Raw genomic sequence first — 57,671 nt, 5'->3', positions numbered from 1 at the left:
GGCGATGTGAAAGATGCTTCACTAAAAGCTCCACCAAGTGCGGAAGGTATCGTGATTGATACAAAAGTGTTTACAAGAGCGAATAAGGAGACAAAGAAAAAAGGAAAGGAGAAAATAGCTTTGGACACTTTAGAAAGTGAATTTGAGGCTAATTCAAAAAAGCTTAAAACTGTTCTTTTTGATAAGTTAGGTAAATTGTTGGCAGGAAAAACATCGAACTCTATAAAGAATTTCTTTAAGGAGGAAGTGGTAGCTAAAGGCTCTAAATTTACAGCGAAGGTTCTTTCAGATATCGAATACAAAGATGTAGACGGCAATAACTGGACTTCGGATGAAAAGACGAATGAACTTGTCAAGCAGGTGATTCACAACTTTAACTTGAAGTTAAATGAAATCACGGGTTACTACAAGAGAGAGAAGTATAATATTACTATCGGAGACGAATTACCAAATGGTGTTCTTCAATTAGCTAAAGTACATTTAGCTGTGAAGAGAAAATTAAAAGTGGGTGATAAGTTGGCGGGACGTCATGGTAACAAAGGTATCGTGGCCAAGATAGTGCGCGAAGAGGATATGCCTTTCTTAGAAAACGGTGAGCCATTAGATATAGTGTTGAATCCACTAGGTGTACCTTCACGTATGAACTTGGGTCAGGTATACGAGTCTGTTCTTGGATGGGCAGGTTTAAAACTAGGAGTGAAATTCGCTACGCCTGTATTAGATGGCGCTACAGTTAAGGAAATCGACGAATGGATGAAGAAAGCAGATCTTCCACATCTAGGGTCTACCTATTTGTATGATGGTGAAACAGGAGATCGTTTTGACCAAAAGACTACGGTAGGAGTTATCTATATGCTGAAATTAAGTCACATGGTCGATGATAAAATGCACGCTCGTTCTACAGGTCCTTACTCATTGATTACTCAGCAGCCGCTTGGTGGTAAAGCTCAGTTCGGAGGTCAGCGTTTTGGAGAGATGGAGGTTTGGGCTATCGAAGCTTATGGTGCCGCAAATATTTTGAGAGAATTGTTAACTATCAAATCCGATGATATTCCTGGTAGAGCTAAAGCATACGAGGCTATTGTAAAAGGTGATAATATTCCTCAATTCGGTCTTCCAGAATCCTTCAATGTATTGGCGCATGAATTAAGAGGCTTGGCGCTAGATTTAAGATTTGATTAAACTGAAGCAATCAGTGGTTAGAGGTATGTGTTCAGTATGTTAATACAAACTGATATCTTTTAACTGACTACTGACCACCAAATAAACTAAATAAACTAAATAAACTGTCAACTAAAATTATGGCATATATCAATAGAGGAACAGCACAAGTAAAGAATGACTTTAGATCATTGACGATTACCTTGGCATCACCTGATGCTATTAAGGAAAGATCAAGAGGCGAAGTTACAAAGCCGGAAACCATTAACTATCGTACCTACAAGCCTGAGAGAGATGGTTTGTTTTGCGAGAAAGTATTTGGACCGGTAAAGGATTATGAGTGCTATTGCGGTAAGTATAAAAGAATCCGCTACAAGGGCACTATTTGCGATCGATGTGGTGTAGAGGTAACTGAGAAAAAAGTAAGAAGAGAGCGTATGGGTCATATCCAATTGGTGGTGCCCGTAGTTCATATTTGGTATTTTAGATCCTTGCCAAATAAAATTGGTTACTTATTGGGAGTAAGCTCTAAGAATATCGAGAGTATCGTTTATTATGAGAAATACGTTGTGATTCAGGCAGGTGCTGCTAAAGGTGAACTCAATGTCATAAACGAGAAAGGTGAGCAAGAAGTAAGAAGCTATCAAAGAATGGATTTATTGACTGAGGAGGAATATTTAGCTGCTATGTCTAGTCCGGAGTTATCCAATAACTATATGTTAGACGATAAGGACCCTAATAAATTCATCGCTAAGATGGGTGGCGAAGCAATTCGTGATTTATTGACTTCTATTGATCTAGATAATTTATCATATGATTTAAGAAATCAGGCTCAGACAGAATCTTCAAGACAAAGAAAGCAAGAAGCTTTGAAGAGATTGAGTGTGGTAGAAGCATTCAGAGAGGCGAATACAAGAATTGAGAACAGGCCTGAATGGACTGTTATCAGTTTGTTGCCAGTAGTACCTCCTGAATTGAGACCTCTAGTTCCATTGGATGGTGGTCGATTTGCATCTTCAGATTTGAATGATCTTTATAGAAGGGTCATTATAAGAAATAATCGATTGAAGAGATTGGTAGAGATTAAAGCACCAGAGGTCATCTTGAGAAATGAAAAGAGAATGCTTCAAGAAGCCGTTGATTCCTTGTTTGATAATTCTAGAAAATCTAATGCAGTAAAAGCAGAAGGAGGAAGAGCCTTAAAATCTATTTCTGATTCATTAAAAGGTAAGCAAGGTCGTTTTCGTCAAAACTTATTGGGTAAAAGGGTTGACTATTCGGGTCGTTCTGTTATTGTGGTAGGACCTACACTTCAAATGCATGAGTGTGGTTTGCCTAAAGATATGGCGGCAGAATTATTTAAGCCATTTATCATTAGAAAATTGATTGAAAGAGGTATTGTACGAACAGTAAAATCTGCTAAAAAATTAGTAGATAGAAAAGATGCTGTTATCTGGGATATCTTAGAAAATATTTTAAAGGGTCACCCTGTCTTATTGAACAGAGCACCGACACTACATAGACTATCTATTCAGGCTTTTATGCCTAAACTAGTCGAAGGTAAAGCTATCAGACTGCACCCATTGGTTACTACAGCATTCAACGCGGACTTTGACGGTGACCAGATGGCGGTGCACGTCCCACTCAGCAATGAGGCTATTTTAGAAGGTCAGTTGTTGATGCTTTCTTCGCATAATATCCTAAACCCGCAAAACGGTACACCTGTAACACTTCCTTCTCAGGACATGGTTCTCGGACTTTACTATATGACAAATATTAAAGAGTCTACACCTGAGAATCCAGTCAAAGGTTCAGGTAAAGTTTTCTATTCTATAGAAGAAGTTATCATAGCATATAATGAAGGTAAGGTGGATTTACATGCTGCTATTAAATGCCGCGTGAATGTAGAAGAGAACGGGGAAATGAAAATGAAGTTGATTGAAACTTCAGTAGGGCGTGTACTTGCAAATCAGTACGTTCCAGAAGAAGTCGGATTTATCAATCAGTTACTTTCTAAGAAAGCGTTAAAAGATATCATTTCGAATATTATTGAAAAAACAAGTGTTAAGCGCACAGCCATGTTTTTGGATGATATCAAAAATCTCGGATTTACAATGGCCTTTAAAGGTGGATTATCATTCAACTTAGAGGATGTATTGACTCCGGAGATTAAGAAGAAACAAGTAGACATTGCTAAGGAACAAGTTTCAGAAATCAACGGACTTCATAACGAAGGTCATATTACAGAAAGAGAAAGATACAATCAGGTTGTAGATACATGGGAGAAAATGGATAGAAATATCACCATGGATCTTATGAATAGATTAAAGAAAGATAAAGGAGGATTTAACTCTATCTATATGATGCTGGACTCCGGTGCGAGAGGTTCTCGTGCTCAGATCAAGCAGCTGGGTGGTGTACGGGGTCTAATGAACAAGCCTAAGAAATCAGGTGTGACTGGTGAGCAGGACGTTGTAGAAAACCCGATTTTATCTTCATTGAAAGAAGGACTTTCAGCTTGGGAATACTTTATCTCTACGCATGGTGCTAGAAAAGGTCTTGCGGATACGGCTTTGAAAACTGCGGATGCTGGATATTTGACAAGAAGATTAGTCGATGTAGCTCAGTCTGTTGTTATTTATGAAGAAGATTGTGGTACCTTGAGGGGTATAGAGACGACAGCCCTTATGAAAGAAGGTGTTGTGGTTGAACCATTGGGCGAAAGAATCGTAGGTAGAACTTCTTTACACAATGTATTCCATCCAGAGACAGATGAATTATTGGTTAATGCAGGACAAGAAATCACAAAGGCTATAGCGGATAAGATAGAAGCAGCAGAGATTGAAAGTATAGAAATTCGTTCCGTCCTTACATGTGAATCATCTCATGGAGTTTGTGTCAGATGTTATGGTAGAAATTTAGCTACGAATAGAATGAGTGAGATAGGAGACGCCGTCGGTGTGATCGCTGCCCAGTCCATCGGGGAACCAGGTACACAGTTGACTCTACGTACCTTCCACACAGGGGGTATCGCCTCTCTATCTAATACCGTCAATGAAATTAAAACAAGACACGAAGGTATCATTCGTTTAGATAGTGTTCGTTTTATCGAGTCAGAAGTCAGCGGTGAGAAAAAGAATGTCGTCATTGGACGTACAGGTGAGATGAGATTGATGAATAGTGCAGAAGATAAAGTCCTGCAAAGTGCTTACATACCTTACGGTGCCATATTGGATATAAAGGATGGTCAAAAAGTAGGCAAGGAAACAATAGTCTGTACTTGGGACCCATTTAACAACCTCATTATCTCAGAACAAGATGGTATAGTCGAGTATGATAGCATTGTCAATAACGTAACCTATAGAGAAGAGATCGTAGAGCAAACAGGCAATGTAGAGAAATTTATTATCGAATCAAGAAATAAGGCTATTTCACCTACCATTATTATTAAAGGCAAAGAGAATAAGACATATAACTTACCAGTAGGCGCTAGTTTAAATGTCGATAATAAACAAAAGATAAAGGCTGGAACAATTCTCGCAAAAATACCTAGAAACGTAGGTAAGTCTGGTGATATCACAGGTGGTCTACCTCGAGTTACCGAGTTATTTGAGGCTAGAAATCCATTGAATCCTGCAAAGGTAGCAGAGGTGGATGGTGTAGTAACCTTTGGAGGTATAAAAAGAGGTAATAGAGAAATCATAGTAACTCCAGTATCAGGAGAACCAAGAAAGTATCTTGTACCACTATCTAGTCAAATCCTTGTCCAAGAACAAGATTATGTGCGTTCTGGTACTCCATTATCTGATGGAAATATTGCCTTAGATGATATTTTAAGAATCAAAGGTGTGTTTGCTGTGCAGTCCTACTTAGTAAATGAAGTTCAAGAGGTATATCAAAGACAATCGGTAAAAATTAACGATAAACATATCGAAACAATCGTTCGTCAAATGATGTCTAAAGTTCTAGTTGATGATCCGGGTGATACTTCTTTCTTAGAAGGAGAGTCTGTAAATAAGTTTGATTTCTTAGCAGAAAATGATAATATTTTTGATAAGAAAGTAGTCGTAGACAACGGAGATAGTGAGAGGTATAAGAAAGGTCAAATTATTACAATCAGACAGCAACGTGAAGAAAATTCTCTGTTAAAGAGAAATGATAAGAAAACCATAGAGGTAAGAGATGCTGTAGCTGCTACTGCTTCTCCATTACTTGAGGGTATTACAAAAACTTCATTCGGTAGAGAGAGCTGGATATCGGCGGCTTCATTCCAGGAGACGACGAAAGTACTTTCTATGGCTTCTATTTCGGCTAGAAGAGACGATCTTATAGGATTGAAGGAGAATGTTATCGTCGGTCAACCAATTCCAGCTGGTACTGGTTTCCGTAAATTTGATAATATATTCGTCAATAAAAGAATCAATTCAGAGGCTTAGCATTTGTTATAATTCTAAGTAATAAAAGCGAGTGATGTTTATTGTCACTCGCTTTTTTGTATGTAATAAAAAATTAGCCTTGATATAATACCGTAAGCGTATTAGTAATAGTCCAATGTCGCATGGCTCATTGCACTAAACAAATACAGCTACGGCATTTACCATAGCAAGGTTTTAAAATGGATTGGACCATTTTAAAACCGCTATTGGTATAACTTTTCCGGAACCGAACGCCCAACGATATTCCCATCTTTAGATTTTCCTATGGTTTCGCTTTCATGATATTCCGCATCTTCATTGACATTCCATAGGTCATAAATATCTTCCCCTGCCAGAATATTTTTGACAGCCAGCATAGCTGTCATCATGCTATGATCTTGGTTGTTATATTTGTGCATACCATTGCGTCCTATCAGATAAATCCCCGAAAATTGATTAAGTGCTGCACGAATAACATTTATGTGATTTCTATAATCATGGTCATAAACAGGGTAGGCTTTTTGTTGACGAACTACATAGCCGTCAATAATGGCTGACTTACTTGCTAAACCAATTTGTATCATTTCCTTCGAAGCTAAATCTATTAACTCCTCATCCTTACTGTTCCACAAACCATCCCCTTCAAAACAAAAATACTCTAGACCATAGCACGCTGTCGTTGAATCAGGTACCATAAATGGGCTCCAACTTTTGAAATTTTGGATACGACCAACTTTGACATTCGGTTCATGGATGTATATCCAGTTATCATTGAACGCATCATCATCTTGGCAAATAAGTATGACTACTAGAAAATCTCGGTAATTAAGATTGTGTGCAGCTTCTATTACTTCGGTGTTCATTGACGGTGTTATATTAGGAATGATTTCTCGAATGGGTGCCGAAGATAAGACATAATCAAATCCTTCAAATGAATTACCTGTTAATGTTTTAATATTCCACTTTAGGTTGTTATAATCGAGTCCCGTAATTTCAGTATCCATTTCTAGTTTGATACCCATATCTAAGCACTTGTCGCGACAAGTCTCCCATAATTGTCCTGGACCTCTCTTTGGATATCGAAAGGAGTCAATTAAGGTTTTTATAACTTTAGTATTATCATTCGTTTTTTTAGATAGAAAAATAGCATTCCAGATGGCACTACTCAGAGATAAGCCTTTTATGCGCTGGGCGGCCCAGTCTGCAGAAATTTCCTTGCAAGAGATGCCCCACACTTTTTCCGTATACGTTCTAAAAAAAATCTGAAAGAGCCTGCTGCCAAATTGATTAGTGACCCATTCTTCAAAATTGGCTGGATGCTTTATTGGGAATAATTTAAACTTGAGATAGCTAAAGACACACCAAACGCTCTCTATTAGCCCTAATTTCATTAAAGCCTCTTTGGCGATGAGTGGGTATGAAAAGAAATTATTATTGTAATATATCCTCGAACTGCGCGGACGCTCCATCAATTCATCACCTAAAATCTCTGTCCAAAAATCTTCTACTTCCTTACTTTTAGAAAAAAAACGATGACCGCCTATATCGAATGCGTAGCCTTTATAGGTCTCAGTTCTAGAAATTCCCCCTACATACTGCGAGCTTTTTTCAAAAATTGTTACTTCTTGATTGGCTTTGCCTAAAAGATAAGCTGCAGTAAGTCCTGCAGGACCTGCACCAATAATTGCTATTTTTTTTATCATAATGTCTTCTCATCACAAATTTGCAGAAATAATTGGGAAACATAGAAGTTTTTAGATAAATTAGTATTTCATTCATAGGGCTTGGAATAGTCAAATAAGCTATCAAAACCTATATTTAAACAAACGTATGATTTTAATATCAAATACTTCAATCAGCTTTACAATTCTACTTATCTTAGCATTATGATTCGTCTCTACTTTATATTTATAGCACTATTTATAAGTTCTTCCATTCAGGGACAAACCTATTTCCCGCCTACAATTGGTAGTCAATGGGATACCATATCTCCACAGTCTCTTGGATGGTGCACGGATAAGATTACCCCGCTCTATTCATTTCTCGACAGCAATAATTCAAAAGCTTTTATTGTATTGAAGAATGGAAAGATTGTCTTAGAAAAATACTTCGGAACCTTCACTAAAGATAGCGCCTGGTACTGGGCCAGTGCTGGCAAGACTTTGACTGCGTTCTGCATAGGGATTGCGAATCAAGAAGGCAAGTTGAAACTAACAGATATGACCTCCAAATATCTCGGCAAAGGCTGGACGAGTATGACTCAAGCCCAAGAAGATAAGGTGACTATCTGGCATCAATTAACAATGACTTCGGGTATGATTGATTCAGGAGCATTTTTCGATTGTACGAATAAATTTTGTTTGCAATATAAAGCCGATGCTGGAACAAGATGGTCATATCACAATGCCCCTTATACGCTGTTAGATAGTGTCATTGAATCAGCTACCGGACAGAATTTAAATACTTTTGTCAATTCCAAAATAAAAACTACTACAGGTATGACTGGCTTATTCTTCAAGTCAGGATTTAATAATGTGTATTATAGCACACCGCGAAGTTTTGCCAGATTCGGTTTGCTTCTTATGAATAAAGGTGTATGGAATGGTACGGATTTATTAAAGGATTCCAACTATTTCAAATCTATGACTACATCCAGTCAGTCTTTGAATAAATCTTATGGCTATCTCACGTGGCTCAATGGCAAAGAAAGTTTTATGCTACCGAGCTTGCAAACAGTTTTCAACGGACAACTCTGCCCTGATGCTCCAGCAGAAATGTTTGCGGCCTTAGGAAAAAATGGTCAAATTATCAATGTCATTCCTTCACAAAATCTCGTCATGATTCGTATGGGAAATATGTGGACGACATCGAATGTGCCCAATGATTTTAATAACGAAATATGGAAGAGATTGAAGCAGGTGATATGCAGCACAAATGCATCTATCGCCCATAATAATAGTGAAATAACTATATTTCCCAATCCATGCTCAAACTATATTCAATTGAGTTCGGAAACTATGTTTTCAAATTTTCACATCACAAACATTTACGGACAAATAATCATGCATGGTCGAGCTTCTATTTACATTGATGTTCAATACTTAACTTCTGGAATTTATTTTCTAGAATTGATTGATGAGAATAGTTTGGCGACGAAAAGAAAGAGGTTTGAGAAGAGAGGAGAGTTCTAGCCATAAAAACATTAAGAATCATAGTTTTTAAGAACTAGAATTAGTAAAAAGGACTCCTTTTATTTTTATTTTATAGAATTGCAAATTCACAAAGTTAGCTCTAGCTTTCTAAGTGACCAATACCTAGCAATTTTTTTCACTTGATTTATTATTAATTATATAAATTTGTAACCATTGTGTAAGGTTAAACAACTTGGTTATGAAAGAATATTTGTCATTATCAGAGGTATCTGAACTAATTGGAAAAAGTAAGGAAACCCTTAGACGTTGGGATAGAGAGGGGAAGCTAACTGCAGTTAGAGAGCCTATGAGTAATTACAGAGTGTATAAACGAAAAGAAGTTGAAGTGCTTTTTTCAGATTTCGTAAACTCTGAAAATGAACATATTTCAAACTTTGAAAAACCGCTTAATGAATACTCTGTCTTAGAACTTTTTGCAGGTGCTGGAGGTCTAGCAGTTGGAATGGAAAAAGCTGGATTTAAATGTGTAGCTTTAAATGAAATTGATAAATGGGCATGTCAAACATTGAGAAAAAACAGACCAAATTGGAATGTTTTAGAAGGTGACATAAAGGACTATAATTTTTCAGAATATTATAATAAAGTTGATGTTGTTACAGGTGGATTTCCGTGTCAAGCGTTTAGTTATGCTGGAAAAAAGTTAGGACTTGCTGATGCTAGAGGGACTTTGTTTTATGAGTTTGCAAGGGTCGTTAAAGAAGTAAATCCACTAATTTGTATTGGAGAAAATGTTAGAGGGTTGTTAAGTCACGAAAATGGAAAAACATTGGAAGGAATGATTTCAATTTTAAATGAGATTGGATATAAAATTGTTCCTGTCCAAGTTTTAAAAGCAATAAATTATAAAGTTCCTCAAAAAAGAGAAAGATTGATATTAGTTGGAATTAGAAAGGATATTAGTATTCAATACGAATATCCTAAACCTCATAGTAAAATTTATTGTTTGAAGGATGCATTAAAAAAAGGGGAATTATATAATACCAATGTTCCAAAATCACCCGGCGTAAAATATCCTCAAAGTAAGAAAGTTATTTTAGACTTGGTTCCGCAAAAAGGATATTGGCGAGATTTGCCAATTGATATTCAAAAAAAATTTATGGGTGGGAGTTTTTATTTAGGTGGGGGTAAAACTGGTATCGCTAGGAGAATTGGTTGGGATGAGCCTTGTCTTACTCTTACTTGTAGTCCAGCTCAAAAACAAACAGAACGATGTCATCCTGAAGAAACAAGACCTTTCACTGTTAGAGAGTATGCTAGAATACAAACATTTCCAGATGATTGGTCTTTTGAAGGCTCTTTAGCTCAACAATATAAACAAATAGGGAATGCTGTTCCAGTTAGTTTAGGGGCAGAGGTCGGCTATTCAATAGTTAAATTTTTAAACCAGTATTATTCACGATATTCTATGAGTTAACTGACTATTTGTATTTTTTTTCTATCTCGATAGTTAACTTCTGAATGGTTTGATCTACTACTTTACTTGCATCAACTTCTAGAGCTACTTCTCCAATAGCATCTATCAGTTCAAAATAGAAATCATCTTTACCAGTTAGTCTATGCCAAAAGTCTTTACCAATGATAACAGGGTATGTACTACTAATTTTTTTGTAATGTGAGCTTAGTTCCGTATTTTCACCATAGACAACTCCAACAATCATATCATTTATACCAACATTAAGATTGTTAGTCCTAGCTAAAGTACGTACACCATTAAAATGGTTAATAATTGTAGTTACATCATCATGATTTATTGTGTTAGGACCAGCTTTTAATTGACAATATTTTTTATTGCCATCAATAGCATCGATAAATTCGATATCAATCCCTTGTGTTGTTGAGCCTAATCCTTGAAATAGTGAACTTATCAAATTTTGAATTTTCATACCAAATGAAGTATTAATTGAAGACCCCAAAATTCTTGGCAGTACTAATGCTCTTGCAATACTTTCTGAATCATCATTACCAGTTAAAAAGTTTGCTAAATACTTGAATAAAAATGGATTTACATTATACTCAGATAGCTTACTTGCCCTTTCACAAGCTCCTTCTATATGACTTTGAACTATCTCATTTCTGAAAAAGTTTTTTGCGTTTTCAATAATTTGGGCTCTTTGCTTACTATCCATTTCTAAATCTTTGTAAACAAAAATAGTTGTTTTCTTTAAATAGTAGGTGTTTCAAAGTTTAATGTAGATTGTCAATCTAATGAATTGAGTTAAATTGACGGTTTTTGCCTACTTGAAACTCCATTTATTGCTGGTAGATTTAAACCCATATTCCGTATTAGAAAATGCAGAATCGATTAAGAAATAGTATTTCAATCCCGTACGTAGGGGATTGAAACAATTTCTAAATCGTCCCGAAGGTTCTTCGGGACAACTAAATCATATAGTTCGCCACGTTGTGGCTTCTAATGATTAATTTGTGATAAACTATAGTCACATAAAGCATACATAAACAATATTTTAAGGCTAGTTTGCAATTATTGAAACTTTTTTATATGAATATATGTTCATTTATTTATATTTGCATAACCTAATAAGTAACAATATGATTTTAGAACAAATTTATACAGGATGTTTGGCTCAGGGAGCCTATTATTTAGCTAGCAATGGTGAGGCAGCCATCATAGATCCACTCAGAGAAATTCAGCCATATTTAGACAGAGCCAACAAAGACGGTGTGAAAATAAAATATATATTTGAAACGCATTTTCATGCTGATTTTGTCAGTGGACATGTGGATTTAGCTAAGGCCACAGGTGCTACAATAGTTTATGGTCCTACTACTATGACTACTGGATTTGATGCACATATAGCTACCGATGGCGAGGTATTTGCTATTGGAGATTTAAAGCTAAAAGTTATTCATACTCCCGGGCATACTATGGAGAGCAGCTGTTATCTATTGACAGATGACAAAGGAAAAGATTCGGCTATTTTCACAGGAGATACCTTATTTATAGGTGATGTAGGTCGTCCTGATTTGGCACAAAAAGTGGTAGCAGATTTGACTCAAGATAAATTGGCGAGACATCTCTATCATTCATTACGAAATAAATTGATGCCACTTGCGGATGATATAATAGTATATCCTGCACACGGTGCGGGTAGTGCCTGCGGGAAAAATATGAGTAAGGAAACTTCAGATACTCTAGGTAATCAAAAGAAGGTAAACTATGCACTACAAGAAATGAGCGAAGATGAGTTTGTGGAGAAAGTACTAGATGGCTTGATGCCTCCTCCAGGATATTTTCCTCAGAATGTGTTGATGAATATTCAAGGCTATGACCCTATTCAAAAAGTCATTAGCAATGGTATGACCGCATTAACGCCAGAAGAGTTTGAAGCTAAGGCCAACGAAACGGGTGCAGTAATTATAGATACGAGAGCACCTCAAATTTTTACGGAAGGATTTGTTCCAAACTCCATATTTATAGGGATAGATGGTAGTTTCGCTGTATGGGTAGGCACTTTAATCCCAGATGTGAAACAAGAAATCTTAGTAGTAGCAGACCCTGGTCGGGAAGAAGAGGTCATAACTAGATTGGCTCGTGTGGGCTATGATCATGCGATTGGACATTTGGCGGGAGGATTTGATGCTTGGAAAAAAGCCAACAAAGAGATAGATCACGTTCCTTCAGTATCAGCCGACGAATTCGCAAAAAGAGAAGCAGAAGATGCTACTATAAATATCCTTGATGTGAGAAAGCAATCAGAAAATTTTAGCGAACATATTATAGGTGCAGTCAATGCTCCACTTGATTATATAAACGAGAGCATGAAAAAAGTAGATAAAGACAAGACTTATTATGTGCATTGTGCAGGAGGTTATCGTTCTGTCATATTTGCATCTATTCTAAAAGCGAGAGGATATGAAAATTTAATCAATGTAGCAGGTGGGTTTTCTGCCATCAAAGAAAGTGGTAAGTTTAAGATTTCAGACTATGTTTGTCCTTCAACCATGCTATAAGATAGTTCTTAATTTTTAATTTTTAATTCTTAATAAGTTAAACTGTGTTTCAATTTATAAAAAGTCTCTTCAGCAGCGTTGATATTTCTGAAAAACTTAAAGAAGGAGCCTATCTCGTTGATGTGCGAACACCTCAAGAATTCGATGCAGGTCATGTAAAAGGATCTACCAATATACCACTTGATAGAATTCCGAATTCACTGAATCAATTGAAAGGGAAGAAAAACATTATCGTTTTTTGTCGTAGTGGTAATCGAAGTTCGCAAGCTAAGTCTATATTAGAAAGAAATGGATTTACTAATGTGATCAATGGAGGAACTTGGCAAGCAGTCAATGAAAAAGTAAAAAATATATAATAAATGCCACCAAGACACGAAGTCACAAATATTGAATTAAAAAGACTAGACAACTTCATGACAAAGAAAGCAGTCATTTAGGTGAAAAGACACAATGAAATAAATCAGAAAAAACTTGGCGACATAGTGTCTTCGTGGCAAAAGAATCAACCTTTAAACTAAATAAATTATGACAAAAAATGTAGGAAAAATTGACATGATCGTTCGAATCGTATTAGCAGCTATTCTAGCCTATCTTGACTGGAGTGGAACTGTGACTGGCACTTTGAGCTGGGTACTAGGTATTGCTGCAGTCGTTATGCTCGTGACTGGTCTGCTTAAATTCTGCCCTCTTTACAAAGTTTTAGGAATAGATACATGCAAGTTCTAATCGAAAAACTAAAAATGCCATGGAGCTTTATGCGTGTCATAAGGCTCCTCCTTGGTATATTACTTCTAGTACAAGGAATTCTAGCTCATCAATGGATGGTAGCCATGTTAGGATTTGGCTTTGCACTAATGCCTCTATGGAATCTTGGTTGCGGCTGCGAAGGCAGTGCATGCACTTATTCACCAAAAGAAAACAAGACAGATGACTAAAATAGATAATGGCTGCTGTGTCGTGGTATGTGAGCGACCACTTGATGCACAATATTGGGATAATCAATGGAAAAGTCAAACTACTGGTTGGGATTTAGGAATGCCTGCCCCACCCTTAGTTTCATTTATTGAGACGATAGAAAATAAAAATGCTAGAATTTTAATACCTGGTTGTGGAAATGCTTATGAGGCAGAGTATTTAATTAGTAAAGGATTTACTGATATTACATTGATCGATATTTCTGAAACAGCCAGTAATTTATTGAAAGAAAAATTTGCAAAAAATCCGCAAGTAAAAGTGATTTGTGATGATTTTTTTAAGCATAATGAGAACTATGATGTAATTCTAGAGCAAACTTTCTTCTGTGCTTTACCAACACGTATGCGCCAAAGATATGTTTGGAAAATGCACCATTTATTAAAGGAATACGGAATTTTAGCTGGACTTCTTTTTAATAGAACATTCGAGCAAAGTCCGCCATTTGGTGGAAGCCGAGAAGAATATGAAGAACTTTTTCATGGTGCATTCTTTTTTGAGATTCTAGAAACAGCGTCAAATTCCATACAGCCTCGCTCGCAAACAGAATTGATTTTTCAATTTAAAAAAATAAATGTCTTGGTAAATCTATATTTATTTCAAGGTATTACTTGCAATGGATGTAAAAATTCCGTCACAGAGATTTATTCAAAAATGGAAGGAGTAAAAAATGTCAGTATGAGTTCAGACTTCAAAGAAATTTTGATTGTAAGTGACCATGAGATTGATGTGAGAATATTGCAAGAATTGGTTTCGTATGATGAAGATTATAAGATTGATAGGTTGCCTTACTTTAAACTTTCCACTTTAAACTTATATCATGAACGATAAATTTCAAAACTTAATCAATTCAGACAAGCCAGTCCTCTTAGATTTTTATGCTGACTGGTGCGGTCCATGTCAAGCTATGAAACCGATACTTGTAGATCTTAAAGAGCGAATGGGAGACAAAGCCATGATAGTAAAAATAGATACAGAAAAAAATCAAGACTTATCTCAGTTTCTTCAGATCAGGAGTATTCCTACCTTGATGATATATCTGAAAGGTGAACAAATATGGAGACATTCTGGTGTAGTAGATACCAATCAACTCGAAGACATTTTAAATCAAGTAATAAGCAACAATTAATTTAGTATTATATGGAATTTTTGAGACAAACTTTGCCTTGGTATATTGCTGGTCCGCTAATTGGACTTACGGTGCCTCTATTATTAATTATAGGCAATAAGACATTTGGTATATCCTCTTCATTGAGACATATCTGTGCATCCTGCATACCAGGAAATATTCCTTTCTTTCAATATAATTGGAAAAAAGAAATTTGGAATCTGTTTTTTGTAGCGGGTATATTCATAGGTGGTGTCATCGCTGGAATGTTTTTGTCTCATTCGGGAGAAATTTTGATGCATCCCGAGTTGCAAAATTTTTTAGCTCAAAATGGTATTACAAATCTATCAGGTCTGGTGCCTAATGATTTGTTTAATTGGAATTCTGTGTTTACACTCAAGGGATTTTTAATGATGGTTGTCGGTGGTTTTCTTGTTGGTTTTGGCACACGCTATGCAGGTGGATGTACCAGTGGACATGCTATTATGGGTTTGTCCAATCTGCAATGGCCTTCGCTTGTCGCCACTATCTGTTTTATGATTGGTGGATTTGTTAGTGCTTGGTTTATTGTACCTTTTATTCTTTCACTTTAAATTTTATATAATGAATACTTATCAGGATTTTAAAGATAGTGAACTAAGACATCAAGATGCAATTTGCGTCAATGAAAGCGAACAAAAGGAAACTCTTGGGAGTAATCTAAAATATCTAATTGTAGGTATTTTATTTGGGATAGTCTTTGTCAAAGCTGAAATTATTTCTTGGTTTAGAATTCAAGAGATGTTTCGCCTGCAATCATTTCATATGTATGGTATTATAGGTAGTGCGGTCTTGGTAGGAGCACTATCCGTATTCTTGATAAAAAAATTCAAGATAAAAACTATAGCAGACGAAGAAATAAAAATAGAACCTAAGTCATTCAACAAAGGTCAAATATTCGGTGGTTTATTGTTCGGTATTGGTTGGGCTATGACAGGTGCATGCCCTGGTCCACTTTATGCTCAGATTGGCAGTGGTGCCACGGTGGTTATTGTTGTTCTTTTGAGTGCAATAGCTGGTACTTGGGTTTATGGAAAATTGAGAGATAAATTGCCCCATTAATACAAATTGCAAATGAGGAATTTACCTATAGAAAAATTAGAGTTTATTGCCGCTGTTTTAAAAGCGATTAGTCATCCTATTCGTCTTAAAATAGTTGAAATATTAGAGACAACCGATGGCTTGAGTGTTCAAGATATTTCGAAGTCTATTGGAGAGAACATTGAACAATCTCTATTATCTCATCACCTAATAAAAATGAAGGACAAAGGAATTTTAGAATGTAGTAAAGAAGGTCAATTTGTATATTATCGATTGAAATTAAAAGAAGTCATTCAACTTCTAAATTGTATGGAAAATTGTAAAGTAAAATAAGTAATGGAAGAAATTATTGGTTATTTATTAGCAGTGATTGTAGGGATATCCCTTGGTTTGATAGGAAGTGGAGGTTCAATTTTGACTGTTCCTATTTTAGTATATATTATGAAAGTAGAGCCTGTCAATGCTACGGCTTATTCACTTTTCATAGTAGGAGCCACAGCTTTAGTTGGAGGCATTAAGAATGCTATCGAGAAAAATGTAGAATGGAAAACAGCTATCATTTTTGGAATTCCATCAATAGCTGCCGTATATATTACAAGAGCCATTATATTGCCTATTATCCCTAAAGAAATATTGACTATTGGTGGATTTATCATTACAAAAGATATTTTTTTAATGATGCTTTTTGCCTTGGTTATGATTTTAGCTTCCTACAGCATGATTAAGCCGAGCAACAAAAATGAAAAAAACTTCAGTGATGTTAAGTACAATTTCCCCATGATATTTCTCGAAGGTACTTTTGTAGGTGTCTTAACAGGGTTAGTAGGGGCAGGTGGCGGATTTTTAATCATTCCTGCATTGGTCTTGCTAGCTAGGATACCTATAAAATTGGCTGTAGGTACATCTCTTCTTATCATAGCTGCCAAGTCACTTTTGGGTTTCTTCGGTGATTTAAAGACGAATCCTAATATGGATTTTCATTTGATAGGCTATTTTACTTTAGCAGCAATTATGGGAATGTTTATCGGCATTTTCTTAACCAAAAAAATAGATGGAGCTAAGCTAAAAGTCGGATTTGGTTGGTTTGTTCTTATTATGGGAATTTATATCCTTATAAAAGAATTATTTTTGAAATAGAACTTTGAGAAATTTCATTTTCCTCATTCTAATCTTCGGATGCCAACCGATTTTTTCCCAAGACTACACGCAATTCTGGCTTAGAACATCGCTGCAATATAAATTGAACCCTAAGTTCACTTCACTAATCGAACTACACCATCGAATGGAGAGTTTGTATAATACAGAAAGTCCATTTCGATATCCTCTGACGGATGCTTTTAGATTATGGCTAGTATACAAATTGTCCAATCATGAGACTATCAATTTTAGCCCATACGCTTTTTTTAGCAATCATCCGCAGATTAGAAATGATGAAGATGTATTTAATTCTAATGTCAATGAGCACCGCATTCATCTACAATATGAAAATAGAATTCATGCCGATAATTCATGGTCGCTCCTAACTAGGATAGGCGGGGAGTATCGTATCTTTGAAAGAAAACAGGACTTATTCAGATTGCGTTTTCGTGAAGGAATTGACTATGCCATTTCAAAAAAATTACATATTCAACTCTATGACGAGTTATTCTTGAATACGATTCATGTAGACGGAAGACATATATTCGATCAGAATAGAATTGGGTTAGTATCCCATATCATTCTTTCTGATAAATTCAAACTCGAGCTAGGCGTTACACATATTCAATCTACAGCTAGATATAGCACTACAGTAGTTCACAACGTCATATTTCAAACGAATTGGATGTATAGCTTGTAGTTGTAAGAGTAATAGTTCTATCTACGAACAACTTTAAATGCTAAATCCCTACCGTGTCCTTGAATAATAGCTAAATTTATCCAAGACAAGGCGAATTTTTCTAAAAGTTCAACTTTGTCGGACTTGCCAAAATCTATGCAAGAACCAAAACCACAATCTAATGCTAATTGCTTTGCAACAGACTTTGCTTTTTCGCTATCGCCAGCCATAAACATATCAATGGCTTCGTGATTGTACATTGGATTAAGCATATTTTCAAAACCGGTGGTGTTAAAACATTTTACAATTTCTGCATTGGCTTTATCTGCCAGACAATGATAGACTGTTTTGTATGGTTCGGGGTTTTTCATTACAGAATTAGTTGCATCAATTAATATTTTGTTTGACACATCACCAATATTTTCCACGATTTCAAAAATGGCAGTGGGTGGAGTTGCTATCAAAATCACTGCACTCTGCTTAACTGCATTTTCAATTGTGGCAAATCTATCTTCCCCAATTTGAGTTGCTAATTGTATACTTTTTTCACTTAAAGGAAATTTTGCACCAATTAAAACTGTATGTCCAGCTTTAATCCATTGTTGTGCTAATGCACCACCTACATTTCCAGAACCTATAATTGCTATATTCATACTTTTAAATTTTAAAATAAATAACCATTTGTTGCTTCCAATTTTTCAGGCATTGGTTCACCTAACATTTCTTTCAAATCTCTTTCTATGGTATTGCACAGTGCTGTCATGGGTATATCTGCATTACTATTTTCAAAAGGATTTTCGTTGATTTCGCCTACTTTGTTCATCACTGCAAACACAAAACAGATAACAAAACTCACAGGAACAACCATAAAATCAATATTCATTTTTGTAAAATCACCAATCAAGCATAATGGCAAAACAAAGATAAAAACATACAGAAACAATTTAGTAAAATACTGATAATTCATAGGCAAAGGGGTGTTTTTTATGCGTTCACAAGCACCTTGCCAGTTGCTAAATGTTGCCAAATTAGGTTCCATACTAATATTATCAAAAGCACCCAACATTTCCTTTTGCATTGCTTCTTTTATTCTCAAACCTTGTGTGTGCAATAAAATATTTGGACGGTTTTGTTTTTGTTTTATTTCTTCAAACTCTTTTTCACAAAGCAAATGTTGAAATTCTGCCAAATTATTTTGCTTTCTTAAATGCAAACGCAAACTGTGAGCAAATGCAATTTGCCTATCAATCATTTCTTTTTTATAACCATCGGCATCTTCTTTTGACACTTTACCAATGACCATTGCATTATTTACATTAGCAATTATCTGCCTTGCAAAAATTCTACTATTGTTGATAATGCCACCCCAAATGGTTTGGGCTTCCCACCATCGGGCATAACTACTTTGGTTTCTAAATGCAATAAAAATAGCCAATGCAGAACCCAAAATTCCTGCAATTGAGAAAGGCAAAGCAAGGTCAATAATTTTATTTCTATGCAATACAAAAATGACTATTGTCACAAAAAGAGTGGTTAATGTTTCAAAACGAATGTTCCAAATCACTTTTCTCAAATCAAAATTTCGTTTTACTATCATTTTCTAAAATTCATATCTTAAAAATCCACCAAAGTTTTCTGTTGTTATAAAATCTTCTCTGCCTAATTGCGACAAATCTAACCCAGCACCAAATTGAAATTCTTTGACCTTCAAACCCAAACGGAAACGCTGTGTAAATGAAAAAGTATTTTGCGCAACAGTTGGAAAAGCATTGACTAATTCAACTTGTGAAAACAAGTTTAGTTTTTCGGTTAGCTTTGGTGTATATCTTGCCAAAAAGAAAAAATCAATATTCGGTTCTTTCAATGTTTCAGTCACCAACCAACTAAAAATAGTGTACTCTTTTTTGATTTTTGCAAACTGAATACCTGCTTTTGGATAAACACCTTTATTCAAAATACTTGCAACAATAACAGGAGCAAAGCCTTTTAAATTTTCGTGGTTGTAACTAATGGCTTCGGTAAATCCGAACTGTGGCAAATTGGTGGTTTTCGTCATTGCATAATCTATACTTGCACGGTTGCGGTTAAAAAATAAAAACTTTGAATTATTTCTTTCTTTGTTTTTGAGAAACTTAAAAAACATAATATCCGCCGTTGCCTTTTTATGACCTACAAAAACTTCCACAGGTATTTGAGCAAAGACAATGCCTCTGAAAAGAAGCATCGCCATTATTACAAAGAAAATTTTGAAATTGAATTTCATTATTTATTCAAAGCTTTTACCACTAATTCTGCTGCTGCTGCACCACTATTTTGTTGTTGTCCGGTAATTAAGTTTCCATCGGCAATAGCATAAGAACTAAAAGGGGCAGCCACTTTAAAAGTAGTTCCTGCTATTTTCTTGGCTTCATCTTCTATTCTGTATGGTTGAATTTTCATACCCACAGCTTGGTCTGCAAACTCTTCTTCAGCATCTGCAAAGCCTGTCCAGGTTTTGCCTTTTACCAACAGTTCACCATTTGATTTTTTTGCTTCAAGCAATAAAGTAGTAGAATGACACACAGCCGAACTTGGTTTGCCAGCTTCGTAGAAAGCAACAAAAAGTTTTTCCAAATCTTTATTACCTCTGAAAGTGTACATTGGACCTTGACCACCAACCAAAAAAATTGCATCGTAGTTTTTGGCATCAACTTCAGTTAATTTTTTAGTATTTGCCAACATGTCGTTAAATGATTTTTGTTGCATATAACCCAAAGAAATTACATCACCAGCCGAATAACCACTTGCATCGGTTGGGTTAGAGTAGCCGTCCATTTCTAATTTTCCACCTTCGGTTGAAACCAATTCTACTTCATAACCTGCTTCCTGAAATACTCGAAGTGGGTGAGTGAGTTCGGCAGCCCAAAAACCAATTTGCCAACCTGTTTGTTTACTTACACTTGGTGAACTTGCCACCATTAAAATTTTGCCTTTGGCAGGTGCACCGTGAAAATGCACATAACTTGTTACTTCTGTTACCATTTTTTTTGAATTTAATTTATTAGATAATTTTTTTGTTTGTGCTAACAATCCTAAACTTGTTAGAACAATCAAGAATAAAGTGAAAACTGACTTGACCATATTTTAAAATTTGACAATTTTTAGGTTGCAAATATCATTACTATATCTACCTTTGCAATGTATACAACCCAAAAGTGCGATACATACTTTTTGGTAAGTGTCAATAAAATCAATAGAAACAGACAATGCCTGATTTTAAATACAACGGTAAAATTTATTACAACCCTGTTCAATTAGTAATGGAACAAATAGGTGGTACTTGGAAAGCACCCATTTTATGGCGACTAAAAGATAAAACAATGCGTTATGGAGAATTGCGAAAAGATATACCTCATATTTCAGACAAAATGCTGACTACACAATTAAGAGAATTAGAAGAAGACGGATACATTACACGTAAAGTTTACGCAGTTGTACCACCCAAGACAGAGTACAGCTTGACAGAACAAGGTATGGATATAATTAAATTGATAACATCCATTAGAAACTACGGACTAAAAATGATAGAAAAACAAGAGCAGAGGAAATAAATATTCTGTCACTATTCTATAATGAAAGGATAATTTTCCAATATCCTATCCGCTGAAAAATAAATTCTATATTGTCCTTTCGATAGTTTGAATGCAAGTTTTGAACTTCTACCTACTTTAGTATTTATTGAGGTTTTTATCACTTCGTTATTATTGACGTCTTCAATTTTTACTTCCACTAACATTGGGTTAAAGGCATAATTGAGAAAATATAATGCACTATCAGTGCATATTGGATCTGTATAAAAATTATGAAAACATAGATTTCGACGAATCGAATCTGTTATTTCTATCTGATAAATACAGCCATCAGTAGAGTCATTTCTCTCGTCAGACAGTACAAGTGTTTTTTCATTTCTAAAAGCAATGGCTTCTTTTTGCGAATAAGGCACAATAAACTTGCTTACCCCACCCTTAGAAAAATAATTAGGAGTAAAATCTGTAATTAGATATATAATATTGCCTGCAAGAATTGCGATTTGCTTTTGATTAGGACTAATAGCAACGGCTGTGACCCACATTCCTGTTTGAAAGCTATCAATAATTTTTGCTTCATATTTTCCACTAGTCTTTGGTAAGCGATATATTTTTGAGAAACTTGACCTGCCCCGATTTTTAGAGAATAAGTACAAGGAGGTATCTAGTGCAAAAAATGCTTCGCAATCAAAGTTCATATTCTCTCTTGACGGAGGAAAGGAATCTTGGTCTTCATAAGAAAACTCAATTATTTCTGCCTTTACCGAATCCAATAGATAAGCATCTTTTTTAGCTATTTTATAAATTCTTAAATCCTTTCTTTTGTTGCTATTATTCCCCATATCATTTATATAGAAGTAATTTTCATCTTGCGTTATTTCTTCTACATCTCTATCCAAAGAGTTAGTGATTCTCAATTTTTTGATTACTTCGAGACTATTATTTAACTGATAAATATATCCGCTATCATCGCCATCATTATGTGTCCAGAATGTATTGTTATCGCCACAAATTAGGCCTGAACTTTCTTTAAGTCTTTCTGGCAATTTGCCAAGGTTTAATGGCATGACTTGACAATAAGAATTAGAAATGAATAGGGCTAAATAGAGCAGTATTAAATGTCTCATATACGTATATTTATTTAGATCAACTCATTCCCTTCCATCTCTGCTGGTTTATCAATATTCATCACCTTTAGAATTGTAGGTGCGACATCGCCTAATTTCCCTGCTTTAATTTCTCGAGGAGAATTAGAGACATAAATTATTGGCACGAGGTTCATACTATGCGCAGTATTTGGGCTTCCGTCTGGATTGAGCATATAGTCTGAGTTTCCATGGTCTGCGATAATGAGAATATGGTAATTTTTTTCTAGTGCAAGTGGTACAATTTCTTGTAAACAGGCATCAACTGCTTGCGTCGCTTTGACTGCTGCTTCGAATACCCCCGTATGACCTACCATATCGGTATTGGCGAAATTGACAACGATAAAATCCGGTTGTGTAGTTTGCAATTCTACTAGGAGTTTGTTTTTAATTTCAAAGGCAGACATCTCTGGTTGCAAATCATAGGTCGCCACCTTAGGTGATGGAATCAAAATTCTATTTTCACCAGCAAATGGTTGTTCTTGCCCACCAGAGAAAAAGAAAGTCACATGCGGATATTTTTCTGTTTCCGCCATGCGGAGCTGTGTTAAGTTATTTTTAGCAATAACCTCCCCAAGTGTATTTTGGAGATTATCATTTCTGAAAATGACATTGACATTTTCAAAATCTTTGCTATACTCGGTCATAGTTGTATAGTGAAGTTGGAAAGGGGTCATTTCAAAATCTTCAAATGCTTTTTGGGTCAAGACTTGAGTTATCTCACGACATCTATCTGTTCTAAAGTTAATGCAAACAACCGCATCTCCTTCTTGTATAGCCTGAAAATACTGTGTTTTAAAAGGCTTGATAAATTCATCTGTTTCGCCTGCAAGATATCTTTGTTCTATGGTCTCAGCTGCATTATTTGTTTCCTCACCTAGTCCATGCACTAATAAATCATAGGCTAGTTTCACGCGTTCCCAGCGCTTATCTCTGTCCATTGCATAATAGCGTCCACAGACAGATGCTAATTTGGTTTTCTTTAGAACTAAAAAATCTTCTAAATTTTCTATTAATTCTTTACCACTCTTAGGGTCACAATCGCGTCCATCGGTAAATGCATGGACTAAAATATTGTCTAATCCAAAGGCTTCTGCATATTCAATCGCAGCCTTGAAGTGCGATGTATGACTATGCACACCGCCATCAGAGTAGAGTCCGATAAGGTGCAATTTTTTATTATTATCAAGACAATATCGAAATGTATTTTTCAGTACGGAATGATTTTTTAATTCACCAGAAGCGATTGCCACATTGATTCGCTGTAGTTCTTGATAGACGATTCTACCTGCACCGATATTGAGGTGCCCTACTTCGCTATTGCCCATTTGACCATGTGGTAGTCCGACTTCTTCTCCATAAGTCACTAATGAGGCATTCGGATATTTATTTTTCAATTCATGAAAATAAAGAGGTCCAGCGTTATCTATAGCGCTGCCTTTGATTTCATCTTCCTTGGCGGTACCCCAACCGTCGAGAATAAGGAGTAAACATTTTTCATTTTTTGTCATAACGCCACGAATTCACGAATTATTATTATTATTATTTAGCCACCAAGACATAAAGTATTTTCACATTTTCAATCCAGATAGTTATCGGGACTCATTATCACCTTATCACAACAACACATTGTCACATTTTCAAATTAATCCATTTTCAAATTGTCATTTCGTTACATTCACTATCCCTCTTATCTTCTTTACCACATAGCGTTTGAGATTCTCATCAGCAAAAAGAGTATCGCCGTAAATGATTTCATTTCCATTGCGAATTTCTACTTGACCATAGGATTGCATCTTACGTTCATTTTCCATCCATATTAATTCTTGGGATTTCAAAATTCTGCCATCTGCCGAGACCACTAGTACACTATCTCGCGCTTTCATTTGATTCGTCTTATGGTCATGTTCGCCATATTTTGAGGTCATGGTACTACTAATATTTCCGAGACTATCATATAGCTTCAATTCTATACCATCTGGAAAATATGTTTTATAAGCCGTGTCTTCCTGCTTCACCATTGTAGGAGCATTAAGAATAGCTGTACGAACACTCTTCTCAGAATAGTTAACAACGATATTTTTGCCGACGTCTGTCCTTGCATTAAGATTGTCTTTCTCTATCTGGGTATTCTGTAAATCATTTTTACATGCAAGGCAGAGATAAAAAATAGAAGTGAATTTAAAAAAGCGCATATTATTAATCAAAACCTATTGAAGGTTGTATTAATCAAATTTCTGTCGCATGAACCATTTGTCTGCAAAAGTGAGAATCAAATGTATATTTAAATAATTCTCTGAAAGTTGATTGGCATCTCCTCCAAATCCGCGAATGCCATATTCTGCACCTAGACTGATAAAGCCTATATTTCTTCCAAATACAGGTAGGGTAACACCTCCCATAAATCTAATGTCATTGAGGGTGCCAGCAAAATTTTGCTCACTTTTTCCCACCACAGCTCCTACTCTGTAGGTCAATCTATTAAAATATTTTCGAGCATCCACGTCTCTATTCATAAATGGTTTGTGTTCTGCACCTAAGTGAAAATGCCAAGCGTTCTGTAGATTTTGACCATCGATGATAGATCTGAAGTTAGAAAAATTTTCAAGGTTGAACTCAGCTCCAAAGAGTGTTGTCTTGTTCTGTATCATACTGACCCCAAGTCCTATTTTACTATACTGTGGCAAATCTATGTTAGAACTGGAATCCTTTAAAGTGACAAATTCTGAGACTCCTGAGCGGTCAAAAATATTTTGTTTTTTAAGTTCATTGGTGCCAGATTTAGAAAAAGAAGAGCTATAATAACCTCCAAGGATAAATTGTCTGTTTTTAGATGCTTCTAATTCATATTGAGCCCCTAGCGTATACTGAATACCAAATTCTGAAATGGTGTTTTTGCTGGCAATTCTTGGCAAGAGTGCGGAATCAGGAAAAACGAAATCGTTTCTATGCTCGACCTGTCCAAAGCTTATTCCTAAATTAGCTCCAACCTTGAAGTTTTTAATTCTGAATCCTGCACCTGCGAATACCTGATAAGTATTACCACTGCCTATTCTTTGATTTGAAAATTGTCCAAAAACGGGATCTTGTCCAATGTTTTGAAGTCCATAATTCGTATTTGCACTTCTCATAAAGCCAAGACATAGCCCACTTTTACCAGTTGTTAAAGGAAATGACATAGCAAAATGGTTGATGCCAAGGCCGCCAGAGCGAAGGGTACTATCGCCAATGTGATAACCCCCTGAAATACTATAAGCCCCTACCTCAATATTAGTCAAACTAGCATCAGCATAACTGGCAGGATTTTGAAAATTGGTAACTAAATTTCCTACATAGGCTGCGGAGAGCTGACCAGAAAATCTGTTCTGTGAAAACACACTTGAGTTCAATCGACCTAAATCTGATGCGGAAGTCAAACTTCGAAGTTGTGCATGAAGTCCTTGAGACGCTATAATTAGGCTCGTGAGAGCTATATAAATTTTATTCATTGGTTAAAAGTATTTCATTCAAACCTTTTAAGGTAAAATGATAATCTGCAAATATCTTATAATTTAGTTTATTTTCAAAGAATTGAGTGCTTCCGCCTGTCATAATAATATTTAAATTAGGGTAAAGCGATAAATAGGCCTCAATTCTTTTTTCAATCTCGAATTGAGTCCCGAGTATAACTCCACTGAACAAGCTCGCCTGTGTATCCATGCCAATGAGCTCTGGAGCTCGGTTTTTATCTAATTCAATGAGCGGCAATTTATCCGTGTATTCGTGCATACTGTGGGCACGGAGCGCTATGCCAGGGGAAATGGACCCTCCTATTAACTGAGATGCATTGTTTATCAGGGTAAATGTGATACAGGTGCCAGTATCTATCACCAAATTATCCATATTCTGAAAAAGCAGGTTAGCATACCAAGCATTGATGAGTCTATCTGTTCCTAAGCTCTGTGGAGTTCGATATTCATATTGAATGTTTTTAAGCATTTCTCTCGTGAATACTAATTTTTTTTCTGCCTGAATCTCCTTCCACCATAATATATCAGTATTACCAGAGCCTGAGAGTATAGCATTTTGAATTTTAAAATCTTTTAATTCTTCCCATATATGATCTACTTCTCGTCCCACCCATAGATGCTTCAGTTCGCGTCCTTCGAAGAGTGCGAGCTTAATATTAGTATTTCCTATCTCTACTATCAAATTCATAGACTAGGTTTTCTGAATAAATAATACATAGCCACCAAAAGGTGAAGAATCCCCATAGTAAGTTGAACAAAGCTAGATGTAATGGCTACTCCCATTGCTTCGTATCTAGGGATAGCGTAAATATTCGATAATAGGCTTAGCAAGACTCCAATAGCTACAATTACAATCAATTCTTTATATCTCTCAGTAGCTGTGAGATAAGAACCGAAGACGTACATCCAGCCAACACCCAAGGTGCACCATACTTGCTGTTTGAATACAGCTAATTCATAGCCTGTATGTTGTGGATACAATTTTGCATAGATCAAATCTCCAAAACCCAAACTTGTAAAAATCAGTCCCAATGATAGAAGAGTAGCTATCCCACAAGAAATTAAAACAACTTTTCTGACATAAACGAGATTCCCTTCTGTATAGTTATAAGCCACAGTAGGGAGCAAAAATACACTTAGTAAAGCTAGCACATTGAAGGCACTATCAATAATGCGAAGGGATAGAGCCAAAACATCGCATTGTTCAGCTCCATTGGGAAGCATTTTCCCTAGTAATACCACATCTATACGAGAATAAATAGTCATAAATAAAACTATGATAATCAGAGGCCAACCCTTATGGATAATTTCTATAAGTTGTTTAGGTGAATAACTATCTATGGTGAATGAAATTTTTTTTCTGAGCACAAAACCTACTACAAGAAAACAAAAAATATAGGCAGCAATATGGAAAAAGATAAAGTGGTAAATAGAGATTTGAAATCCATTGTGTATCATCGCTAAAATGCCACCACCAAAAAGTATGAGTATAATCCGATCGAAGCTGCTGAGAAAGCTATCTAGCTTTAACATTTGCAAACCCTGCACAAAGGTTCTCAAAAACTGGTAAAGAGAGAAACTGAGCATTTCTATAGCTATTAAAAAGAAAATCCACTTATGATTTGAATCGCTGATTTGTGTCAACGAATAAATAAGGACAATACCAAGGAATAAAGCAGATAAAATACCTTTACTTATCCATAATTCTGCGGTGTAATTTTTATAATTTTCTTTCCATTCAGAGATAGACTTTACTGTAAAATTATGTAAACCAAGGTCTAAGACCAATGCGAAAATATAGATCAAATAGAGAAATTCAAAATATTGTCCATAAGCTTGTTTGCCTAGTGTGAGCTGAAACTTTCGGTCTATAAGGAATACCCATATAGGTTTTACAGCGAAATTGATAACAAAGAGTAAGGATAAGTTCTTGAAATATTGCGTTAACTTCACAGGGTAAAAATAGGGAATTAGTTGTAAGTATCTAGTTTCAAGTTGAACCCGAATCTTGTAGTTCAAAGTTTTGAAATGCAAACCGACGAAGAAAACTAAACATTTCAGTAATTCTCATTTCCTTATTTTTGCCCAAAATACGTTTCAAAGATTATGTCCCAAATTGATTCTTTTAATTTTAAAAACTTTAGAGCGCTTATACGAGTCGACTTTAATGTGCCACTCAATGATAAATTTGAAATCACGGATGATACCCGTATTCAAGCGGCCTTACCTACTATCAATAAAGTGCTGAAAGATGGTGGTGCAGCTATCATTATGACTCATTTTGGTCGCCCAAAATCCAATCTACAATCTGTAAAACTGGGGGCAGAAGAGAAATATTCCACCAGACACTTGGTTTCGCATTTGTCTAAATTGCTTGGAAGAGAAGTTTTCTTTGCCGACGATTGTGGTAGTGAAGAAGCCTATAAATTAGCCAAAAACCTAGACGCAGGTCAAGCATTACTTCTGGAAAATACTAGGTTCTACGGAGAAGAAACAAAAGGGGATGACGATTTCGCTCAAATGTTAGCCACCTTAGGAGACGTCTATATCAACGATGCATTTGGTTCTGCTCATCGTGCGCATGCGAGTACGACACAAGTGGCTCATCACTTCAAAGAGGACAAGCGAATGTTTGGCTATTTGATGGAGGCAGAAGTGAGTAATGCTGAAAAAGTGCTTCTGCATGCCGAAAAACCATTTACAGCTATCGTAGGCGGCGCCAAGGTGAGTGATAAAATTTTGATACTCGAAAATTTATTGAATATAGCCAATGATGTCATTATCGGTGGTGGTATGGCTTATACTTTTTTCAAAGCCCAAGGCGGACAGATAGGCAAATCATTGGTAGAGGAAGATAAGTTGGATTTAGCCACCTCTTTATTAGCTAAAGCAAAAGAGAAAGGAGTTCAAATACATTTGCCTATAGACAGTATCATCGCCGATAATTTCTCAAATGATGCCAATATCAAGGCGGCGAATTCAGACCATATTGAAGATGGCTGGATGGGATTGGATATTGGACCAAATGCCATAGAATCGTTTTCTAAAGTAATATTAAATTCTAAAACTATACTATGGAATGGACCTATGGGCGTGTTTGAAATGTCTAATTTTAGTAAGGGTACGGAGACGATAGCTAAGAAAGTAGCAGAAGCTACGAGCCATGGTGCTTTCTCTCTCATAGGTGGTGGTGATAGTGTAGCAGCTATTAATCAATTTCATTTAAACGATCAAGTGAGTTTTATATCCACTGGAGGAGGTGCTATGCTAGAATATTTCGAAGGGAAAAAACTACCTGGGATTGAAGCGATAAAGAGAGAGGCATAGAATTGAGAATATTAGATGTTAGAAAAGAGTCTATTATAATGTTAAGTTTAAGAATTTAATAGGTGGGTTTAAAGTATTTTGTGAATCAGTAAGACTATCGGTAGCATGAAGATTCCTAAACTTCACTTTCACAGGAATGAAGAAGTTGTTGTGAGTCTGCGTCATTCCTGCAATCTAAACAAAACTCTGTGTTAAAGGACAGTCCTTGAGCAAAATATTAGAATTATTGCTAACTAGTAAAAATTAAGCATTTAAAATTAACAATTCATTATGATATCCCATACCGCTCTTCGGCAGTCTTTTCTTATAGCTCTCATTGTAGGCTTATCGCTATTATTATTTACCAATTTATATTTTATCATTGATGCTTTGCTAGGCTCTGTGGTATTGTCAATTTTGAGTGTCAAGCCTATTCATTTTATGGTTAAGCGTCGGATCAAACGTGAACATGCAGAATGGATTTATTTTATCGGTGCACTGCTGGCTGTTTTGATTCCATTGACTATATTTTTTTTGGTGCTCAAAGGACAATGGTCTTCGATAATTCTTTTTTTCAAAAACTATGGTCAGTCGGTCATGATTATAAGTCAAAAAGTTAATGAGAAATTGGGGAGTAATCTGATCACCGATGATATGCTCAAGTCCGCAGCGTTAAAGATTTCTAGTTTTGCGCCTAAGGTTCTCAATTCTACATTGGATTTATTGACTACGATAGGAATTATGTATTTTCTCCTCTATTTTTTTATAAAAGATGGTACGTCTATTCGCAAAGGGTTGTTATCCATTTTGCCATTAAAAGATAGCAATAGAGAGAGTATTTATTCCCTCACTTATCAATCCGTTTTATCTAATTCATTGATGATGCCATTGGTAGCTTTATTTCAGGGGCTTATAGCTTGGATAGGCTATGGCATCATGGGGGTTAGTCATTCTTTTATTTGGTTCTTAGCTACCTTCTTGGCATCTATGATTCCGTTTTTCGGAGCAGCCCTTATCTATGTTCCACTTGGAGTTTTATTGATATTTAAAGGTCAGCAAAGTGCCGGTATTTTTATCCTTGTTTGGGGTTTTGCGGCAGTGAGCAGTGCCGATAATTTTCTTAGGATTTTCTTTATGAAAAAATTTGATAATACGCATCCTCTGATTACCTTTCTTGGTGTCATGGCAGGTCTTAATATCTTCGGATTTTTGGGAATCATCTTCGGTCCGCTGCTGATATCACTTTTGCTTATCTTGATAAGGATTTATCGAGAGGAGTATCGGTGAGATTTTCTTTGATTTTAAATATCCTATCGCTATCTTTGTGATATAATCATAGAAAGACTCTTTCTCTAAAACAAAAATTGTATGGCAAGAACTGCAACTAGCGAGGTTATAGACGAGGAAGTAGACTGGGATAAAAAAACCACTATTTTAAGTAAAACAGACCATAGAGGTATCATTGAATACTGCAACGAAGGTTTCTGTGAGGTAAGTGGATACACTGATGAGGAGCTAATGGGCTCTAATCACAATATTGTAAGACATCCCGATATGCCTAAAGTTTTATTCAAAGTTTTATGGGATTGTTTGAAAAATAGTCAACCTATTAGTGCAATAGTGAAAAACAAATCAAAATCAGGTCAATACTATTGGGTACAGGCACAGTTTAAAACTCTGATTTCAGACGGAGAGCGATATTATTTTTCTGTGCGAACTGGTGTAACTACTGGACAGGTGGCAAAAGTAGAAGGTCTATATAAGAAGCTTTTGGAAATAGAGATAGCCGAAGGAACTGCCCAAAGTGAAGCATTTCTATTAAATTTTTTAAAGCAAAACAACACCACTTATCATGAGTTAATTCAAAGTATTCTTGCATAAAATAATTATATCCTAATGAGCAATAGAGTTGATTTCGGACATTTGAAGGCCTATCATATGGCTTGGAAAAATAAGATGCGTAATTTCCTCAATGGAACAGAAAAGGTAGAGCGCGATGAACTAGTCTCACACCAAAATAGCCGACTAGGGATTTGGTATTATAATGAAGGGAAGGATGAATTTGGACATCTAGAACCGATGAAAACGTTTGAAATCAAACAAATCAAACTGCATAAGTTGGCCAAAGATATCTATGAGTTGAAAGAAATAGGTGAAATAGCTCTTGCGGAAGATATTTATTTGGATCTAGAAGCTACATCCCAGTCTATAGTAGCATTGCTCAAAGAGGCTGAGAATATACTGAATCAAGGTATAGCAGCGGAAGAAGAGCGCATGGAAAATTCCAACCTTGTCGTTCCATGGGATAAAACGAAGAAATTAGTTTCGGAAACCGATGCTACTGGAACGATTACCTATGTCAATGAAACGCTAACATTAGTAAGTGGTTATACCGAGGCGGAGCTTATCAATAAGAGTCATAATATTCTTCGTCATCCTGACATGCCAAAAGTCATTTTTAAAATTTTATGGCAATCAATAAAGGATTTAAAACCAGTTCCTATTATTGTTAAGAATCGGGCTAAGTCTGGAAGATTTTACTGGTTGTTGAGTAATTATACCCTGACCTTAGGTGAAAATTCGGATATTAAAGTAATAACTGGAGTGCAAACTGGAGTCAGTAAAAATGTCGTAGAGAATCATATAGAGCCACTATACGCCAAACTACTCAACATCGAAAAAGCCACCGACATGGATGCTAGTGAACGATATCTGCGAGGGTTTCTCACTGAACGCAATCGTAGCTATGAGGAGTATATCGATAACTTATTGATGACAGGTCGAGACACTGTCAAGTCGGATAAGAAAGGATTTTGGAGTTCACTCTTTGGTAAGAGCTAATTGAAAAACAAGGATAGTTTTTTTTCTTTTAGGAATAGGGGACAGATTTTTTGGTACAATCTTGCTAATGTTTTTAGTTATCTCCTAATTTTATTTTCTATTGTATTTGTTTTTCCTATTGATATACAATTTTTCGGGGAAATACGCTATATAGAATCCATAGGTCATTTTTTATTCCCGATACTATCATTTGGTTTGGCACAAGCTTTCGTGAACTTTACACCGCTTCTTGAGTCTTATCATATCAAGACCTTTTTCGGCAATTCAATTATAATGGTAATGCTTACGGGATTGTTTTCATTCTTGGTCCTTGTTGCCATCAATTATGAATTTCCACTTCCCGATTTCTTTCTGCTTTGTATGGGTATTCTCATCGGAATTGGATTGGCTTATATCGAAATTTTCAAATCTAAAGCCTTATTTCTCAAAAAAGTCACTCTCCCTGTATATCTCGAAAAGCTAGTTCCTAAGCTGGTTTTGATTATACTATTTTATATATTATTTTCATCTAAAGTTGATAATTATTTCTATTTGTTACTTTCTTATGCTTTTGTATTTATAGTCATAAGTGTAGTTATGTTACTGTATATTCTTAAGTTTACGCGACCACGATTTTCAGTCAGCGAGCTGTATTTTTTTGAGAATTTTTCAAAATCACAATTGATAAAATATAGTAGCTATTCTCTAGTGGCTAGTATAGGATCCTATCTTGCATTTAGAATAGACGGATTTTTAATTCCTCAGTTTTTAACAATGCAGCACAACGGGGTATTTAGCATGGCAGCATTGCTTGCAAGTGCTGTGGCTATACCTTCTACTGGTATTACTGCGCTGAATCTCAATTCCATTTCAGCGTTGATATATCATAGTGATACTGCCAAGTTGGGTGATTTGTATATTAAATCTGCAAAGGATGCTTTTTTCTATTGTTCTTTTGTTTTTATTTTGGTTTGGATATCATTGCCTTTGGTTACGAGTTTCCATAGTGTGTTGTATAGTCAAATGGAGCAGTTTGAAACGATTGTGGCCATACTAGGAATTGGAATTCTAGTAAATATTTCTACAGGTTTTAATACAGAAATCATTACCTACTCCAAATATATTCGATACAATATTTTTTTTATTCTTTTATTAAGTGCAGTAAATATCGCTGCAACGATATGGTTCTTAAAATTTACGCAGTGGGCTTTAATAGGAGTAGCCATTTCCATGTCACTATCTTTGATATTATATAATTTATCAAAACTGATTTTTATCAAACTAAAGTTCAATATATGGCCATTCGACATGCGTTATTTTATTATGATATTGTGCTTTATTTGTATTTCTACTATTTTATTTTTCATTCCCTATATATATAGCAATGTTTTCATTTTCTTTATAAAACTTGCTCTTGCGCTTATATTCTATTATCTCATAAAATTATATCTTATAGATGGAAGAAAAGTAAGAAAGGAAATAGAATATTATTAATGTCTTTATTTCATGGATAACAAATCACTTCGTATCCATCCGATGGTTTTTTTATTCTGTTGTTTACCATTACTTCCTTTAAATACTACTTCAGTAGCGTCATTGCAGAGATAGACTCTAGACCAATTATTCCAGGTTTCTATGAGTCCTACTTCATATCCTATCTTTAGTTTTTTTAGACTTTCCGAATTGGCACTATCACTTTTCCTTAGATTTACCCCATCGGTATTCGTTTTAAATATTTTACCAATATTATTCGGTGAGCCAAATAGAGCGGTACGATATTCGTCCCATGGAAATGCAGGTCCTGGGTCTTGCTTTCTGCCTGCTGATATATCGTCATGTCCTAGTATCTTTTGCAAATTATAAGTCTCTAACAAGGATTTGGTTACTGCTATTAATGCATCTATTTGGGCTTTAGGGTATTTCTGCCATTGTGTTTGTGTTATAAATTTATGTTTATGCTTCATGGTGACAATATCGCTAGAACCATTCGCTTTTGCCACATCGAAGCCAAAATTGATAATCTCAATACCTATTGCTCTATTATTAAATGCTACTAGACCATCCCAGGTGCTATAACCCGCATGAAAGGATTGCTTGTTAAAAGGTACCATTTGATAGATATCACCATTGCGATCTATAACGAGGTGTGCCGAGGTACTGTTTATGGTTTCAAAAGTATTGAGTGTAGAAGAAAGACCTGCAGCCGTGTAGTGTATAATCAGATCCTTTGGTTTGCCATCTGCAGTTTGATAGTCCTTAAAGTTTGGACTTTTTCTATTGTGAAAAATTTTTTCGCTACCTTCAGCGACGAGTTTGTGATTGGAAATTTTCATGCTGTTTAGATTTAAATGTGAAAAGTTTATTTGCAGCGTAATGCTTTATACGCTTCCCAGTCAAACTTGACGAGAAATTGAATGGCATCACGGACTCCATTAAGAAAAAGAACTTTTTTTGCTCGGTCACTCATGTCAAAATTGAGCCAATTTATTTCTTTGTTATTCTGATTAGGATCTCTGGTGTCGACATAGCCTATCAGCATAGATACTTCAGAATTGTCTTTTTGAAATTCTGTGTCATAGAATGATCTTAGGGTACTCAGTAAGCTTCCTATATAGTGAAACAGAAGTGGCTTACTCTTTTTCTTTTCTTCTGTGTCCAAATCCTCGCGACCCAGCTTAACCCCAAATGTGGGGAATCTTGGACAGGTTAAGGATTTGTTATTGAGTTCTCTTATTGGGAAATTGGAGAGCAGGCCCCCATCTACAAACTGCTCAGGGGTTTCAGGATCTTTAGGTTTTAATGGTGAATAGATGTCAAAAAAGAAAGGTATGGACATCGATGCCCTCACATATTCTGCTGGGTGAGTAGTTTCCTGATTCGCAAAATAATTATGAGCATCTTCTGGTAGTTTTACTAATTTTTTATTGGATAAGGATGCTGTGATAAGGACTATTCTTCGTGATTGAATTAGAGATGGTTGTCCTAGATGAAATCCATCAATGTTTTCAAGTATTATTTTTTCAGAATTTAAATTTAAATACGTTTTCAACCAATTAAAAAATGTATCCCCTCTATTTAGGCCTATTTTGTCTCCTAAAATCCATCGTAGCGTTTTATAAAAAAGAAAAACCGTTACCATGGCCCCTAAGGTTCCCATTATCCAGGTTATAACTCGGGGATAGGAAATATCCAGCCAAGTATTAATCTGTGTCGTGAGATAAAAGAAAGTCAAATTGAAGCCAAGAAAAAGACCTATAAAAGACAATACGAATAAATAGAAACGCTTTGACACGCCATAATCATTGAGTGAGTTTCTGAGAATAAACTTAACTATTCTATTGCCATCTAGGAAGGCAGACATGTCAGTGTCGGCAAGAATTTTCAATGTTTCTAGCGATTTGTATCCATGCTCTTTATCATAGATAGTATCAGGAATAGAAGCTAGATACGTGGCATTAATAGCACCTGCAGAGGCACCAGCGTAGCTAGAAATGCGCAATCCTGCTTTTTCTAATATATAGGTATAGCCCACCAGACCTATGCCTAGCATGCCACCACCCTCTTGCACGAGATCTATAATTTGTCTATTGTTTTTATCTCGAAAATCAGAATAAATTTTATCCTTCAAGTGTGGGTTTTCTACTAAAGCATTCGACCATAACTGGTCTGCTTCATGAACCAAAGAATGTATATCAAAACTCATAAGATAACTTATTTGTTTGCAATTCTTTCAGCGCTACGAACGAAAGAATTGTGCAGTTTGTACTAATTAATGTTAGCACAAATATAGCATAAAAATCTTTTCAAAACTAATTCTCTACGAAGCGTTTATCTATTTCCATGACATGACCACATTTGCTGCAAGTACGCATTTCTTCACTACCGTAGAATTCTCTAAATCGCGGCAAGAAATCCTTTTCGATATTCTCCAAATAGAATCGGTACGACTTTAAAGGGTTGTTACATTTTTCGCAGTACCAGAACAGTCCATCACTCATATCTGCAGTCCGCTTTCTCTCGATAACAAGACCTACCGTATTAGCAGGGCGAATAGGACTGTGCGGTATGTTCGCTGGTAATAAAAACATTTCTCCTTCTTTGATTTTATATTCAACCACCTTACCTTGCATTTGAACATTGACCTGAACGTCACCTTCTATTTGGTAAAAAAGTTCTTCGGATTCATTAAAATGAAAATCTTTCCGAGCATTTGGACCGCCTACAATCATGACTATATAGTCGCCACTTTCAATATAGAGATTTTTATTCCCTACAGGGGGTTTTAGGAGGTCTCTATTATCATTAATCCATTGCTGAAGGTTGAAGGGAGCAGCTATTTTTTGCATATGTCCGAATTTATGAAAGGTAAATTTAGCTAATATCCTTTAAATTCTAGAAGTTTTTTGATATGGGCTTCATTTGTGATGGTAGTCACAATTATCAAAAAGTTAACTATGACTTAGATGATAATTATATTAAATTTGTAAAACTAAATTTTTTTGATATGACTTTTAAAAATATACTTTGTCCAGTAGATTTTTCTGACACCAGTTCTAAGATTGTAGAATTAGCTGTCAAGCTATCCGAACAGCATGGACATATAATCCTATTTCATCACAGTGTGCTAATTTCACCCGTGCAGGGTCCTGATTCAGCAGTAAGTTTCGAAGCGGATCAGGAGCTAAGAGATATTGCTAAAGATCAGCTTGAAAAAATGGCTGGGGAATTTAAAGAAAAATACCCTACAAGATCCTTTACGACTCACCATTCTTTTCTTAAGAGTATGACCGATGAAATTAATGATGTGATTAAGGAAAAAAAGATTGATATAGTTGTAATGGGCACGCATGGTCGAACTGGGCTTAAAAGACTGCTCATGGGTAGTATTGCAGAAGACGTGCTAAGACATGCAGATTGTCCTGTCTTTATGGTGAAGATTTAGTTTAAATATCAGATATACTTCACACTATTAGGTTTGGTTTTTAACTTAGAAGAAAGTCAACTTAGTGTTATTTTTCTTTTTAAGTAACTATTTTTCCTAAATTAATGGTCTTTAATATCATTTTCATGCTCTACATTTGATGAGGTCTTCCTGAAAATATCATAATAAAAACCTATCATAAAAAAGTCACGTCCAATTTCATCAATAATTTTATAGTCAAATTGATGTAAATAGCCAATCTGTATAGAAGCTGATTTAATGGGTTTATAATTCAATGCAAATAGTAATCGATTTCTTTCAAAATACGGTTCATTGTCTGAGAAAAACAATTCATTGCTCACGCTAATTTGATACGGCTTATAATCTTTTCGATCCTTGCCAAATGGATAGGAAATACCTAGTCTATATCGGAAACGATTGCGATAGCCATTGGATGTCCATCTCAATTCTGTTCTATATCGTTGCTCTATTTTAAGAAAAGCTATCGATTGAAACAAAGTAATCTGTGGCCAAAGTCGAAACTCATCATTGTTTTTCGGTAAAACAAAGTCGCCTCCTTCTCTGTAGGTCTGGTAACTTCCAGCTCCTATTGTTAGTTTTACATTCTTATATATTTTGTAATTTATACCACCTTTATATTCGTAATAATGAAAGTGGCTATAAAACTGCAATGATCGCAACTGTGCTTCGCCAAAGAAGCTAATTTTATCATTGTAGTTATATTTTAAATTTAGAATATTCCAACTACCCAAATCGAAATTTTGAGCAGTATTTTTATGTGTAAGGAACGTAAATAGGAATGCTAAAGATAATATTTTTCTCATGAGCCAATAGAATGAGAGATATTTTTCTTTTCAATCACTGTCACTGACTTTTGAAAAATAATTGAATTGGGGATCGTTGTTACTTCGCCTTCACTTGTCTTTACATGCACAAAGTAATAAGTTAAATCTACAACTTCGCCTTCGATTGCATAATCTTTATCGAGAACTTTTATAGAATCTCCAATTTTCATGGGATGATTAAAAAATAATAATAAGCTCGATGTAATGTTAGATAGCAAGGACCACTGGGCAAAAAATGCGATCCCTAGTGCTGTAATTATTGTTCCTACGAATACCGCAATTTCATGCTGTTTAAGCCCCCAAATAGCAGCTAATAAAACGGTGGCCGTGATAAATGATAATAAATGAACGGCTTTGACAATCATTTTTCTTCTACCTCGCTGCAAATGCGTTTGCTTCAATGAGTGGTTTACAAGATATTTCGTAACAAAGTGAGTCACTAAATATCCAAGTATCACTGTGATAGTCTCTATAATTTGTATTTTGTATGGTTCCATTTTTTTATTTTTATTTTCTGTCTAGTTTATAAAATTTTAAGCAATAGTTTATCATTGTCATATAGTAGTATTGATAAAAGAAGACATTTAGGTTTTAAATATAGACATTACTTCATGAGAATATTACTTAGACTACATGCAAATTTACTATCATTTTTTCTTTCTATGCTTGAATTCTGATATTAGCTAATTGACATAATTTCTATTATAGACTACTGAAAAACCTTTGCAACATAAATGACTGCGTCCTCTTCTCAGTATCTTTTCCTTAAATTCTCTAATGAGCTTAACAATTGTTAGTTATTTCTTTCTAAAGCATTGTCATATAACATTTACTTAACCAATTTATAAGAATAGTATAACTCTACTAGGGTATAGCTCATCATAGTTTTGCATAAAATTTTTGACTTATGCAGAAGTGGTTCGTACTTATTTTATTCTGTATCATCTCCAATTGTTTTCAATCATCCAATCCTATTCCTGCCTCCGCTAATCCCAAAGCATACGAGGGAAAACTAAAAATCCTTACATGGAATGTACAAATGGTTCCCCGCATAGGCTCTATCTTTTCTTCCAGTTTGCGAAAAATGCAAGAGGAGCGCACAGATTGGATTATAGAGCACATGAATAATACTGATTACGATATCGTTTTATTACAAGAGTGCTTCGACAACAAATTTATTGATGCCGCTCAGGAGAGATTAGCTCACAAATACCCTCACACTATTTTGCCTGTTCGCCCTCATTGGTTTAAGTTGTCTAATGGGCTTATGATATTAAGTAAATACCGATTAGAAAAAATCGAAAATATCGTATTTAGAAAGTTATCCCAGTCCGATATGTTTACCGCCAAGGGAGCTATTATGGTCAAAGTGCGATTGGATAGCCAAAATTTATATATCGTCAATACGCATTTACAAGCAGATTATGATACAAAGAAGTACCAGGATATTCGAAAAGAACAACTAGCGAGCATTCAATCAGAGCTCATAGAGAAGTATGTTCTGAGAGAGAATGAAAAAGTTTTAGTAGTAGGCGATCTCAATATAGAAGAAGATTTGGAAAGTGCGGAGTATAAATCCTTAGCCAAAGAATTTCGATGGAAGGATTGGGTTTATGAATTTTTCAAAAAGCCAAGCCATAGTTTTGACAAGGATAATTTCTGGAATAAAGAATACAAACAGTCTTGTCGTTTGGATTACTTCCTTGCCAATTTCACGTCGAGAATTTTCCGAATCAATATCGAAAAGCCAAAGAAATTAATCGGAAATAAAGAGATTGATTTGGCAGACCACTATGGTATTTCAGCTGAATTTAATTTATAATATGTGAATATATAGTGAACTAATGTGAACATAACATTTACATAAAGTTGAATTAACATTTACTTAACTTCTTAACAATTCCCTAACGATAGCTTAACGATTTATGTCTGACACCCACTATAGTTTTGCACCGTCAAAATTGAACAGAAAAAATTGAAATTAAAATGAAAAAATTATTCACACTCTTATTTCTAAATTATACATTGCTATCTGCACAGACTGTGTTGACAGGAAAGGTAGCAGATGATAAAGGTGCAACTATACCTGCCGCTATGCTTAAAGTAGAAGGAGCAGGACTTGGAGCTAAAACAGATGCGAATGGTCAGTACAAAATTACATTCCCTAATGGAGGTACTTATACCATAGTGGTGTCTTACATAGGTTATAAGAAGGAGACCATATCTATAAACATTCAGACAGGTGAGAGTATGACCAAAGATATAACACTTAAATCTGGTGGCAAAAAAATCAAAGAAGTAAAAGTGAAAGGAGCTAAGAGTAAATCATCGGAGACGGCAACCTTGGCTGAGCAGAAGGCGAGTATAGCTGCCGTAGAAATCATTGGTTCACAAGAGATGAGTAGAAAAGGAGCTTCCGATGCACAAGCGGCTATAGTGAAAATGGCTGGTATCTCAAAGGAAGAGGGAACAAGTCAAATCTTTGTCAGAGGTTTGGGAGATCGATATAATGCGACGATGTTGAACGGAATGTTTTTGCCTTCAGATAACCCTGAGTTTAAAAATATTTCTTTGGAATACTTCCCTATCGATATTATACAGAGTATTGGAGTTAGTAAAACTTATAATAATACATTGTTAGGTGATTTCGGAGGTGCTACCATCAATATAGCTACTAAAGAATATTATGGCAAGCCCTTTATAGCGGGCAGTGTCAAAGCAGGTTTAAACTCCAATGCCATAGCTCATGTCAATAAAGGTCATGGAGTAGGATTTTTTGGCAATGTCGAAAATTCAGAAATACCTACTACCGTCAATGGTCAATTTGTAAGCAGACAGTGGGATGATGTCACAAGAACAGCACCGCGCATAAACGCAGAATTAAACATCAATGGAGGATGGTCACATAGTTTTAATGAAAAGCTCAAGTTGAGTTTATTCGGCACGGCTAGTTTTAGCAATAAATACCAACATTTCAAAGGTATGTCTCAGCTCTTGGACGCTCAAGGAAATATTCGTGACAGTGCAGGTAAGGAAAGTTTTGTATATACGGTGAACCAAAATGCGATGGTCAATGCCGTTTTATCGTCTCCTAGAATGAAAACGAAATTGAACTATCTCGTGTTCCGAACGGCAGCAAATCAGTTTAATGTCTATGATGGCTTGGATGGGAACAATGGTAATATCACCTTGCGAAAAAGAAATATAAAGGATATCAGTAACCTGCATGTAGCACAGTTGATAAATGAATTTAAAGTCAATGATAGATTGCAATTTATAGCTAATGCTTCGTTCAATGCCATTAGTAATGACCAACCAGATAGACTCACCCAAGCGTATCAAGTGGTAGCTGGTCAATGGGCTATAAATACCAATCAAGATGGAAATATGAGTTCATATTATCAGTCATTAAGTGATAGAGACTACACAGCAGGTCTAGCGGGCAGATATAGCCTCAAAAAAGACTCAGCATCCAATGAGGATATTACTGCTATTAGCCTTGGATATACCTTGCGATATAAGACACGCGAATTTACACAGTACGACTATATCTTCAAAGCCAACGTTCAGAATCCTACTGGATTTGTATTTCCAGATGATATCTCTCGATTTTTCTCTGCAAGTAATATCGGTACAGGAGATAATAATTATAGACTCTTTGCAGAAAGACAGAGTGCAGGTAGAGTATTAGCACAAATCTATGATGGGGATTTATCTATTCATTCTCCTTCTGTGGCTATAGAGCATAAATTTACTCCTAAAATCACTGTAGCTGCTGGTGCTCGAGTAGATTTAGTAGGACAAAATGTAAACTGGGATATACAGGGCAATAGACCTCCTAAGGATAATGTATTTTTTGAAGATTTCAAAATACTTCCTTTCGTCAATGCAAAATATGAAATGAATGACAAACAAAATTTAAAGTTCGCATTTAGTAAAACATATACGCTTCCACAATTCAAAGAATTAGCTCCATTCTTATACTACGACATAAGTACGTTTAATACAAGAGGTAATCCTTATTTATATTCTTCTGACAATTACAATTTCGATTTAAAATGGGAATTCTTTCCTACCAAGTCTGAGCTTATATCTCTTGCAGGATTTGGAAAAATGATTCAAAACCCGATTAATAAAGTATTCGAAGCAGCTACTGGACAGTTGCAGATGACGTATGTAAATTCTGGGGATATGGCTATGGTGACAGGAATAGAGCTAGAGGTCAAGAAAACGCTGATAGATCGAATGAACAGCAAAGATACCATTGGACATAAATATGCCTTGTCAGGTGGATTTAATATTTGCGCACTGTACTCTAGACAAGATTTGAATAACGACAAGGCTACCAGAGAAACTAAAGGCTATACGACTACCGTATATTCACTTACTGAGACTACCCTTCAGGGAGCTTCACCTGTGGTGTTCAATGTTGATTTAACTTATAAAACAAGAATCAAATCAGTAGAATCTCAAGCAACAGTTGTTTTAAATTATTTTCACGATAGATTATATGCTATTGGTGCACAAACAGCTGGAAATGCCTATGAGAGAGGTGTGGCTACTTTAGACTTAATCACTCGACACACATTGAATAAGAACTTGTCAATTTCTGCTAATTTAAGAAATCTACTGAATCCAGATATTGTGCGCTATCAAGAATTTCCAGGTAGAGATCTTGTGATTTCGACCTTTAAAAAAGGTATCGATGCTAGCCTCGGAATCAACTTTAATTTTTAAACCTTTAAATAAATTTATTAACCAAAAAACTTTATCAAAATGAAAAAACAATTATTAAGCTTAGCCATTTTAGGTATGGCTGCAATCGTAGGTTGTTCTAAAAAGACAGAATCTGGACCTACTTCTACCTTTGTCTTAAATCAAAATGATTTACAAGGTGACATTAAAGATGGAACAGTCGTGCTCAAGGCAGGATTGTCTTATTCATTAACAGGTCCTCTTAATGTTAAGGATGGCGCTACTTTGACTATCGAAGAAGGAGTAACGGTCATAGCACAAACAGATAAGGGTGCATCAAACCTTTTTATTTCTGTAGAAAGAGGAGGTAAGATCTATGTAAATGGAACAGCAACGAAGCCTGTTACATTTACTGCTACAGGATCTGAAAGAGGAGCATGGGGCGGCATTGCTATTCATGGTAAAGCTCCTAACAATGTAGGAATCAATGCGGCTTCTGAAATCAATGGTGTGCAGTATGGTGGTACAGATGCAGCGGATAATTCTGGATCTATACGCTATGCTATTATTGCTAGGTCAGGTGCCAAAAATGGTGATAAAGAATGGAATGGACTTTCATTTTTCAGTGTAGGTAGCGGCACGGTATGTGAGTATGTAGCTATATTCAATGGCAACGATGATGCCTTTGAATGGTATGGTGGTACTAATAATTGCAGCTATCTCTATGCAGAAAATAATGATGATGATAATTTCGACTATGACTTAGGCTATTCTGGCACGTTAAATTACTTGTATTCTATAAACTCCAATACCAATGCTTCTTCTGACTCTAGAGGAATGGAGTGCGATGGCAATCCTGATAATAATTTAGCTACACCAGCTACCAATCCTACAGTATCTAATGTAACTCTCATAGGTAGAGGTGCTACCGTAGCTACACAAAGAGAAGGTATTTATCTCAGAAGAGGTGTGAAAGGCACTATTACCAATGTATTTATGAAAGGATTTTCAGTAGGTGTAGGAGTGGAGCATCCTGCTACTATCGCAGCTATAGGTAGCCCATTGAAAGTAAATAATATCACTTTTTCAGATGTAACTACCAAGACAAAAGGTAAAGATGGTACGGCTTCGCCAGATGTAAGTGCTGTTATCACAGAGGGTGCAGCAGCTACAGGTGCAGGTAATGGAGCTAATAAGCCTTCTTGGGTTTGGTTCTAATAAATTAATTAAGAGTAATGTCTCTAGCTGAGCCCAGTTAGTTTCATTAGTTCAATTTTTTCACGGCCGCTTCCGAAAGGGGGCGGCTAATTTTTTTAAAACACTCAATATGGAGTTTATATTCAAAGTTTTTCTTTCAATTTTTTCTATCATCAATCCTTTTGGAACCATTCCTATTTTTCTCTCCTTGACTACAGAAATGTCGAGAAAAGATATCACCAAAGTGTCACTTTATACAAGTATGTATGTTCTTCTTATTTTATTAGTTTCTTTCTTTCTTGGCAATAATCTATTGTATTTCTTTGGTATATCTATTGATTCGCTGCGTATCGGAGGAGGCATAGTTATAGCTAGCTCTGGGTTTTCCCTTCTTACAGGTACTTTCAATAAACATAAAGGGATGAAGAAAAAATTTATTGAGGAAGAGTTAAGTACTAAATCAGAGATAGCCTTTACTCCATTAGCTATCCCTATGTTAGCAGGCCCTGGTACTATCTCTACGTTGATCGGTTATAGAAATTTATATACCAATACTTCAGATGTATTGTCTATAGGTATAGCCCTGCTTTTAGTTGTCGTTCTCATTTTTATTATTTTGAAATCTTCTCAGCTAATATTTAGGATACTTGGTTCTAGTGGCTTGAATGCTTTGTCTAGAATTATTGGATTCTTTTTAATAGCTATAGGTGTAGAGCAAATATTGAAAACAGTGTTCAAGTTGATGCATTAATCTAAAAAGAATTAAACTTTAATTATGATATCAAATATTTAGGTTTACTATTTCATAAAAAATTTTGGTAACCCAAACTGCTTCCTTATTTAACTTAACAGAGGAATTATAAAATGATTGATACAAGGAATGAGGCTAAATGATAGTTTTTAGCATACGATAATTTTTAATAGATATATCCCAACTATACTTTTGAAAATAACCACCACATTTCCTGTGCTATTTCCAGACTGCGCTCGGTATACTTCTGTGATTGCAACTCAGTATGATCGAAAGCCTTGGGGTCATCGTATTTTATAGGAAATCGCGCCTCTGCGCCTATGACAAATGGGCAGCCATTATCGGCGTTATTGCAAGTCATGATAGCTGCGAACTGCGCTGAAGGATTGAATTTTGAATCGTAAGTTTTGGAAAAACAAATAATTGGACACTCATTTTCATCATACTTTACAGCGTAAACTGGATTTTCGCTTTCAGAGAGCTTTAGAATTTGAAATCCTTGATTTGTCAAAGTTTCTACTAACTTAGGAAACATGGCTGTAGTCTCTGTTCCACCTGAATAGCAATACACATTTTTTATCCCAAAATGAAAAGCCAAGGTCTGCGCCCATATTTGGGATAAATGACTTCTTCGCGAGTTGTGGGTACAAATAAAATTGAGGCGAACGGTTTCTCCACTATTTTTTTTCGCTTGAATATAATCAACGAGAGGTTTTAAAATATTTTGTCTCTCAGTGGAAATATTATTTTCAGAAAATGTATTTATGTGATTCAATATTTCTTGATACATAGTTTAAATTTTTTAGGTCTATGTTTTTCTTTGCGAGTAAAACTTGTTTTACTACTGATTTTATGTCTATATATTAACCACATAGTACATATAGTTTTTTATTATTGAGCCTTCTGTAATGGAAGAATAGATTATTGAATACTAATATAAAATGGTTCATTCAGTTTGACTAGTAGATGAATAGAATACATAGATAAAATCTTCGATTTTTTATTGTGTCCTATGTGGTTTAAATTTGTATAATTAGAAATATTTTGCTTTTAAAAATAGACTTGCCTTAACTAATAAGATGAGCGCTGGCACTTCGACCAAAGGTCCGATGACCCCTGCAAAAGCTTGTCCACTATTCATGCCGAATATACCAATTGCCACGGCTATAGCCAGTTCAAAATTATTGCCACTGGCTGTAAAAGATAGCGATGCGGTATCAGGATAATTCGCCCCAATTTTTTTGCTGACGAAAAACATCAGAAAAAACATAATGACAAAAAATATACTCAAGGGAAAGGCTACGCGTAAAACATCGAATGGCAATTCTACTATCATTTCTCCTTTAAGACTAAACATGACTACGATAGTGAAGAGAAGAGCGAGGAGTGTAATCGGGGATATTTTAGGAATAAATTTAGAATTGAACCATATCTCGCCTTTTTGTTTAATCAGAATGATTCGACTAAGCATAGCGAGAATAAACGGGATACCCAGATACATAAATACTGTTTCTAAAATTTGCTTAAATGAAATATCGATGCTCAAGGCTTCAATGCCAAATAAAGGCAACATAAACTCTAAATAAAAATAGGCATAGGCACTAAAAAAAAGCACTTGTAGTACACTATTGATACCGATGAGTCCAGCGATCAACTCTCTATTGCCGCCCGCTAATTCGCTCCAGACTATGACCATGGCTATGCAGGGAGCGAGCCCTATAATAATCAGTCCGGTCATATAATCGGGATAATCCTTTAGAAAAAATATAGACAAAAGAAACATGAGGAAAGGTCCTACAATCCAAGTGATAAAGAATGAGGTGAAAAGCAACCTCGGTTGATTAAACATCTGAGGAACTTTTTTAAAATCAACTTTGGCAAGTGGTGGATACATCATGAGAATAAGACCAATGGCAAGAGGTATATTGATAGTGCCACTATTGAATTGATTGATAAAAGCGGGTGTACTAGGAAAGAAATAACCTATGGAAACGCCTAATGCCATCGCCAAGAAAATCCATAATGTGAGATAGCGGTCTAAAAATTTTAATTTGGGTTGCATCGAGGGATTTTTGATTTTAAATGAATATTATTATTTGACTTACTGGGATTTTTGATAAACGCTATTTCAAACTACATAGATACATAGATATTTTGTATTCATTTTCTCTGTGTTAAAGCTAAGCTTTCTATGCATTCCTAACACAATTTAATTTTACAATACATAGGCAATAAATTTCGACATAGTTACATGTAGTAGTGATGAATCTATGTTTCTATGTGGTTTAAGTTTAGGTTAATTGCAAAGGAAATCTTGTGTTTTTATTCGCATGAACTGCCTTCTGCGCAGCAGGCTTCTTCCACTTCACTATTTTCTATTTGATTTTTTGCTATGTTTAATTTGTAATTTTGAAATTCGAAATACGAAAAGAAAACAATACTCGCAAGTAGTCCTATCCAAAAAATATACTTAGATAGTTTTAGTTGCTTATCATCTTTCCCCGGATCGCAAGCACAAGCATCATCGCAGCCTTTTGAACCAGATACAGCATAGCGAGGAAGTACATAAAGTCGATAATAGGACACGGTAAAGGATACGGCGCTTATGACTAGCAATAAAGGATATAGTGACTTCATAAGCGGAGTAGCAGCTAGCGATGCACTCGAGATACCAAAAAGACTAGCAATAGGACTAGCACAGGCTACAGCGCATGCTCCACCTGGCTTGCAGAATGCGAAAAATAATGGGAATATGGAACTCACACTGCCGACGATTGTTGTCCAAAGATTTTTTAATTTATTCATACACTTGAAATTTAACAACACCCGCCACCTTGTGAACAACAAGACTCTACTTTCTGACCTAGTTCAGATAAGTCCTTTTTTATTTTATCTACGGGTATTCCGCATTGGTCGATAGCTAAGCAATCTGTCTTTTTTATTGTCAAGTTGAAAACTCCATTCTCAAATTGAACACCGTATTTTCCTATAGTCTCTCCTTGATATTCTATTTCTATCTCGTGGTCTTTGATCCCTAATTTTTCTTGAGATAATTTTATGATAGAAATCAATTTGGAAGGTTCTAGGCGATGCCAAAAGTCAATACTTTCCCATAGCTGCATGGAAATGACGTTTTCATTTCGAATAGTGCCGCCACAGTCGATGAATTTCTTCGTGAGCTGCCCGACTTCGGTGATATGAAAATGCTTGGGAACATCTGTTCCATCTGGTTTTTTGAAATTGACTTCAGTAAGAGTTTCGAGGTGTTTAGTGAATTCGGATAAGAGCATAATGTATTTATTTAATTGTGAATATTTTATTTATTAAGAATTCAGAATTAGCATTAGCAACAGGTCTTCTTTTTCAACCTACTCGCCATATTCTTAAAATAACTCATAATAGTCTCTAGGCATGCATCATTGATACAATAGCATATAGCATTCCCTTCGATACTCCCTTTTATTAAACCAGCATTTTTCAATTCTTTCAGGTGCTGAGAGATAGTGGGTTGAGCTAGAGGTAGTTCATTGACAATGTCTCCGCAGATACAGGTTTCGACGCTCATTAAGTACTCCATAATGGCTATTCGAGCTGGATTTCCTAAGGCTTTAGCTATCGTTGCAATTTCGTTTTGCTCTTTAGAAAAATGATCTGATTTTGAAATTCCCATTTTATATTTATATATTGCAATATTACAATAAATAATTTGAAAGGAAGTATTTTAGTTAAATTTATTAATTAGAAGGCGATAAAGGCGTAAAAAAATAAGAACATAATGGGTTTTAACTAATTGAAAATCAATTGACTTAACATTAAATTAACCTTTTGATAACAAACATAACATTAGCTTAACATTGGACAAAATATCTCGCTTTAGTTTTGTCCCCGAAAAAATTGAACTTTTATGAAATTAACTATTACTGCAGTATTTACTGTTTTTAGCATTATGCTATATTCGCAAGACGCTTCGCCAAAATTTTCTTTTAAGGATGGCTTGGGTATAGCTACTCCAGATAGCAATTGGACTCTAAATTTAAGATTTAGAATGCAGATTAGAGCACAAATGAATACATTGTCAGGGGAGGACTTTGAACCCGGTTCTTTTAATGCCTCTGTGGCTAGAACACGATTGTCATTTAGAGGCAATATGATAAGTCCTAAATTTGGTTATTATCTTCAATTGGCTTTCTCTACCAATGACCAAGGTTTTGGAGCAAATAATGTGACTTCAATTAATAATAATCCCAATATAATTAGGGATGCGGTTTTCTATTACCGTCCAAATACTGGAATAGAAATAGGATTTGGACAAACCAAGCTGCCCGGTAATAGAGAGCGCGTCGTAAGTTCTGGTGCATTGCAGTTTTTTGATAGATCTATAGCCAATGCCGCTTTTAATATTGATAGAGATTTTGGACTATTTTTATTTACCAATCATCATATTTCTAAAAAAGGTATCGTTAGGTTCAGAGGTGCTATATCCACAGGAGAAGGTCGAAATATTCAGAGAACGGACAATGGACTTTGTTATACTGGTAGAGTAGAATATTTGCCGTTTGGTAGTTTTAAAAATAATGGTGATTATTTTGAAGGAGATATTGAACATGAGGACAAACCTAAATTATCAGTTGCAGCTACCTATAGTATAAATTCAAAGGCTATCCGAACTAACGGTCAAATTGGCAACGATTTGTTTCAAGCTAGAACGCTAAAGTCAGCCTTTGCAGATATGATGTTTAAATATAAAGGGCTAGGCATTATGGTAGAATATTTAAGTAGAAATACGGATTCTTCCATTACGCAGAATACTGCCAAAACACAGAGGTCGATTGTCACCACAGGTAATGGCTGGAATACTCAAGTGAGTTATTGTTTTAAGAATCAGTTTGAAATAGCTGCTCGATACTGTGTAGTGAATCCACAAGAGGACATGAAGGCTTCTGTAAACCAGCAGCATCAAATGACTCTGGGTGTTACGAAGTATTTTAATAAACATAAATTTAAAGTACAGGGTGCTATAAATTATTTCAACAATTATAATTTGTCTGCGGAGAAGCAAGTAAGTGATTTATGGGCACCTGTAGTACAAGTAGAAATAGGAATTTAAAATTTTTAAACTAATTAATATGGAATTTTTCAATTTATTCTCACAACTCGATGGCACGATGCTTGCCTTATTTATTTTCTGCATCGCTACAGTACTTATCTTTGAATTTATCAATGGTTTCCACGATACCGCCAATGCAGTAGCCACCGTCATTTATACGAAATCTTTGACCGCAAAGCAAGCAGTTTTTTTATCCGGTTTTTTAAATTTCGCAGGTATGGCACTTTCAGTTTATCTATTCGGAATGAAAGTGGCTGTAAAAATGGTGCAACTCCTCCCTATGGAAAAAATCGCCAATCTCAGTACTCAGGAAAATATCGCTTTGGTCGCTGCAGTTCTCGTGGGTGCTATTATTTGGAACTTTGGTACTTGGTATTTTGGTATTCCTTGTTCAAGTTCGCATACCATGATAGGCTCACTACTGGGTGCTATGGTTGGTTTTTTTCTTGTAAATGGTGGCAGTATAAAAGATATTGTCGATTCTAAACCGTTTGAAAAGGGGCTGGAAGTCCTTCGTTGGATGCTCATTTCTCCATTATTTGGTTTCACTATTGCTATTGTTTTGGTTTTTATCCTGCGCAGATTACTCAGAAAGAAAAAACTATTCAAAGAAGTGAATGCGAACGAGCCACCTCCAGCAGGAGTAAGAGCCTTATTGATTTCAACTTGCAGTTTAGTGAGTTTCTTTCACGGTAGTAATGATGGTCAGAAAGGACTAGGTCTTGTTATGATTATTTTGATGACATTTTTCCCTCTACAGTATGCTTTAAAATCTGACTTTGCCAATGATGAATCTATGAAGCATCTATCTACAATAGAATCAGTTTTAGTAGCTAAAAATGGGGATGAACATTTTACAAAAACCTTAAAGTCGATTAGTGACCTTAAGAGTGATATAAGCAATCGGTCCGATACCACTAAGAAAGGGGTATTCCAAATTAGAAAGAGATTGACATCAATTCAAAAGGATTTGGAGCATACTATGAAGGAAGAAGATTTGCTTTCGAGAGATGAGAAAACTCAGTTAAAATCTGAGGTGAAGTATTTAAAATCATATACCGATGGCAATCCTGGTACGACGGTTTTAATGATGATAGCATTAGCTATTGGTATTGGTACGGTTATTGGTTGGAAACGAATCGTGGTAACCATTGGAGAAAAAATAGGTAAAACACACATGACTTATGGACAAGGTGCAACAGCTGAAATCGTGGCTGCATCGACTATTGGCTTAAGTACCTATTTCGGTTTGCCAGTGAGTACTACCCATGTATTGACCTCGGGTGTAGCTGGTTCTATGGTGGCTACAGGTGGTGTCAAGAATCTACAGAAAGGAACTATTAAGAATATCGCTTTAGCATGGATATTGACCTTGCCAGTGACCATTTTACTTTCTTTGGGTTTATATTTGATATTTAGATTGTTTATATAATCCATAGTATTTCTGAAACTTACAAACCGCTTCTTTGGAAGCGGTTTTTTTTGATTTATTAAACTTTGTATTATATTTGTTTAAATTTTCTATTCATGCGAGGTTTAATCGTTTTTGTTTTTTTACTTTTCTTGGGCTTGTCTGTCTCGGCACAAACAGACTTCGATGGACTATTTATGAGCCGCAATAACCTTTGTGTGGGAGTTTTAGGTTCATATACTAGCTTTACTCATTACTGGGAAGGAGTGAATAAGCGTGATAACCTCAATATGGGCACGGTTTCCAATACCTCAGTAGGCGTTATGGGCAATTATGGCTTATCGGACCGACTAAATTTTATTTTTAATTTACCCTATGTTCAGACCAAAGCTTCTGCCGGAAATATGCAAGGACAGAATGGCGTGCAAGATTTATCCTTATGGCTGAAGTATGCACTGATACAGAAAAAGATATTCAAAGGGGATTTACAAATCATACCTGCTTTGGGTTATTCTATGCCTACGCGCTATTATACGCCAGATGTACTGCCACTCGCTATCGGTATGCAGAGTAGAGTATGGAGCTATAGAATGATGGTAGATTATGAAAAAAATAGTTGGTATTTCACAGGATCTGCCACCTATATGCATCGCCAAAATATTTTCCTAGATAGAAATACCTATTATACCGATCGACAAATTTATTCTAATGAAGTCATTATGCCTGATGTATGGGTGTGGAATGCACGTTTTGGATATCGAAATCAAGATGTTATAGCCGATGTGTTTTATGAAAATATGAATACCATAGGTGGATTCGATATTGCTAGAAATGCTATGCCATTTCCTAGCAATAATATGGATTATCAGCGACTGGGTATTTATCTGAAATATGAAACGCCTATCAATGGATTATCCGTTTTGGCGAATGGCTTTACCACCTTTGCTGGCAGGAATATGGGTCAGTGGACTGGTCTAGGGCTAGGAGCATTTTATATTATAGATATGACTCGAAAACATTAATAATTTCTCTTTAAATTTACTTTAGGCTCTAATACTTCTTATATGCGTTATTTCTTTTTATTCGTTTTGTCTCTTCTCATGTCTTGTCAGAAAGATATACAAGAAGCTAATCTATCATATCCTAAGCTAGATCCAATTCGTGGCGATGAAAATGCAGGAAATTGGAAACCTATTTTGCTAACCAGTGCCAGCGAAATAGCTTGCCCTACTCCTAATTCAGTCGGTTCGACAAGGTATCAAACCGACCTCGCAGAGGTCATAGATTTACAAAAAAACATAACAGAATCTCAAAAGTCCAATATTCGCTACTGGAGTGCTGGAGCGGTGCTGCGGTGGAATGAAATTATGCGTGAACTAGTCGCTAAAAACAATATCCCACCTTATCAAAATCCAGATGGCACCTATCCTGTGCCCAGTGCTGCCAATCCTTTTGCCTATCCTACTTTTCCTTTTGCGAATCCACCCTATGCTGCTAGAGCCTATGCATATTTGAGTACAGCGCAATATGACGCATTGGTTTCTGCTTATCATTATAAAAAAATATATCAGAGATCGAGCCCTTCGTCTATTAACTCAAGTGTACAGACCTATTTTTCTCATAGTTCGGGTTCTAATTTCCCGAGTGAAGATGCTGTAGTTATGGCTGCTTCGGTTGAAATTATGAAATTGCTTTTTCCTGCGGATACGGCATTTATCAATCAGAAATATAGAGACCATTTCAATGCTCGATTGATGGGTGGAGGAAATGTGCGCGAGGAGTTAGAGGCTGGTCAGGCGATTGGACAAGCTGTGGCAGCAAAATTTATAGCGAGAGCGAGAACGGATGGAGCTGGCGCTGCAGTGGGTACTCCTGCTATCTGGGAGTCAATGAAACAATCCGCAGTAACTAAAGGTGAGATACCATGGTTAAGTCAGGAAACTCCACCACGTCCTCCTATGTTGCCTTTGTTTGGAAATGTAAAGCCATTTTTATTCTCTACAGCGGATATTGCAACTAGCCTTAGACCTGGACCACCTCCTTCTACTTCTTCTGCCCAGTTTAAAAAAGAATTGGAAGAAGTTTATCAGGTGACGACCAATTTGACGAGAGAACAAGAACGAATTTGCATTTTTTGGGCAGATGGAGTTCGCACCTACACTCCTCCTGGTCATTGGAATTATATAGCAGCTGAAGATTTTGTGCAGCAAAAAATCAGTGAAGTACGTTGGGCTAGAAATTTGGCATTATTGAATATGACTCTTATGGATGCTGCTATCGTTTGCTGGGATGCCAAGTTTTATTATTTCAATCCACGCCCTATGCAGATAGACAGCCGAATCAAAACGACGGTGGGCTTGCCAAATTTTCCAGCTTATACTTCTGGCCATAGTACCTTTAGTGGTGCAGCGGCTGGTATCTTATCTCATTTAGTCCCAAGTCAATCAGGCAAATATCAAGCTATGGCTAAGGAAGCTTCTGAATCCAGAATCTACGGAGGTATCCACTATCGCTCGGACTGTGAAGTTGGCTTGACCTCGGGATATAAAGTCGCAGCATACGCAGTAGCTCGTGCCAAAGGAGATGGTGCAGAGTAGTATTATACCAATAGCGGTTTTAAAATGGTCCAACCCATTTTAAAACATTGCTATTGTAAATGCCGTAGCTGTATTTGTTTAGTGCAATGAGCCATGCGACATTGGGCTATTACTAATACGCTTACGGTATTAGATGAGGTAGATTTTCATTGAAATCGTGCTCTATTGACTCTAAGGGCTTAAAAATCAAGCCTAGTTATTAAAAATATATAGGTAGAAAGTGAAAATTCCTTACTTTCGCAGACTATTTTTTAAAAAATCGAATCAAATCAAAATAATTAAACAATGAAGCAAGGACAAGGACTCGTTCGTTTTATCACTATAGCCATGTTTTTAATATGTGCTTATTATCTATCATTTTCTATAGTAGGGTGGATGTTTAATAAAGCGGAGAATGAATATGTAGCGAAAAATACTTCTCAGCTCCAAGGCGTTTCGCTCGACTCGCTCAAGCAAATGGAGCGTTATCATAGATCGAATTTCAGAGACTCTTTTACAGAAAAGCCTTTCCTAGATTTATTCTTATTTCAATATGATTATAAGACGATTAATCAAAACCAGTTGAATCTGGGACTAGACCTCAAAGGAGGTATGAGTTTCGTGCTAGAAGTAAATCAAGGGGATATTTTGAGAGCTCTTTCTAATAAATCACAAGACCCCATCTTCAATAAAGCTATCGACAGAGCGATTCAAGCGCAGGCTAATTCGCAAGATAATTTCTCTACTCTTTTAGTAAAAGCCTACAATGAAATCGACCCTAATGCTAGTATGGCTGCGATCTTTGCTACAAATCAGAAGTATGCAGAAAAAATCAAGCCAACTGATAAGAATGAGGCTGTACTAAAAGTGCTAGAAACAGACATCAACTCTGCGGTAAATCAAACCTACAACGTATTGAAGTCTCGTATCAATCAATTCGGAGTAGCGGAACCCGTGGTGACATTGCAAGAAGGTGCAGGTCGTATCATTGTGGAGCTTCCAGGCGCAGATGATTTGGCTAGAGTGAAAAAAATGCTAACTACTTCTGCACGCCTTGAATTTTGGCATGTTTATGATAATAGAGAGGTGGCGAGGAATTTAGAAGCTGTGAATGAGACTCTAAAAGGACTCGCTAGCCTCGAGGCTAAAAAAGACGCACCTGTAGTTACAGATACTACTAAGAAAGATTCACTAGCTACTGGCGCCAATGCCGTTTTAAATAAAATGGCTGCCAACAATGCTGACAAACCCGATTCGTCCAAGAAAGATGTGAATCCATTATACGAAGTATTCATGCCTGCGCTCGAACAAGATAACAGAAACTATGCTAAAGGCCCAGCTCTCGGATATGCCCATAAAAAAGATATGGATAAAATCTCTCAAATGCTTGCCAAAGAAGAAGTCAAGAAAGATTTGAAAGGAGATGTGAAATTTCTATGGAGCGCACAACCAATAGACAAGGCTGGTAGGTTTTATCAATTATTCGCTATTAAGGGCTCTACTACAGAAGCACCGCTTACTGGAGATGTGATGACAAGTGCTATGCCAGGCACTGATGACAAAGGTCAGCAAGGCGTGGATATGGTTATGAACTCAGTAGGAGCACAAATTTGGGAGCGCATGACTGCATTTGCAGCCAATGGTGACCCTAATTTCCCAAATAAGAGTATCGCTATCGTTATGGATAATACCGTCTATTCTGCACCTAGTGTAGGTGGAGCCATAGCAGGTGGTAAATCACAGATTTCTGGTAGCTTTACAGCTCAGGAGGCTAAAGACCTAGCAAATATTCTAAATTCTGGTAAAATAGATGCCCCGGCTAAAATTATTCAAGAAGAAGTAGTAGGTCCTACGCTAGGGCAGGCAACTATCCAGTCGGGTATGATTTCTCTATTGGTAGGATTGTTGTTGATTTTGGCATATATGTTCTTATTATTTAGAGGGCCTGGATTAGTAGCGGATATATGTTTATTGGTCAATTTGTTCTTCCTACTAGGGGTACTATCTTCTATCAATGCTACTATGACCCTACCTGGTATCGCTGGTATCGTATTGATAATAGGAGCAGCAGTTGATGCCAATGTGATTATATTCGAACGTATCAAGGAAGAAATGCGAAATGGAAAAGGCTATTGGGATGCAGTAGCTGCAGGCTATAAGCATTCGTACTGGACGATTATCGATGCCAACGTGACTACCTTGATTACGTCATTGACCTTGATGTTCTTTGGATATGGACCTATTAAGGGATTTGCTTTCACCTTGACTTTTGGTATTTTAACTTCCCTCTTCACTGCAGTATTACTGACCAGAGAAATCTTCAATATCAAGCATGAGAAAAACGAAGAAGTAAAATTTGTTGAGAGCTTTTATGATAAATATTTCGTCAATGCCAATTTCCAATTTATCAAGAATAAAAAATATGCCTATGCATTCTCATTGTTCTTTATCGTAGTTGGCTTTGCTTCTATTTTCACCAGAGGATTTGACTTAGGTGTGGACTTTATAGGAGGACGTAGTTATGTGGTGACCTTTGATAAAAACGTAGATGCTGCCAAAATCAAAGAAACATTAGCTTCTAATTTCGACAAGAATATTGTTGTGAAAACATTTGGAAAACCAAATCAAGTCCAAATTACCACTGCTCATCTCTATGGCAAAGCTGGTGAAACGCAAGAAGAGGCTAAGAAAAATGATGAAATAGTATTAGGTGAAATATATAAGGGTGTACAGTCTTACTATACCAATAAACCTGAAGAGAAATATTTCGATACAAAGTATGTTTCCAATTTTAGAAAAATAGATGCTGCTATAGCTGATGATATTAAGAATAGTGCCCTTTGGGTTTCGATTATAGCACTACTTGGTATTTTCGGATATGTTTGGTTAAGATTTGACAAATGGCAGTTTTCAGTGGGAGCTATTTTTGCTCTTATACATGACTTGTTCTTTACCTTGGGTCTATTATCTCTTCTGAAGGATATCATGCCATTCTCTTTAGAGTTCAACCAGTCGGTAATAGCTGCTATTTTGACTATTATAGGTTTCAGTACCAATGATACCGTGGTGATTTTTGATAGAATCAGAGAATTTAGAAAGAAATTCCCTACGGAGGATATTTCTAAAACTATCAATGATGCGGTCAATGCTACCTTATCGAGAACCATTATGACAGCATCTACCTTATTAATTGTTTCGCTTGTTTTATTCTTCTTTGGTGGAGAATCATTGAGAGGATTTTCATTTACCATGGTGATAGGTGTTATTATCGGTACATTATCCTCTATTTTCGTAGCTTCTCCTGTAGCGCTGGATTTTATTAACCTGTTTGATAAGAAAACGAAGAAAAATTAGGGTCATTTTCCTAATTAAAAGAAAGGAGAGCGAGTTTATTGCTCTCCTTTTTTTTAATTTTTGCTTTATTTCTTACTTTTGAATTTTAATTTAAACTATACTTATGGCATATATTGATACCGGTATAGATAAACCTGGAATCGCAGAACTATTACAATATAAGCAATCTACAGGCAATGTTTTGTTATACCAATAGCGGTTTTAAAATGGTCTAACCCATTTTAAAACCTTGCTATGGTAAATGCCGTAGCTGTATTTGTTTAGTGCAATGAGCCATGCGACATTGGACTATTACTAATACGCTTACGGTATTAAACCTAGCACATGAAATTTTATTGGGTCCTTCTCCATTGAGTTCAGGAGAACGAGAGCTCATAGCTTCCTATGTCTCTTATCTTAATGAGTGCGAGTTTTGTCATTATTCTCATAGTGCAGCAGCTAGTGAGCACTTCGGCGATAAGGGTAAAACAGTTCAATGTGTTATTGATAATATTGATTCTTCAAATCTCAGTGAGAAAATGAAACAGCTATTAAGAATAGCTTCAAAAGTCCAGAAAAGTGGTAGGCAAGGATACTGTTCAAAAAAGTGTGTAAAGTCCAAAAATCTGATTTTTGTGTTGAAATAAAAAAGCACAGAAAAAATGAACTTTACACAAGAACAAATGTCAGAAATATTTGACGAAATTGCAAAGAAAAAGGATGGCTATAGAG

General features: G+C 35.8%; 54 protein-coding genes (1 of these 54 running past the window's edge). 32 read left to right on the top strand and 22 right to left on the bottom strand.

Annotated elements, in window-relative coordinates; translation table 11 throughout:
• Both rpoB and rpoC read left to right on the top strand, forming a co-directional pair.
• Positions 1-1,182, top strand: the 3' end of a protein-coding gene (gene rpoB, locus JNL75_03360) for a DNA-directed RNA polymerase subunit beta (GenBank protein ID MBL7788858.1). It extends 2,625 nt beyond the left edge of the window; 1,182 of the gene's 3,807 nt are visible here — the last part of the coding sequence; the start codon falls outside the window, past its left edge; it ends in the stop codon at positions 1,180-1,182.
• Positions 1,183-1,301: 119 nt separating this feature from the next.
• Positions 1,302-5,597 (top strand): DNA-directed RNA polymerase subunit beta', encoded by a 4,296-nt coding sequence (gene rpoC / locus JNL75_03355; GenBank protein ID MBL7788857.1) that lies wholly within the window; start codon positions 1,302-1,304, stop codon positions 5,595-5,597.
• 203 nt (positions 5,598-5,800) lie between these two features.
• Here the strand turns inward: rpoC and JNL75_03350 are convergent, their stop codons facing one another.
• On the bottom strand, positions 5,801-7,279 hold the full coding sequence (locus JNL75_03350) for an NAD(P)/FAD-dependent oxidoreductase (GenBank protein MBL7788856.1): 1,479 nt from the start codon (positions 7,277-7,279) through the stop codon (positions 5,801-5,803).
• A 183-nt stretch (positions 7,280-7,462) separates the two neighbouring features.
• Between JNL75_03350 and JNL75_03345 the strand changes: the two genes are divergently transcribed.
• Complete coding sequence (locus tag JNL75_03345) at positions 7,463-8,767, top strand: serine hydrolase (protein MBL7788855.1); 1,305 nt, start codon at positions 7,463-7,465, stop codon at positions 8,765-8,767.
• A gap of 199 nt (positions 8,768-8,966) precedes the next feature.
• Entirely contained in the window at positions 8,967-10,202 is a 1,236-nt protein-coding gene (gene dcm / locus JNL75_03340; protein ID MBL7788854.1) for a DNA (cytosine-5-)-methyltransferase, read from the top strand.
• 4 nt (positions 10,203-10,206) lie between these two features.
• On the opposite strand, the gene JNL75_03335 is transcribed toward dcm, so the two are convergent.
• Positions 10,207-10,914 carry a hypothetical protein gene (locus tag JNL75_03335; protein ID MBL7788853.1) on the bottom strand — a complete coding sequence of 236 codons (708 nt, stop codon included), beginning with the start codon at positions 10,912-10,914 and terminating at the stop codon, positions 10,207-10,209.
• A gap of 424 nt (positions 10,915-11,338) precedes the next feature.
• On the opposite strand from JNL75_03335, the gene JNL75_03330 reads away from it, so the two are divergent.
• The 11 genes from JNL75_03330 (at position 11,339) to JNL75_03280 (ending at position 17,757) form a co-directional block, all read left to right on the top strand.
• Positions 11,339-12,760 carry an MBL fold metallo-hydrolase gene (locus JNL75_03330; GenBank protein MBL7788852.1) on the top strand — a complete coding sequence of 474 codons (1,422 nt, stop codon included), beginning with the start codon at positions 11,339-11,341 and terminating at the stop codon, positions 12,758-12,760.
• Positions 12,761-12,843: 83 nt separating this feature from the next.
• A complete protein-coding gene (locus JNL75_03325) occupies positions 12,844-13,116 on the top strand; it encodes a rhodanese-like domain-containing protein (GenBank protein ID MBL7788851.1) in 273 nt (90 codons plus the stop codon).
• Positions 13,117-13,285: 169 nt separating this feature from the next.
• Positions 13,286-13,486: a DUF2892 domain-containing protein gene (locus JNL75_03320; GenBank protein ID MBL7788850.1), complete on the top strand. Its 201-nt coding sequence runs from the start codon at positions 13,286-13,288 to the stop codon at positions 13,484-13,486.
• Positions 13,474-13,695: a hypothetical protein gene (locus tag JNL75_03315; protein ID MBL7788849.1), complete on the top strand. Its 222-nt coding sequence runs from the start codon at positions 13,474-13,476 to the stop codon at positions 13,693-13,695. Before JNL75_03320 ends, JNL75_03315 begins: the two co-directional genes overlap by 13 nt.
• A complete protein-coding gene (locus tag JNL75_03310; GenBank protein MBL7788848.1) occupies positions 13,688-14,563 on the top strand; it encodes a methyltransferase domain-containing protein in 876 nt (291 codons plus the stop codon). Before JNL75_03315 ends, JNL75_03310 begins: the two co-directional genes overlap by 8 nt.
• Entirely contained in the window at positions 14,553-14,861 is a 309-nt protein-coding gene (trxA, locus tag JNL75_03305; protein ID MBL7788847.1) for a thioredoxin, read from the top strand. The genes JNL75_03310 and trxA overlap by 11 nt, the downstream gene beginning before the upstream one ends.
• Positions 14,862-14,872: 11 nt before the next feature.
• The gene (locus tag JNL75_03300) at positions 14,873-15,433 is read left to right on the top strand and encodes a YeeE/YedE family protein (protein ID MBL7788846.1); all 561 of its coding nucleotides are present in this window, start codon (positions 14,873-14,875) and stop codon (positions 15,431-15,433) included.
• Between the two features lie 10 nt (positions 15,434-15,443).
• Complete coding sequence (locus tag JNL75_03295; GenBank protein MBL7788845.1) at positions 15,444-15,941, top strand: YeeE/YedE family protein; 498 nt, start codon at positions 15,444-15,446, stop codon at positions 15,939-15,941.
• A gap of 12 nt (positions 15,942-15,953) precedes the next feature.
• A complete protein-coding gene (locus JNL75_03290; protein ID MBL7788844.1) occupies positions 15,954-16,253 on the top strand; it encodes a winged helix-turn-helix transcriptional regulator in 300 nt (99 codons plus the stop codon).
• Between the two features lie 3 nt (positions 16,254-16,256).
• Positions 16,257-17,057: a sulfite exporter TauE/SafE family protein gene (locus JNL75_03285; GenBank protein ID MBL7788843.1), complete on the top strand. Its 801-nt coding sequence runs from the start codon at positions 16,257-16,259 to the stop codon at positions 17,055-17,057.
• 4 nt (positions 17,058-17,061) lie between these two features.
• Positions 17,062-17,757, top strand: a complete 696-nt coding sequence (locus JNL75_03280) for a DUF2490 domain-containing protein (GenBank protein MBL7788842.1) — start codon at positions 17,062-17,064, stop codon at positions 17,755-17,757.
• A gap of 17 nt (positions 17,758-17,774) precedes the next feature.
• Here the strand turns inward: JNL75_03280 and JNL75_03275 are convergent, their stop codons facing one another.
• Genes JNL75_03275 through JNL75_03260 form a run of 4 tightly spaced genes read right to left on the bottom strand, consistent with a single transcriptional unit; the run spans position 17,775 to position 20,856 of the window.
• Positions 17,775-18,389, bottom strand: coding sequence for an NAD(P)-binding domain-containing protein (locus tag JNL75_03275; protein MBL7788841.1), 615 nt, complete (start codon positions 18,387-18,389; stop codon positions 17,775-17,777).
• A gap of 11 nt (positions 18,390-18,400) precedes the next feature.
• On the bottom strand, positions 18,401-19,333 hold the full coding sequence (locus JNL75_03270) for a hypothetical protein (GenBank protein MBL7788840.1): 933 nt from the start codon (positions 19,331-19,333) through the stop codon (positions 18,401-18,403).
• Between the two features lie 3 nt (positions 19,334-19,336).
• The gene (locus tag JNL75_03265) at positions 19,337-19,999 is read right to left on the bottom strand and encodes a hypothetical protein (GenBank protein MBL7788839.1); all 663 of its coding nucleotides are present in this window, start codon (positions 19,997-19,999) and stop codon (positions 19,337-19,339) included.
• Positions 19,999-20,856 (bottom strand): type 1 glutamine amidotransferase domain-containing protein, encoded by an 858-nt coding sequence (locus tag JNL75_03260; protein ID MBL7788838.1) that lies wholly within the window; start codon positions 20,854-20,856, stop codon positions 19,999-20,001. Before JNL75_03260 ends, JNL75_03265 begins: the two co-directional genes overlap by 1 nt.
• A gap of 179 nt (positions 20,857-21,035) precedes the next feature.
• On the opposite strand from JNL75_03260, the gene JNL75_03255 reads away from it, so the two are divergent.
• Positions 21,036-21,326, top strand: a complete 291-nt coding sequence (locus tag JNL75_03255; GenBank protein MBL7788837.1) for a helix-turn-helix transcriptional regulator — start codon at positions 21,036-21,038, stop codon at positions 21,324-21,326.
• Between the two features lie 11 nt (positions 21,327-21,337).
• On the opposite strand, the gene JNL75_03250 is transcribed toward JNL75_03255, so the two are convergent.
• The 6 genes from JNL75_03250 to JNL75_03225 form a co-directional block, all read right to left on the bottom strand.
• On the bottom strand, positions 21,338-22,429 hold the full coding sequence (locus tag JNL75_03250) for a hypothetical protein (GenBank protein ID MBL7788836.1): 1,092 nt from the start codon (positions 22,427-22,429) through the stop codon (positions 21,338-21,340).
• A 14-nt stretch (positions 22,430-22,443) separates the two neighbouring features.
• A complete protein-coding gene (locus tag JNL75_03245) occupies positions 22,444-23,958 on the bottom strand; it encodes a 2,3-bisphosphoglycerate-independent phosphoglycerate mutase (protein ID MBL7788835.1) in 1,515 nt (504 codons plus the stop codon).
• Positions 23,959-24,111: 153 nt separating this feature from the next.
• Positions 24,112-24,642, bottom strand: coding sequence for an LPS export ABC transporter periplasmic protein LptC (gene lptC, locus JNL75_03240; protein ID MBL7788834.1), 531 nt, complete (start codon positions 24,640-24,642; stop codon positions 24,112-24,114).
• Positions 24,643-24,672: 30 nt separating this feature from the next.
• Complete coding sequence (locus JNL75_03235) at positions 24,673-25,935, bottom strand: hypothetical protein (protein MBL7788833.1); 1,263 nt, start codon at positions 25,933-25,935, stop codon at positions 24,673-24,675.
• On the bottom strand, positions 25,928-26,644 hold the full coding sequence (locus JNL75_03230; GenBank protein MBL7788832.1) for a type III pantothenate kinase: 717 nt from the start codon (positions 26,642-26,644) through the stop codon (positions 25,928-25,930). Before JNL75_03230 ends, JNL75_03235 begins: the two co-directional genes overlap by 8 nt.
• On the bottom strand, positions 26,641-27,909 hold the full coding sequence (locus JNL75_03225; protein ID MBL7788831.1) for an oligosaccharide flippase family protein: 1,269 nt from the start codon (positions 27,907-27,909) through the stop codon (positions 26,641-26,643). The genes JNL75_03230 and JNL75_03225 overlap by 4 nt, the downstream gene beginning before the upstream one ends.
• A 153-nt stretch (positions 27,910-28,062) precedes the next feature.
• Here JNL75_03225 and JNL75_03220 point away from each other — a divergent pair, with 153 nt between their 5' ends.
• The 5 genes from JNL75_03220 (at position 28,063) to JNL75_03200 (ending at position 33,576) form a co-directional block, all read left to right on the top strand.
• Positions 28,063-29,283, top strand: a complete 1,221-nt coding sequence (locus JNL75_03220; protein MBL7788830.1) for a phosphoglycerate kinase — start codon at positions 28,063-28,065, stop codon at positions 29,281-29,283.
• 270 nt (positions 29,284-29,553) lie between these two features.
• Entirely contained in the window at positions 29,554-30,549 is a 996-nt protein-coding gene (locus tag JNL75_03215) for an AI-2E family transporter (GenBank protein MBL7788829.1), read from the top strand.
• A gap of 81 nt (positions 30,550-30,630) precedes the next feature.
• Entirely contained in the window at positions 30,631-31,143 is a 513-nt protein-coding gene (locus JNL75_03210) for a PAS domain-containing protein (protein ID MBL7788828.1), read from the top strand.
• A gap of 15 nt (positions 31,144-31,158) precedes the next feature.
• Positions 31,159-32,103 (top strand): PAS domain-containing protein, encoded by a 945-nt coding sequence (locus tag JNL75_03205; protein ID MBL7788827.1) that lies wholly within the window; start codon positions 31,159-31,161, stop codon positions 32,101-32,103.
• Entirely contained in the window at positions 32,104-33,576 is a 1,473-nt protein-coding gene (locus JNL75_03200) for a hypothetical protein (protein MBL7788826.1), read from the top strand.
• Between the two features lie 5 nt (positions 33,577-33,581).
• Here the strand turns inward: JNL75_03200 and JNL75_03195 are convergent, their stop codons facing one another.
• The 3 genes from JNL75_03195 to JNL75_03185 form a co-directional block, all read right to left on the bottom strand.
• Entirely contained in the window at positions 33,582-34,415 is an 834-nt protein-coding gene (locus JNL75_03195) for an N-acetylmuramoyl-L-alanine amidase (protein MBL7788825.1), read from the bottom strand.
• A gap of 26 nt (positions 34,416-34,441) precedes the next feature.
• On the bottom strand, positions 34,442-35,785 hold the full coding sequence (locus JNL75_03190) for a patatin-like phospholipase family protein (protein ID MBL7788824.1): 1,344 nt from the start codon (positions 35,783-35,785) through the stop codon (positions 34,442-34,444).
• Positions 35,786-35,891: 106 nt separating this feature from the next.
• Positions 35,892-36,428 carry a 3-hydroxyanthranilate 3,4-dioxygenase gene (locus tag JNL75_03185; protein ID MBL7788823.1) on the bottom strand — a complete coding sequence of 179 codons (537 nt, stop codon included), beginning with the start codon at positions 36,426-36,428 and terminating at the stop codon, positions 35,892-35,894.
• Between the two features lie 158 nt (positions 36,429-36,586).
• Between JNL75_03185 and JNL75_03180 the strand changes: the two genes are divergently transcribed.
• A complete protein-coding gene (locus tag JNL75_03180; GenBank protein ID MBL7788822.1) occupies positions 36,587-37,024 on the top strand; it encodes a universal stress protein in 438 nt (145 codons plus the stop codon).
• A 101-nt stretch (positions 37,025-37,125) separates the two neighbouring features.
• Here the strand turns inward: JNL75_03180 and JNL75_03175 are convergent, their stop codons facing one another.
• Together JNL75_03175 and JNL75_03170 are read right to left on the bottom strand one after the other, a co-directional pair.
• Positions 37,126-37,848, bottom strand: a complete 723-nt coding sequence (locus JNL75_03175; protein MBL7788821.1) for a DUF2490 domain-containing protein — start codon at positions 37,846-37,848, stop codon at positions 37,126-37,128.
• Entirely contained in the window at positions 37,845-38,366 is a 522-nt protein-coding gene (locus tag JNL75_03170) for a mechanosensitive ion channel (protein MBL7788820.1), read from the bottom strand. The genes JNL75_03175 and JNL75_03170 overlap by 4 nt, the downstream gene beginning before the upstream one ends.
• 410 nt (positions 38,367-38,776) lie before the next feature.
• On the opposite strand from JNL75_03170, the gene JNL75_03165 reads away from it, so the two are divergent.
• The 4 genes from JNL75_03165 to JNL75_03150 all read left to right on the top strand — a co-directional run bounded on the left by JNL75_03165 (position 38,777) and on the right by JNL75_03150 (position 44,512).
• Positions 38,777-39,691, top strand: a complete 915-nt coding sequence (locus tag JNL75_03165) for a sphingomyelin phosphodiesterase (protein ID MBL7788819.1) — start codon at positions 38,777-38,779, stop codon at positions 39,689-39,691.
• A 164-nt stretch (positions 39,692-39,855) separates the two neighbouring features.
• Positions 39,856-42,606, top strand: coding sequence for a TonB-dependent receptor (locus JNL75_03160; GenBank protein MBL7788818.1), 2,751 nt, complete (start codon positions 39,856-39,858; stop codon positions 42,604-42,606).
• Between the two features lie 39 nt (positions 42,607-42,645).
• Positions 42,646-43,782: a hypothetical protein gene (locus JNL75_03155; protein MBL7788817.1), complete on the top strand. Its 1,137-nt coding sequence runs from the start codon at positions 42,646-42,648 to the stop codon at positions 43,780-43,782.
• 109 nt (positions 43,783-43,891) lie between these two features.
• Positions 43,892-44,512, top strand: a complete 621-nt coding sequence (locus tag JNL75_03150; GenBank protein ID MBL7788816.1) for an NAAT family transporter — start codon at positions 43,892-43,894, stop codon at positions 44,510-44,512.
• A 184-nt stretch (positions 44,513-44,696) separates the two neighbouring features.
• On the opposite strand, the gene JNL75_03145 is transcribed toward JNL75_03150, so the two are convergent.
• The 5 genes from JNL75_03145 to JNL75_03125 form a co-directional block, all read right to left on the bottom strand.
• Complete coding sequence (locus JNL75_03145; GenBank protein MBL7788815.1) at positions 44,697-45,302, bottom strand: hypothetical protein; 606 nt, start codon at positions 45,300-45,302, stop codon at positions 44,697-44,699.
• A gap of 243 nt (positions 45,303-45,545) precedes the next feature.
• Positions 45,546-46,574: an ACR3 family arsenite efflux transporter gene (gene arsB / locus JNL75_03140; protein MBL7788814.1), complete on the bottom strand. Its 1,029-nt coding sequence runs from the start codon at positions 46,572-46,574 to the stop codon at positions 45,546-45,548.
• A 260-nt stretch (positions 46,575-46,834) separates the two neighbouring features.
• The gene (locus tag JNL75_03135; protein MBL7788813.1) at positions 46,835-47,317 is read right to left on the bottom strand and encodes a hypothetical protein; all 483 of its coding nucleotides are present in this window, start codon (positions 47,315-47,317) and stop codon (positions 46,835-46,837) included.
• Positions 47,318-47,328: 11 nt separating this feature from the next.
• Positions 47,329-47,802: a hypothetical protein gene (locus JNL75_03130; GenBank protein ID MBL7788812.1), complete on the bottom strand. Its 474-nt coding sequence runs from the start codon at positions 47,800-47,802 to the stop codon at positions 47,329-47,331.
• Between the two features lie 53 nt (positions 47,803-47,855).
• A complete protein-coding gene (locus JNL75_03125; protein ID MBL7788811.1) occupies positions 47,856-48,182 on the bottom strand; it encodes a winged helix-turn-helix transcriptional regulator in 327 nt (108 codons plus the stop codon).
• Between the two features lie 234 nt (positions 48,183-48,416).
• Between JNL75_03125 and JNL75_03120 the strand changes: the two genes are divergently transcribed.
• The 6 genes from JNL75_03120 to JNL75_03095 all read left to right on the top strand — a co-directional run bounded on the left by JNL75_03120 (position 48,417) and on the right by JNL75_03095 (position 57,586).
• A complete protein-coding gene (locus JNL75_03120) occupies positions 48,417-49,619 on the top strand; it encodes a hypothetical protein (GenBank protein MBL7788810.1) in 1,203 nt (400 codons plus the stop codon).
• A gap of 19 nt (positions 49,620-49,638) precedes the next feature.
• A complete protein-coding gene (locus tag JNL75_03115; GenBank protein MBL7788809.1) occupies positions 49,639-51,051 on the top strand; it encodes an inorganic phosphate transporter in 1,413 nt (470 codons plus the stop codon).
• A gap of 95 nt (positions 51,052-51,146) precedes the next feature.
• Positions 51,147-52,052, top strand: a complete 906-nt coding sequence (locus JNL75_03110; protein MBL7788808.1) for a hypothetical protein — start codon at positions 51,147-51,149, stop codon at positions 52,050-52,052.
• A 42-nt stretch (positions 52,053-52,094) separates the two neighbouring features.
• Positions 52,095-53,627: a phosphatase PAP2 family protein gene (locus JNL75_03105; GenBank protein ID MBL7788807.1), complete on the top strand. Its 1,533-nt coding sequence runs from the start codon at positions 52,095-52,097 to the stop codon at positions 53,625-53,627.
• A gap of 285 nt (positions 53,628-53,912) precedes the next feature.
• Positions 53,913-56,960: a protein translocase subunit SecDF gene (gene secDF / locus JNL75_03100; GenBank protein ID MBL7788806.1), complete on the top strand. Its 3,048-nt coding sequence runs from the start codon at positions 53,913-53,915 to the stop codon at positions 56,958-56,960.
• A 275-nt stretch (positions 56,961-57,235) separates the two neighbouring features.
• The gene (locus JNL75_03095; GenBank protein MBL7788805.1) at positions 57,236-57,586 is read left to right on the top strand and encodes a carboxymuconolactone decarboxylase family protein; all 351 of its coding nucleotides are present in this window, start codon (positions 57,236-57,238) and stop codon (positions 57,584-57,586) included.
• Positions 57,587-57,671: the final 85 nt, after the last annotated feature.

It is taken from the genome of Chitinophagales bacterium, from assembly GCA_016787225.1.
Classification (GTDB): domain Bacteria; phylum Bacteroidota; class Bacteroidia; order Chitinophagales; family JADJOU01; genus CHPMRC01.
Note: the sequence above shows the minus strand (reverse complement) of the source record. Positions and strands in the feature narration are given on the sequence as shown.

Excerpts from the sequence above, each read along its gene's own strand:
- rpoC (MBL7788857.1), top strand. The coding sequence starts at position 1,302 with ATGGCATATATCAATAGAGGAACAGCACAAGTAAAGAATGACTTTAGA.
- JNL75_03350 (MBL7788856.1), bottom strand. The coding sequence starts at position 7,279 with ATGATAAAAAAAATAGCAATTATTGGTGCAGGTCCTGCAGGACTTACT.
- JNL75_03345 (MBL7788855.1), top strand. The coding sequence starts at position 7,463 with ATGATTCGTCTCTACTTTATATTTATAGCACTATTTATAAGTTCTTCC.
- dcm (MBL7788854.1), top strand. The coding sequence starts at position 8,967 with ATGAAAGAATATTTGTCATTATCAGAGGTATCTGAACTAATTGGAAAA.
- JNL75_03335 (MBL7788853.1), bottom strand. The coding sequence starts at position 10,914 with ATGGATAGTAAGCAAAGAGCCCAAATTATTGAAAACGCAAAAAACTTT.
- JNL75_03330 (MBL7788852.1), top strand. The coding sequence starts at position 11,339 with ATGATTTTAGAACAAATTTATACAGGATGTTTGGCTCAGGGAGCCTAT.
- JNL75_03320 (MBL7788850.1), top strand. The coding sequence starts at position 13,286 with ATGACAAAAAATGTAGGAAAAATTGACATGATCGTTCGAATCGTATTA.
- JNL75_03315 (MBL7788849.1), top strand. The coding sequence starts at position 13,474 with ATGCAAGTTCTAATCGAAAAACTAAAAATGCCATGGAGCTTTATGCGT.
- JNL75_03310 (MBL7788848.1), top strand. The coding sequence starts at position 13,688 with ATGACTAAAATAGATAATGGCTGCTGTGTCGTGGTATGTGAGCGACCA.
- trxA (MBL7788847.1), top strand. The coding sequence starts at position 14,553 with ATGAACGATAAATTTCAAAACTTAATCAATTCAGACAAGCCAGTCCTC.
- JNL75_03300 (MBL7788846.1), top strand. The coding sequence starts at position 14,873 with ATGGAATTTTTGAGACAAACTTTGCCTTGGTATATTGCTGGTCCGCTA.
- JNL75_03295 (MBL7788845.1), top strand. The coding sequence starts at position 15,444 with ATGAATACTTATCAGGATTTTAAAGATAGTGAACTAAGACATCAAGAT.
- JNL75_03290 (MBL7788844.1), top strand. The coding sequence starts at position 15,954 with ATGAGGAATTTACCTATAGAAAAATTAGAGTTTATTGCCGCTGTTTTA.
- JNL75_03285 (MBL7788843.1), top strand. The coding sequence starts at position 16,257 with ATGGAAGAAATTATTGGTTATTTATTAGCAGTGATTGTAGGGATATCC.
- JNL75_03275 (MBL7788841.1), bottom strand. The coding sequence starts at position 18,389 with ATGAATATAGCAATTATAGGTTCTGGAAATGTAGGTGGTGCATTAGCA.
- JNL75_03270 (MBL7788840.1), bottom strand. The coding sequence starts at position 19,333 with ATGATAGTAAAACGAAATTTTGATTTGAGAAAAGTGATTTGGAACATT.
- JNL75_03265 (MBL7788839.1), bottom strand. The coding sequence starts at position 19,999 with ATGAAATTCAATTTCAAAATTTTCTTTGTAATAATGGCGATGCTTCTT.
- JNL75_03260 (MBL7788838.1), bottom strand. The coding sequence starts at position 20,856 with ATGGTCAAGTCAGTTTTCACTTTATTCTTGATTGTTCTAACAAGTTTA.
- JNL75_03255 (MBL7788837.1), top strand. The coding sequence starts at position 21,036 with ATGGAACAAATAGGTGGTACTTGGAAAGCACCCATTTTATGGCGACTA.
- JNL75_03250 (MBL7788836.1), bottom strand. The coding sequence starts at position 22,429 with ATGAGACATTTAATACTGCTCTATTTAGCCCTATTCATTTCTAATTCT.
- JNL75_03245 (MBL7788835.1), bottom strand. The coding sequence starts at position 23,958 with ATGACAAAAAATGAAAAATGTTTACTCCTTATTCTCGACGGTTGGGGT.
- lptC (MBL7788834.1), bottom strand. The coding sequence starts at position 24,642 with ATGCGCTTTTTTAAATTCACTTCTATTTTTTATCTCTGCCTTGCATGT.
- JNL75_03235 (MBL7788833.1), bottom strand. The coding sequence starts at position 25,935 with ATGAATAAAATTTATATAGCTCTCACGAGCCTAATTATAGCGTCTCAA.
- JNL75_03230 (MBL7788832.1), bottom strand. The coding sequence starts at position 26,644 with ATGAATTTGATAGTAGAGATAGGAAATACTAATATTAAGCTCGCACTC.
- JNL75_03220 (MBL7788830.1), top strand. The coding sequence starts at position 28,063 with ATGTCCCAAATTGATTCTTTTAATTTTAAAAACTTTAGAGCGCTTATA.
- JNL75_03215 (MBL7788829.1), top strand. The coding sequence starts at position 29,554 with ATGATATCCCATACCGCTCTTCGGCAGTCTTTTCTTATAGCTCTCATT.
- JNL75_03210 (MBL7788828.1), top strand. The coding sequence starts at position 30,631 with ATGGCAAGAACTGCAACTAGCGAGGTTATAGACGAGGAAGTAGACTGG.
- JNL75_03205 (MBL7788827.1), top strand. The coding sequence starts at position 31,159 with ATGAGCAATAGAGTTGATTTCGGACATTTGAAGGCCTATCATATGGCT.
- JNL75_03195 (MBL7788825.1), bottom strand. The coding sequence starts at position 34,415 with ATGAAAATTTCCAATCACAAACTCGTCGCTGAAGGTAGCGAAAAAATT.
- JNL75_03190 (MBL7788824.1), bottom strand. The coding sequence starts at position 35,785 with ATGAGTTTTGATATACATTCTTTGGTTCATGAAGCAGACCAGTTATGG.
- JNL75_03185 (MBL7788823.1), bottom strand. The coding sequence starts at position 36,428 with ATGCAAAAAATAGCTGCTCCCTTCAACCTTCAGCAATGGATTAATGAT.
- JNL75_03180 (MBL7788822.1), top strand. The coding sequence starts at position 36,587 with ATGACTTTTAAAAATATACTTTGTCCAGTAGATTTTTCTGACACCAGT.
- JNL75_03175 (MBL7788821.1), bottom strand. The coding sequence starts at position 37,848 with ATGAGAAAAATATTATCTTTAGCATTCCTATTTACGTTCCTTACACAT.
- JNL75_03170 (MBL7788820.1), bottom strand. The coding sequence starts at position 38,366 with ATGGAACCATACAAAATACAAATTATAGAGACTATCACAGTGATACTT.
- JNL75_03165 (MBL7788819.1), top strand. The coding sequence starts at position 38,777 with ATGCAGAAGTGGTTCGTACTTATTTTATTCTGTATCATCTCCAATTGT.
- JNL75_03160 (MBL7788818.1), top strand. The coding sequence starts at position 39,856 with ATGAAAAAATTATTCACACTCTTATTTCTAAATTATACATTGCTATCT.
- JNL75_03155 (MBL7788817.1), top strand. The coding sequence starts at position 42,646 with ATGAAAAAACAATTATTAAGCTTAGCCATTTTAGGTATGGCTGCAATC.
- JNL75_03150 (MBL7788816.1), top strand. The coding sequence starts at position 43,892 with ATGGAGTTTATATTCAAAGTTTTTCTTTCAATTTTTTCTATCATCAAT.
- JNL75_03145 (MBL7788815.1), bottom strand. The coding sequence starts at position 45,302 with ATGTATCAAGAAATATTGAATCACATAAATACATTTTCTGAAAATAAT.
- arsB (MBL7788814.1), bottom strand. The coding sequence starts at position 46,574 with ATGCAACCCAAATTAAAATTTTTAGACCGCTATCTCACATTATGGATT.
- JNL75_03135 (MBL7788813.1), bottom strand. The coding sequence starts at position 47,317 with ATGAATAAATTAAAAAATCTTTGGACAACAATCGTCGGCAGTGTGAGT.
- JNL75_03130 (MBL7788812.1), bottom strand. The coding sequence starts at position 47,802 with ATGCTCTTATCCGAATTCACTAAACACCTCGAAACTCTTACTGAAGTC.
- JNL75_03125 (MBL7788811.1), bottom strand. The coding sequence starts at position 48,182 with ATGGGAATTTCAAAATCAGATCATTTTTCTAAAGAGCAAAACGAAATT.
- JNL75_03120 (MBL7788810.1), top strand. The coding sequence starts at position 48,417 with ATGAAATTAACTATTACTGCAGTATTTACTGTTTTTAGCATTATGCTA.
- JNL75_03115 (MBL7788809.1), top strand. The coding sequence starts at position 49,639 with ATGGAATTTTTCAATTTATTCTCACAACTCGATGGCACGATGCTTGCC.
- JNL75_03110 (MBL7788808.1), top strand. The coding sequence starts at position 51,147 with ATGCGAGGTTTAATCGTTTTTGTTTTTTTACTTTTCTTGGGCTTGTCT.
- JNL75_03105 (MBL7788807.1), top strand. The coding sequence starts at position 52,095 with ATGCGTTATTTCTTTTTATTCGTTTTGTCTCTTCTCATGTCTTGTCAG.
- secDF (MBL7788806.1), top strand. The coding sequence starts at position 53,913 with ATGAAGCAAGGACAAGGACTCGTTCGTTTTATCACTATAGCCATGTTT.
- JNL75_03095 (MBL7788805.1), top strand. The coding sequence starts at position 57,236 with ATGCGACATTGGACTATTACTAATACGCTTACGGTATTAAACCTAGCA.